Below are 57,340 nucleotides of genomic sequence, written 5' to 3'. Positions count from 1 at the left end.
GCCGGCCGTCCCCGGCGCGAAGGCTCGCGCCGCCGCACCGGCCAGACTCGCCGGCATGCCCGCACCGCGGGCGTGCGCCAGGGCCGCCAGGATCGGCCGCAGCCACGGCGTCCCGGTCCGCGCCGCCAGGTCCAGTTCCAGCAGGTCTTCCAGGGTGCGCGGGACCCGGCGGGCGATCTCCCACACCTTCGCGGTCTCGTCGATCGGCCGGTACGCGGTCACCAGGTGATGCGCGTACATCCCGGCCACCAGGAACGCCCCCGGCGGACGCGGCTCCGCGCGAGCCAAGGCCTCCGCGACACCCTGGGCGAACGTGGCCCGGACGGCCGCGTACTCGATCTTGCCGTAGGGATCGAAGGCATAGAGCAACCGCGACACATAGAGATCGAGTTCGCGGCCCAGCCGCTCCGCCGGCACCTGATCGAGGTCAATCACGGCGGCCCTGCCGAGCAGCTCCGCGAACTCCTCCCACGGACGCGTCGCCACCAGCAGCCGGCACACCGGCCGCCCGTCCGCCCGGTCGGTGATGGCCAGCGGAAGCAACAGGCGGGACACCAGGGCAGCCGGGTTCTCGGCCTCGTCCAGTGCGTCGATCACCACCAGCGGCGGCTCGCCGGTGTGCTGCGCCAGCTGCGCCGGCAGCGGTGCCGACGTATCCAGTTCCAGCTGGGCCACCAGGGACGCCACCACGTCGTCCACGGTCCGGTGCCGCACGTGCACCGCCGCGAACCGCCCGTTGACCCGCGGCACCCGTTGCACGTGCCGCCACACCGGCTCGGTGGCGGTGCTCAGCTTCGGATGCGCCGCGCAGACCAGCACACCCACCAGCGCGCTCTTGCCCGATCCCGGACCACCGGTCACCACCCGCAACCGACCCTGGTCAGCGCCGTCGAACCAGTCCGACAACGCCCGCAACTCATCCTCGCGACCACTGAAACACCCGGCAGCCGCACCCCCGTACCCCGAAGCCCTCGTCATGAAATGCCCGGCATCCAAAGCCTCGTCCACATCGGCGACAAACGGCTCGACCCCGCTGTCCACCCGCGGGCGCGCCTGCACGATCGGCGCGCGCACGAACCCCGGATTCGGGAAGAACGGCAGATCCAGCGGGTCGTCGGCCATGTCCACCAGGCTCGACGTGACCTGCTGCGGCATCCCGTTCTCGCTGGTCGCCAGGCTGATCAACGCACGCCGGATCTCCCGGGCCACGGTGGGCAGCGGGATGAACGGCGTCGCCGGCCCGATGTCCAGCCCACCCGCACTCAGCGTCCGCAGCACACCGGCGACGGCTCTGCTGAAACGCCCGCCGTACGCGAGCCGGTTCGCCTCACACGCCGCGATCACCCAGGCGCGGCGCTGCGCCAGCGCCTGCACCTGCCAGGCGGCGCGCGGCACGCTCCCGGCATGGCAGAGATCGAGAAGGAAGAGAGTACGGGGTACGCCCGGATCGCTGTCCACCCGGCGCATCAGGCCGTCCACCGTGTTGAAGCCCGTCTCGGCGCCGTCCGGTCCGAGGACGCAGAGGAACCCGCCGGCGTCCAGGTAACCGTGGCTGACCACATGCACGACCAGCAGATCCTCGGACCCCAGCCCGGCGTACGCCCGCTCGACCAGCTCACCCACAGCGTTCCCGGTGGCGTCGGCGGCCACGCCCGCGTCGAGCGGCTCGTACCCGAAGGCGCCGAGCGCGTCCGCCACCTCCCCGGCCCGGGCCCCCGCGAACGGCAGCGCCCGGTCCCCTTCCTCCCCGGCACCGAACCGCTCGATGCCGATGGTGAGCGCCCGCAGCCGCCCGCGCCCGCCGCTCACGCGTCACCCCGGCCATAGATGACCCGGCCCCACCGATGTACCACGCCGCCGGACGCGACCACCGCCGGACGCAGCACGTCGAGGACCTTGCCCTCGTCACCGGGCATCGCGATGTCCTGCTTCCGATTTGTCTCGTCCCGGGCCCGGAGATCCTGGTAGAGGGCACCGACGGCCAGAGTCCGCACCTGCAGGTTCGATGCGTGTCGGTCGGCCGCCACGGCAGCGAAGTCCATGGCGACCGTCCGGGCCCTGGCCCACCAGCTCCGCGGTTCGGGCGCCGGGTGGTGCACTATCGAGCGCAGCGCCTCGGCGAGCCGGACAGCTCCCACGACCTGCCTGTCACCGGCACCGGCCGGCATGACGTCGTTGTACTCGGCGACCCGCTTGCTCAGCATCGCCTCGAACGTGCCCGCCGAACCTTTCGCCGGCACCAGGCCACCCACGTCGGCGAACAGAGCCGCACTGTCCACGGACGCCAGCCACAACATCTGGTCGGCGATGACCGACAGTCGGTGCCGGTCCACGAACATGGACCTGTTCTCCTCAGACTTCGCCAGCGGCGGCAGCAGGATCATCGGGGAGGGCCGTACCCCGTTGTCCGCCACCACACCGGGCATGTCCGCATAAGCGGGAAGAAGGACAGTGCGCCCGCTGCCCAGTGATGGCAGCCTTGTCCAGCTTTGGTCGACAGTCCACCACCGCGCTGGGACGCACTCCAGCATGCGCGCCCGCCACAGCTCGCTCAGCGCGGGCGGCAGGCGCAGCAGCCCGAGGTGGAACGACCGCCAATCGGCCTTGACTTTGCCGGTGGGGAGGGGCTTGTCGCCGAGGTGCATCCGTACCGAAGGATCGGCGGCGAAGTCGGCGAACACTGCCCGGATCCGTTCCTTGGTCGGGTCCGGTGGCAGCGGCAGCGGTTTCTGGACCATGCTCTTCGGCGCGGACCGGGCCGCCTCCGGTGGTGGGGCGGCGGCGGGCTTCGGTGTGGCGCGCGGGGAAGCGGCCGCGACGGGCGGTGGTACGGCGCGCAGGTAGGTGGCGGCGCCCTCCATCCGGACGAACAGGTCGCCGCCGGGATGGACCAGCAGGCCGAGCCGGTCCGCCGGCAGCCGGATCACGGCGACCCGGGTCTTCGTCTCCAGGTTCCAGATCGACAGCTCGCGCGGGTCCTCGTCGGTGAACCGGACCGCGTGCGGCACCCCGCCGACCGAGGTACAGAGGACCCAGCCGATGCCTTCGGGCGCCGGATCGGCGGTCAGAGCGACACCGTCGGCGGTGCAGGCGACTTCGACCAGCCGGCCGTGCACGACGGCCGGGGCTGAGGGCCGCGGCCAGGATTGGGTCTCCCCGTACCGCACCCCCCACCGGGTGTAGAGCTCGCGCCACTGGTGGTCGTCGGCGGGCAGATCGGCGGTGGCCAGGCGACCGAGGCGGTGGGCTCCCGGGTCCGCGGCGGCCCGGTCGTCCGTCACATCCCAGAGTTCCGCCTGTTCCGTCCAGGCGACGACCACCGGCCGGTCCGCGATCGCACCGATCAGCAGGCTCTCCGTCGGCCCGGACAGCGTGATCGTCCGCATCGTCGCACCTGTCGCCGCGGAGCGCACCTCGACCCGGCCGTCCGCGTACGCGACAGCCGCCCGCCCGTCGAAGTCCAGCGCGATCCGGGTTGCCGCCAGCTCCGTGCCGGCCGGGCCGGTTCCCCGCGCCGACCAGGCCGGGCTCCACGGCAGGCCGTCGCCGTCGGGCCGCCGGGACAGCGGCGGCACGAGGTGGTCCTGGCCGGCGACCGAGGCGGCGATCGCGAGCAGGCGGCGCCGTTGCTCCCCGGGCGGCCCGCATTCGTCCAGACCGAGGGGCCGCAGCCCGGCGAGTTGCCCGGCGTCTGCGTGGACCAGGAACTCCGGGTCCCCGAGGAGCACCCCGGCCGCCCCGGCCTCGGCGGCGTGCGCGGCCGCGTGCCGCAACAGGTACGGTTCGGCAAGATCCCACCGCCGCAATCCCCGGCCGCCGGGGTCGAGGTGCGCGAGCATCGCGGCGAACAGCCGCCCGGCGACACCCTCGGCGCCATCGGCCACGGCCATCGGCTGCCGCCGCAGATGGTCGGCGAGGCCCTGGTGGAACAGCCGGTAAAGAGACGTACCGTCCACGTCGGTGGCCTGTCGCAGGTAGAACCGGCCGGCCGAGTTCAGCACTTCGTTGATCTCGTCGCTGGTAGGACCGGACAGGGTGGGATCGGCGGCCAGCGCGCGGGCTGCCGCAGCGGCGACACCGGCCGGCATGCCCTCGCCACGGGCGTGCGCGAGCGCGGCCAGGACGGGTCGCAGCCAGCGGGTCTCGCTGCGGGACGCCAGGTCGAGCTCGAGCAGGTCCTCCAGTGTGCGCGGGACCCGGCGGGCGATCTCCCACACCTTGGCGGTCTCGTCGATCGGCCGGTACGCGGTGACCAGATGATGCGCGTACATCCCGGCCACCAGGAACGCCCCCGGCGGACGCGGCTCCGACCGCGCCAGGGTCACCGCGACGACCTGAGCGAACGTCGCGCGGGCGGCCGCGTACTCCGGCTCGCCGTAGGGATTGAAGGCGTAGAGCAGGCGGGACACATAGAAGTCCAGTTCGCGGCCCAGCCGCTCCGCCGGCACGTCGTCCAGGTCGACCAGACCCCCGGCTGCGCGTGCCGGCTCCAGCAGCGACGCGAACTCGTCCCACGGCCGCATCGCGACAAGCAGCCGGCACAGCGGCCGCCCGTCGGCCCGGTCGGTCGTCGCCAGCGGCAGCAACAAGCCGGTGATCAACTCGGTCGGCTGTTCGGCCTCGTCCACGCCGTCGATCGCCACGAGCGGCGGCTCACCGGTGTGCTGCGCCAACCGGTCCAGCAGGGGCCGGTCGGCCGGTAGCTCCAGTTGCGCGACAAGCGACGCGGCCGTCTCGGCTTCGGTGCGGTGGCGGGCGTGCACGGCCGCGAAGCCCGGGTTGACCCGCGGCACCCGCTGCACGTGCCGCCACACCGGCTCGGTCGCCGCGCTCAGCTTCGGATGCGCCGCACAGACCAGCACACCCACCAGCGCACTCTTGCCCGACCCGGGACCACCGGTCACCACCCGCAACCGACGTTGATCAACACCGTCGAACCAGTCCGACAATGTCCGCAACTCATCCTCGCGACCGCTGAAACACCCGGCAGCCGCACCCCCGTACCCCGAAGCCCTCGTCATGAAATGCCCGGCATCGAGCGCCTCGTCCACGTCGGCCACAAACGGCTCGACACCGCTGTCCACCCGCGGGCGCGCCTGCACGATCGGCGCGTCGACCATCCTCAGGTTCGGGAAGAACGGCAGGTCCAGCGGGTCGTCAGCGAGGTCGACCAGGCTCGACGTGACGTACTGCCGCAGGCCGGGTTCGCGCGCGGTGAGTTCGAGGAGGGCGCGGCGGATCGCGCGAGCGACGGTGGGCAGCGGCAGGTACGGCACGGCCGGCGCGATGTCGACGTCGCGCAGCACCGTGGCGACGGCCTGGCTGAACCGCCCGGCGAAGGCCTTCTTGTCCGCCTCGCAGGCGGCGATCACCCAGGCGCGGCGCTCATCCAGCGAGACGATCTGCCAGGCGGCGCGCGGCAGGCTGCCGGCATGGCAGAGGTCGAGCAGGAAGAGGGTACGGGGTAGCCGCTCGTCGCTGTCGATCCGCTGGACCAGGGCGTCGATGTTGTCGGTCCCGCTCTCGGCACCATCCGGTCCGAGCAGGCACAGCGCACCGGCCTTGTTGAGGTAGCCGTGGCCGACCACGTGCACGATCAGCAGGTCATCGGGGCCGAGCCCACGGCAGCCGTCGCGGACGGCGGTGCCGAGCAGGTCACCGTCGGCCGCGGAGGTGTCCGCCAGGATGTGCCGGCGGTACCCGTACGGGATGAGCGCCTCGGCCACCTCGTCCGCCCGCGGCGACGCGAAGGACAACGCGGGGTAAGGATCTGGAAGCTCTGGGTCACCGGACGTGGCGAAGTGACCGATTCCGATGGCGATGACCCGCAGCCGGCGGGCGGCGGGCTCGTCGATGACGGCGGTCACAGCGTCCACCATAGATCTAACGCCGGGCCGCACCGGGTCACCCTTTCGCGCCTATCGTGCACCGGCCGGTCGGCCAGGTCACCACCCGCAGGTGTACGGGGTACAAGCGCTAGTTGTGACTCCACAACATCATGGCAGCTACCGGGCCCGGCGATCGGCGAGCATCGTGGCACCGTGAGCCTGCTGACCCGTCCCGCCGCGCCAACCGCGACGCCCCCGACACCCGTGCCGTCCCCGGCGCCGACCCCGAACTGGTTCGCCTCGGTGATGGCGACCGGCATCGTCGCGACCGCCGCCGTGACCCTGCCCGTCGGCGGTGGGGTGCTGCGGCCGTTCGCGACAGTGGTCTGGCTGCTCGCCACCGCCCTGCTCACGCTGCTGCTGGTCCGGACGGCGCGCCGGCACCGGACCGCCCTGGCGCACGGCGCGGACCCGGTGATGGCCAACTTCTACGGTGCCCCGCCGATGGCCCTGCTCACCGTGGGCGCCGGAACCCTGCTGCTCGGCCCGGCCCTGATCGGCAACCGGGTCGCCGTGATCGTCTCGTCGGTGCTCTGGCTGGCCGGCACGCTGACCGGCCTGGGCAGCGCGATCGCCGTGCCCTACCTCCGGTTCACCCGGCACGCCGCGGCGGTCGCCGCGGCCCGGCCGGTGAACGGCGGCTCGCCCGGCGACGACGCGTTCGGCGGCTGGCTGATGCCAGTGGTGCCGCCGATGGTCTCGGCCGCAACCGGCGCGCTGCTGGTGCCGCACGTCCCGGCCGGGCAGCCGCGACTCACCCTGCTGCTGGCCTGCTACGCGATGTTCGGGCTCAGCCTGATCGCGGCGCTTATCGTGACCACACTGATCTGGCAGCGGCTGGCCGTGCACGCGACGGGGCCGGCCAGGATGGTGCCGACCCTCTGGATCGGACTGGGCCCGATCGGTCAGGCGATCACGGCGGCGAACCTGCTCGGTTCCGTCGCACCGGCGGTGCTGCCCGACCCGTACGCCCAAGGCTTCGCCGCCCTCGGCGTCGTCCTCGGCGTGCCACTCTGGGGTTTCGCGCTCCTCTGGGGAAGCCTGGCGCTGGCGGTGACCGTGCGCACCGTCCGCCGCGGCCTGCCGTTCTCACTGACCTGGTGGTCGTTCACCTTCCCGGTCGGCACCTGCGTGACCGGCACGTCGGCGCTGGCCGTCCGGACCGGCTCCGACATGTTCACCGTCGTCGCCGTCCTGCTCTACGCCGCCCTGGTGGCGGCCTGGCTCACGGTCGGCGTGCGCACGCTGCGGGATCTGCGCGATTCCACCGTGCGGGTGCCGTTCCCGGCCCGCCCGCAGCGTTCCGCCCCGGCGGCGCGTTAATCCCTGCCGCCGCACCGGAATACGAGATCAACTATCCGGATCGGCGTGAAAATCGCGAAAAACTGCCGCTGGAGATTCGTTTTCCGGCACCCGGAAAACGGTACAGTCGCGCTGCACGGATATGGTCCCGGCCATGCGTCGAATGCTTTTCCTTCCCGTTGTTCTGCTGATCCTTTCCGGCTGCGGCGCGGAGCCCGCCGAGGCACCCGCGGCCGCGCCGGCCGGCGCCGACCCGGACCGGGCGGCCTGCCACGCGGTGAGCGAGGTCAATGAGGCCAAGGCGCACCTCGACCCGGCACGTACCGGGCAGGCAGCGCAGGTCGCGGCCCAGGCCTCGCAGCAGGCGATCCGCGAGGCGGCGGGCACAGTCCGCGAGACCAGCGCGGCAGTCGCGGCCGCCGCACCGAAGCCGGCCGAGACGCTGAACGTCGCGATGGCCCAGGCCTGGCTGGACCTGGCCGGGGCGTGCGGAAAGGTCTACGGCGAAGCCCCTTGGTGAGCGGCGACCCGAACAACTGAAAGCCACGCCGGCGCGTCCGGAAAGGATCACTGCGCGGTTCATTCCGGGCACGCCGGCGTCGGTTTCGGCAGGCCGGCGTCGCTTTCGGAAGGGCGGCGTCGCTTCGGAAGGGCGGTCTCGGTTCCGGCACACCGGCGTCGCTTTCAGCAGGGCGGTCTCGGTTCCGGCACACCGGCGTCGCTTTCAGCAGGCCGGGTCTCGGGGTCGGCAGGCCGGTCTCGGTTCCGGCAGGCCGGCGCAACAGGCGTTGCCCTTCGACGCCCGGGCGCCCCTATGGTTTCGCAGCCGTGATTGCGAGCTTTAAGGCGTTTTGCACCGGCCGGAGTCGCGGTGCGCGAGCATGGCGTCCAGGGTGCCGATGCGGCAGCGGGCGAGGCAGTTGCGAGCGGCATCGTGCTTCTCGGCCCCGGCTCCCAGGCGGTAGCGCGATCAGCTGCGTTGCGTCCGCGGCGGTGTTGATCTGCTAGCGCTACGAAAACGCTGTGATCATGGGGTTGAAACCGCGATTTCGCATCGCTAGCAGATCAACATCTCGCCAGGGCCGACGTGCGCGACCGAGCCGCACTCGACTGGGGACGATCGCAAGGACAACGGGCACGGCGGTGGGTCCGGTTCACCCGGCAGCCGATCCTCACCGGCGGTCCGGGCGTGGCCGGAACGATGCGGATTCCTGACCGACGTGGCGATCGGGATCGGCGGCGCGGATCGATAGGGTGCGATGAGACGCCGACCGCGTGCCCACCTCCGCCCATCGAGACGGGCCGGCGGGCGCCGTAACCGCCCTCAGGAGGGATCGTGACGAGTCCGCAGACGCCCGGCGACCCGCACCAGCCCGGCCCGTATCAGCCCGGCCCGCACCAGACCGACCCGCACCAGACCGACCCGCACCAGCCCGGCGCGCACCAGACCGACCCACACCAGCTTGGCGTGCATCAGCCTGGCGCGCAGCAGACCGACCCACACCAGGCCGACCCGCACAAGACCTATCAGCACCAGCCCGACCGGGACCAGGCCGACCGGCATGGAACTGATCCGCGCCAGGACGATCAGCACCACGCGGATCCGCGGCAGCCGGATCTGCGGCAGCCTGGCCCGCCGCGACCACCGGGCCGGCCGCAACCTCCGCAGCCCGGCCAGCCCTACCCCGGGATCTCTTACTCGGCTGCACCCATCGGGTGGCCGACCGCCCCGGGATGGGACGCGAACCGGACAGCGACCACCCCGGCCGCTACCGTGCCAGGCGCCACCCCACCGGGCGCGACCGTTCACGGCACGACCGTCCCAGGTGCGACGGCGCCGGATGGGAGCGCGCCGGGTGCGCCCTGGCCAGGCTTCACCGGACCGAACGCGGCAGATCCGGACGCCCCAGTGCCGGGCAGCCCAGTGCCGGGCAGCCCAGTGCCGGGCGGCCCAGGGCCAGGCAGCCCAGTGCCGGGCAGCCCAGTGCCAGGCGGTGCCACCGAACTCACCGACGACGGTTTCATCGTGGTGCGGGAACCGCAGCCGAGCGGGCTCAACCTCGCGTGGGTCATCCCGGTCGGGGTCGTAGCTCTCGCCGCCGTGTTCGGGGCCGGCTGGTGGGGCGGGTCCGCGTACACCAGCAATCAGCAGACCGAGCAGGGCGCGGCGGTGCTCGCCGGTGCCCGGGAGTTCTGCGACCCGACCGGCAGCGGCACCACGTTCGAGGACCGGGGACGCACGCTGTCGATCGACGGCCGCGGCACCGATGACCTCTCGTCGGGCAGCGGGCTGGAACCGGCCGCGATCAACTGCGTGCTCGATCAGGTCGGGGTGCCGCCGGATGTGCAGACCCGGATGGGGCAGACGACCCCGGAGGACGGTGAACAGACGGGTGAGTGGGCGGGTTACAGCGCGACGTGGTCGTACCGGATGGAGACCGGGTTCGACCTGGTCCTCCGCGCGGTGTGACCGGGCCGCCCAGGACACGGCCTAGTCCGGTGCGGCGGATCGGAGCGCGATGCCCGTACCCCCGGGGTCTCGCATCAGGCGCTCGGCGAGGGCGTCGCCCGCCGGGAGGGACCGGCGGCGGCGCTCCGCCAGCACCGCTGCCAGAAACGCGTCCGGCGGGGTTCCGGCGGGTGGTGCCGGGCGCACCCGGGCCGCCACCTCGCCGGCCAGGTCCTGTCGCAGCCGGGAACGGTGCGGATCGCGCAGCAGCGCGGCGCGGGAGAGGTACTGCCTGACCGACAGCGCCAGCCTGTCGTCGACCGCGGCGAGGTCCGCCACGGCGGCCCAGCCGGCCAAGTGTTGCGGCATCGGGGGCACGGGCAGCCAGGGGTACGGGCGCCGCACGTGCACCACCATCGTCCCGGCGGCCAGGTCACCCAGTCGCCGGCCGCGCGCCGAGCCGAGCATCGTGCCCAGGCTGATCATCCAGGTGACCAGGGGCAGGAGCAGGCCGGGCCACTCCACCGCGAACCCGATGAGCGCCCGGGTGAACGCGTGCCGCAGCCGGATCGGCCCGCCGTCGTCGCGGACCACGCGCAGGCCGACCAGGAGTTTGCCGACGCTGCGGCCGTTGGTGACCGTCTCGATCAGGGTCGGGTAGGCGAGCAGCACGATCACCACGACCGTCCGTAGCGTCGTGTCGAACAACGCGTCGTCGACCAGGCTGGGCGGCAGCGCACGCAGCGTGATCGAGGTGACCGCGAGCAGGAACAGCACGAGCACGGCCTGCACGCAGATGTCGACGCCGAGGGCGAGCGCGCGCGAACCGAGCCGCGCCGGGCGGACGTCAAGGGCGACCGCCTCCGCGTTGACAACGTCCCGCTCACCGACCACAGTCACCGGCACAGTAAACACGAAGGGCGCACGGTGGATCTCGACGCGTATGTGCTGGACCGGGCCGGTGAGTGGGACCGGATGGAGCAGCTCGCGCGGCGCCGCCGGCTCAGCGCCGCGGAGGCCGACGAACTGGTCGTGCTCTACCAGCGGGCGGCGACCCACCTGTCGGTGCTGCGCGGCCGCTCCCCCGACCCGCTCGTCCTGACCGACCTCTCCCGGCAGCTGATGGCGGCCCGCGCGGCGATCAGTCGCGGTCAGGGTTTCTCCTGGCGGTCGGTGCTGCGCTTCTTCACCGAGACGTTCCCGGCCCAGTTGTACGCGACGTGGCGCTGGTGGGCTCTCCTCGGCACGCTGCTGGTCGCCGGTGCCGCCGCGCTGATCGGCTACGTCAGCGCCCACCCCGAGGTGGCCGCGCACTTCCTCTCCGAGGAGCAGATCACCCAGCTGGTGGAGCGGGACTTCGTCGGCTACTACAGCCAGTACGAGCCGCAGAACTTCGCCGGCCAGGTCTGGACGAACAACGCCGTGCTCACCGCACAGTGCATCGCGGCCGGTGTGCTGGTCCTGCCGGTGTTCTACCTGCTCGGCGCGAACCTGCTCAACGTCGGCATCACCGGCGGGGTGCTTTCCTCGGCCGGCGCCGGTCAGACCTTCCTGACCTACCTCGCCCCGCACGGCCTGCTGGAACTGACAGCCGTCTTCGTCGGTGCCGCGGCAGGCCTGCGCCTCGGCTGGGCCTGGATCGCACCCGGCCCGACACTGACCCGCCGTCAGTCGCTGATCGACCGGGCCCGATCCGGCATGGTGATCGCTGTCGGTCTGGTGCCGGTGCTGGCGGTGGCCGGCCTGCTCGAGGCCTACGTCACCCCCTCCGGCCTGCCGGCGTCGTCCCGCGTCGGGATCGGCGCGCTGGCCTGGGTGGCGTTCCTCGCCTACGCCCTGTTGCTGGGCCGGGCGGCCCGGTCACGCACGGCGACACCGGAGGGCACGGCGTACGAGCTACCGCAGGCCTGATCACGTACGCCAACCGGCCGCCTCCCGCACGGCCTGGCCGTGCCGGTCCGGACCGCCCGGTCGTTCGTGGACGGCGGGTACATCGCCCGCTGACGCGGACGCGCCGCCCGGTGCGTTGTCAGCCCGGCGGTGCCGGTGCCGCCAGGAAGCCGAGCAGGGCGGCGGCCACCTGCTCCGGGGCCTCTTCAGCCTGGTGGTGCCCGCTTTCGATCAGCTGATGGTTGACCGGTCCGGCGACCCAGGGCGCCCAGATGCCTGTCGGGTCGCCGTGGATGTCGATGTCGTCGTGCACGGATTCGAGCAGCAGCATCGGGCACCGCACCCGCCGACCGGCGGCCCGGTCCGCCTCGTCGTGCTCCCGGTCGACGCCGAGGCCGGCCCGGTAGTCCTCGCACATCCCGTGCACCACGGCCGGATCCCGCAGCGCCTGCCACACGTCGGCGTGGTTGGCCTCGCCCATCGCGGCCGGGTCCGGGGTGCGGTACCAGGCGTCCGGATCGGCGTTGATCACCCGCTCGGCCGGCTTGTCCGTCTGGCCCAGGAACCACCAGTGCCACCAGACGCGCGCGAACGTGACGTCGGTGCGCTCCAGATGCTCGACCACCGGCAGGCCGTCCATGACAACCAGATGGGTGACCCGCTCCGGATGATCCATCGCGGTCCGGAACGCGGCGAGCGCACCCCGGTCGTGCCCGGCCACCGCGAACCGGTCGTGCCCCAGCCGGGCCATCAGCCGCACCACGTCGCGGGCCATCTCCCGCTTGCTGGACTGCACATGGCCGGGCGCGTCGGGCGGAAGCGTGGACCGGCCGTAACCACGCAGGTCCGGCGCGACCACGACATGTTCCCGGGCCAGGCGCGGCGCCACCGCGTGCCAGGTGGTGTGGGTACGCGGATGACCGTGCAGCAGCACCACCGGCGTACCGGCACCACCGTGCCGCACCCGGATCGACACGTCTCCCAGGTCGATGTGCTCGAGTGTGAAGTCGTCGAACATCAACTCATTGTCGGACACCGCACCGGTCGCGGCACGTCGCAGCGCGCGACACGATCGGCGCCGATCGGTCAGCTCCGGGGGAAGATCTCGGTCTCGGGGCGCTGCATGTACTCCATCGCCGCGGTGAACCTGGGATCGCTGAACCGTCGCGTCATTTCCTCGGCCGTCACGTCCTCGATGTGGGTCTGGATCCACCACACGTTGCCGAACGGATCGCGCACCCTGCCGACCAGGTCGCCGAACGCCAGATGGGTGACCTCCGAGATGGCGACGCCGCCCGCGTCGACCGCCTGCCGCTGCACGGCGTGCGCGTCGTCGACGTACAGCCGCAGGAACGCGGGGGTCGCGGGCCAGCTCGGGTCGCCGTCGAAGAGCATCACGATCGCGTCGCCGATCCGGACCTCCGCGTGCCCGATCCGGCCGCGGGCGTCGGTCACCCGGCCCAGTTCCGCGGCGCCGAACGCCTCGCGAAGGTAGTCGATGACCGCGGCCGTGTCGCGGGAGATGATCCACGGCGTGACGGTCGTGTAGCCCTCGGGGATCGCCTTGACAGACATATCGGGTGACTCCTCTGCGACCGGAAGTGTGTCACCGCCGAAGGTAGCCGCCGTTCCGGCCAGTTCCTGTCCCCAATGAACACTGCTAGAGGCGGCCGGTGGCTTTCAGCAGCAGGTAGGTGTCGGCGACCTGGCCGGCGAACGTGTCCGCGTCGGCGTCGACCACGTGGGCGCCGAACCGGGTCAGCACCTCGCGCACCCGGTCGCGTTCGCGCAGCACCCGCTGGGCGGAAGCCGCCGTGTGCACGTCGGCGGCGCCGGCCGACGGCGGCAGTTCGGCCAGCCGGGTGACCTCCGGGTCGCGGACCCCGGCGACGACGACCTGGTGGCGTGCCGTCAGGCGGGGCAGCAGGGGCAGCAGGCCCTCGACGATCGGGGCCGGCTCCAGCGCCGTGAAGATCACCAGCAGGGACCGTTTCTGATCACGCCGCAGGACGGCCGAGGCGAGCCGCGACCAGTCGGTCTCGGTGGCCTCCGGCGACAGTGACGCCATCGCGTCGATCAGGCGGTCGATCCGTGAGCCGGTCACCCGGGCCCGCACCTCGGCGTCGAGGGCGAGCAGGTCGACCCGGTCGTCGGCGCGGTGGGCGAGCACCGAGAGCAGCAGTGCGGCGTCGATGGCCGCGTCCAGCCGGGGCGCGTCGCCGACCCGGGCGGCGGAGGTGCGGCCGGTGTCGAGGACGCAGACGACCCGCCGGTCGCGTTCGGGGCGCCAGGTCCGGACCATCACGTCGTTGTTGCGCGCGCTGGCCCGCCAGTCGATGGATCGCACGTCGTCGCCGATCACGTACTCCCGCAGCACGTCGAACTCGGTGCCGTGCCCGCGGCCGCGGGTGACCGTCGAGCCTTCGATGACGCGCATCCGCGCCAGCTTCTCCGGCAGGATCCGGCGGGACGGGAAGTGCGGCAGCACCCGCAGCGTCCACGGCGGGGAGATCCGCTGGTTCCAGCGGCGGCTGCGCTGGCGGTACGCCACCCCGAACGGCCCCGTGGACCGCAGCGTGACGCGCACCGCCGGTCGGTCCCCGTGCCGCACCGGATCGAGCATGGTCGGCAGTTCCCGCTGCTCCCCACCGGGGACCAGCACGTCGTGCCGGGCCGGTCGTGCCCCCGCGGAGGGCACCCAGCTGTCCCGCAGCTGCAGGTTCACCGGCCGGCGGGCGGTGTTCGTGACGGTGAGGGTGACCGTCGCGGTGTTGCCGAGCCACACCGTCCGGTCGCCGTCGCGCCGCAGCCGCAGACCTTTCAGCGGCCCGGCCACGGCGAGGTCGAGCAGGGCGACCGCGACCGCGAAACCGGCCACGACCAGCAGGCCGATCCAGGGTGCCGGCAGCAGCGCGGGCAGCGGCAGGCCGACGGCGAGGATCCCGGCGAAACGGCGGGTGACCATCAGCGGGGGGCGGGTACCGCGGCGAGCACCCCGGCCAGCACGGCGGGCACGGTGACGCCGTCGAGTTCGGCGTCGGCCCGCAGGCGTACCCGGTGGCGCAGCGCGGGCACGGCGTACGCCTTCACGTCGTCGGGGACCACGTAGTCGCGCCCGCCGAGCCAGGCGTGTGCCTTGGCGATCGCGAGCAGCGCCGTCGCGCCGCGGGGTGAGGCCCCGAGTTCCAGGGCGGGCATCTGCCGGGTGGCGCGGCACAGGTCCACGATGTACGCGAGGACCGGGTCGGCGACCGACACCTGCCGGACGGCAGCGCGGCCGGCCGCCAGCTCCGCCGGACCGGCGACCGGTGTGACGCCGGCGGCCTTCAGGTCACGGGGGTCGAAGCCGCGGTGGTGCGCGCGCAGCACGTCGATCTCGTCGTCGCGTTCCGGCAGCGGCACCGACAGCTTGAGCAGGAACCGGTCGAGCTGGGCCTCCGGCAGCGGGTAGGTGCCCTCGTACTCGATGGGGTTCTGGGTCGCCGCGACCAGGAACGGCTGCGGCAGCGGCCGCGGGCTGCCGTCGACGCTTACCTGCCGTTCCTCCATCGCCTCGAGCAGTGCGGCCTGCGTCTTCGGCGGCGTCCGGTTGATCTCGTCGGCGAGCAGCAGGTTGGTGAAGACCGGCCCGGCCCGGAAGTTGAAGGCGGAGCTGCGCGCGTCGTACACGAGCGACCCGGTGACGTCGCCCGGCATCAGGTCGGGGGTGAACTGGACGCGCTTGGTGTCCAGGCTCAACGCCGCGGCGACCGCGCGGACGAGCAGGGTCTTGGCGACGCCGGGTACGCCTTCGAGCAGCACGTGCCCACCGCAGAGCAACGCCAGCACGACGCCGCCGACGACCTGTTCCTGCCCGACGACGGCCTTGCCGACCTCGGTGCGCAACCGGGTCAGCGCTGCACGGGCCTGCTCGTTCTCGGCGGTCACGACGGTTCTCCTTCTCGGCCTTGCGATGTCGGCGGTCGGCCCGATGTCGCCGGGCCGGCACCGGCCCGGCGCGTGACGTCACGCACCAGGTTCTGGACGTTGCGGGCGGCCGCCACGAGGTCGGCGTCGGTCTGCGGCACACCGCCGTCGAGCACGGCGCGGACCCGTTCCGGCGGCAGCCCCGCGTGGCCGGCCAGTTCGGTGCTGCTCGCGTCCGGCGGCAACCCGAGGTGCGCGGCCAACCGGCGCCGCGCGGTGGACCGCAGCACGTCCAGGGACGGGCCGCGGGCCCGGGCGCGCTGGTAGAGGCGGGCGTGACCGAGCATCGTCTCGTGTGCCGGCACCCGGGACGGCAGCGGCTCGGCGACCGGGGTGCCGAGCCGGCGCGCCCCGGCCGCGGCGAGCGCGAGCAGCGCGATCGCGGCGAGCAGCAGGGTCGCCCAGAACGACGGCGGGAACGCGTCGGTGAGCGGCGGGTCCTCGGGTTCCGGGGCCTGGGCCTGGTCGGGGGCCCCTTCGCCGCCAGCGCCGGGCGGGGGCGGCAGCTCGGGCAGCGACTCCCCGTCGCTGGGCTCGGCCGACGGCGTCGCCGACGACTCCTCCTCGTCCGCCGGGACGCTGTCATCCCACTCGTGCAGGTCGAGCCAGACCACCCGGCCGCCGCCGAGCATCGCGGTCGCGAACGCCTCGTTGGCATGCTCGGTGATCCGGTCGTTGCGGAACGGGTCGGCGGCGCCGACCAGGACCACCGTGGCCTCGCCGTCGTCGAAGGACACCAGACCGCCGTGGTAGCAGACGGTGTGCTCGTCGGAGGCGTACTCCTGGCGCTGCACGGCGGCCGGGCCGGGCAGCAGCGGCAGGGCGCAGTCGGCGCCGACGGCCCGGGCGGCCCAGCGGGTCCCGGCGTGCCGGACCGGCCAGGCGGTCTGGTCCAGGTCGCGGCGCTCGGCGGCGACGAGCACCAGGCGGGTACCGGCCGGGAACCCGGTCAGGCTCAGCCGACGCAGGTCGACGAAGGACGGCACCGGGATGAACAGGGTGGTGCCGGCGCGTTCGCGTACCCGCTCGATCGCCTCCCCGGTGGTGGCCGCCGTCTCCACCGTGGTGCCGCGGGCGCGGAGCGCGGCAGCCAGCCGCCCGCCGCCGATGTCCCGCTCCGAGGCCGGGTCGAGGTACGCGGCGTCGCCCGGGTCCGGCTGTTCCACGGCGTGCGCGAGCAGCGTGCCGCCGATCAGGACGGCCATCGCGGTGAACGGCAGGATCACCCGCATCCGGCGCTTCACCGCAGTCCGCCCACGGCGGTGCGTACCTCGTCGGTGAGCCGCCGCATCCGGGCGTCCTGCTCCGGGCCGGCGGGCTGCTCGCCGTACCAGACCTCGGAGAACAGCGTGGTCGCGGCGTCCAGTGCGGGGGCGATCGCCGGCTGGTTGCCGGCGGCGACCAGGGCCAGTTCGGCGGCCGTCGTCCCGGGTTGCGGCGCGATCAGGCCGGCCCGGGTGAGGTCACGGACGGTGTCGCGCAGACGTTGCCGGATGGCCTCGTCGTAGTGGCCGCCGGCGGCCAGGGCGTCGGCGTCGGCGGGCGCCGGCCGGGCCCCGCGCCTCGGCGCGGGGGCCTGCTGGGCGTCCTGGGGAGCCGACCGGAACCGGGGTGCCCGGGGACGGCGGAAGGACGGCGTGCGCCATCGTGGCCAGTGCCGCGGCACCCATGCCGGGTACCGGTGCCAGAGGACGGACACCGCCAGCGTGACGAGGAACAGGGTCAGCAGCACGACCCGGCCCGGCACCACGTCGAAGAGGTTCGCGACCCACTCGTCGTACGCCCGCGTCATGCCGCGTCCACCAGCACGGCCGATCCGTCCTCGCCGCGCGCCCGCGCCTGCCCGATCTCGATGTCCAGCCCCTCGGTCCGGATCCGCACCTCCAGCAGCAGCACCGCGTCCAGACAGGCCAGCGCCGCGTAGGCAACCGTATTCGCCAGCGCCCAGGCGACCGGCACCACCCACGCCAGCAGCTCCGGCCGCAGCGAGACCCCGATCTGCGACGCCGCCGCCACCCAGGCGGTGCCGAACGCGAACCGCACCAGGAACCAGGTGGCGTACCCGAGCAGGCGGATCAGCGCCGGCCGCAACCCGCTGCGCGCCGAGACCCGCACCGAACGGCCCAGCGCGGCGATCGGGCCGGGTGCCCGGTTCAGGGTGAGCAGCGGCGCGGCCAGGCCGATGAGCCCGTAGAGGATGAGCCAGGGCACGAACCCGCAGTACGCGGCGACGGCGGCGAGCACCCCGGCGACGGCGGCCAAGGCTGCCAGCGGGAGCGGCCGGGTCCGCGACCAGAGCGTGCGGTGGCGAACGTGGCGGCCGAGCAGGGCGGGGGCGGCGGCCGCTCCGGCGTACCCGCCGAGCAGCACCAGGATCACCGTCTCCAGGCCGAAGCCGATCGCGGCGACCGCCCACCAGCCGGACAGGTTCCCGAAATCCGGCAGATAGGTGGGCGCGCTCACGCCGGCGCCGTCGCGCAACCGGGCCAGGATCAGCTGCTCCCCGGCGGCCAGCGGGGCGGCCAGGGCGAACAGTGGCAGGGCCCGCTGGCGCAGCAGGGCCGCCCCGGCGTCGAGGAGTTCGCCGGCCGTCATCGGCCGCATCGGGACGACGGCAGGCACCGTGGAACCCGACGCCACTGCCCCATCCCGCATGGCGGGCAATCCTAGGTGATCACGCTGCCGTATTGTTTGCCACCAAGCACAGAAACTTGGGGGCAACGATGTCGGGTGTCACGCGGTTACAGCACGTGCTGGTCGTCGACGACGACGCGGCGGACACCCTGATGATCGAGGAGGCTCTGCTGAGCGTCCCCGAGCCACCGGTGGTGCACTCGGTCGAGGACGGCCGGGAGGCGCTCGACTACCTGCGCCGGATCGGCCGCTACGCCGACGAGCCGCGGCCGGACCTGGTGCTGCTCGACCTGAACATGCCGCGGATGAGCGGGCACGAGGTGCTCGCCGAGATCAAGCGGGACGAAAGCCTCAAGAGCATCCCGATCGTCGTGCTGACCACGTCCACGGCCGGGCCGGACATCACCGCGAGTTACGCGGAGCACGCGAACGCGTACGTCTCCAAGCCGATGGATCTCGATTCCTTCGAGGCCGCCGTCCGGAAGATCAACCACTTCTACAGCGAGATCGCGATCCTCCCCAGCTGAGGCCGGGTCCTTCCCGGCTGAGGTCGGCTTCGTCCGCATGAGATCAGCGGAGGCGGGCATCCGGGCGGCATGAGCTTCGTGCTGATGACCGGCGCCGCAGGGCGCATCGGGCGGATGCTGCACCCCCGGCTGCCGGAGATCCCCTGGCTGCTCACCGACCTCGAGCCGTCGCCCGGCATCGAGGCGCTGGACCTCACCGACGCAGCCGCGGTCGAACGGCGGATGCGCGGCGCCAGCGCGGTGGTCCATCTGGGCGGCATCCCCCGGGAGGCGTCGTTCGAGGCCGTTCTGGACACGAACGTACGGGGAACCGAACACGTCCTGCGAGCCGCCGCGAAAGCCGGTGTCCCGCGCGTCGTCATCGCCTCCAGCAACCACGCGACCGGCCGCCACGACCAGCACGGCCTGCCCGACGACGCACCACCGCGGCCGGACTCGTTCTACGGCTGGAGCAAGGCCGCCGTCGAGTCACTGGGCCGGCTCTACCACGACGTGCACGGCCTGCACGTGGTGTGCCTGCGCATCGGCCACTGCCTGGACCGCCCCGCCGACGTCCGCGACCTGTCGGTCTGGCTCTCCCCCGGCGACGCCGCCCGGCTGGTCGCGGCCGCCCTCACCGCCGACGGCTACCACCTCGTCTGGGGTGTCTCCGCCAACACCCGCCGCTGGTGGCCCGCCACCGGCGGTGCGGCGATCGGTTACCACCCCCGCGACGACGCCGAGCGATGGGCCGGCCAGGTGCACTGACCCGGGCTCAGCGCTCCGCTCCCTGCCGGGCGCGACGCGGGGCAGCGCGGGGGCAGCGCGGGGCGGCGTAGTGCGGTCAGCCCGGCTTGACCTGGCCGGAGACCCGGCTGATGCGGCCCTGCTCGTCGAGGTCGACGCGCATCTCGCTGCCGCCCGGGTGCCTGCCGACGACCAACTCCGGGCTCTCCTCGACCGACCAGCCCTGCTGGTGCAGGAACGCCCGCAGCACGCTCCGGTGATCGACCGGGAACGTCTGGATCACCTGTCCGAGCACGAGGAACGCCCGTTCGGGCGAAACCGGCGCGGTGACCTCCGGGGGCAGGCCCTCCAGGTGGAAGAAGACCGCACCACCGTCGTACGGCCCCCGGTAGTAACACCGCCCGGTAAGTCCGGAAGCGATCAGGGCGAGCCGCGCGCCGTCGGCCCGGTCGAGCGGGAACGACGCCTCGGTCAGCTCCGCCACGCCCGTTTGCCGCCCATACTCCCGCATCCATTCGCTCAGATGCACCAGGGGCGCGGGCAGGTTGCTGCCGGTGTTCGCCCAGGCCCACAGCCAGGTCTCGGTGGAGTGACTCTCGGTTCCGAGGAGCTGGATCGGGTAGCGCAGCTCGCCCCCGAACGTGGCGACCCCCTCGGTCAGATCCAGCTGCCAGTCCCGCTCCCCGATCAGGTCGGCGAGAGCGAGCTGGCGGCCGTAGGCGGTGGCGACATGCTGAGCGAACAGTTCGTCGAATGCGGACACCGGGCCACCATCTCAGACGAGGAACGCCTCGATGCGATCGGCCACCAGCTCCGGCGAGTGCACCGGCAGGTCGTGCGACGCACCGGGCACCAGCTCCACCCGCGCCGCCGGCATGGCCGTGCGCAGCCGCCGCGCGACCGCGGCGGCCGGGTAGAGCGCGCTGCGCTCCCCGAGCAGAACCAGCGTGGGCACGCTCACCGCGGCCAGGTCGGCGTCCGAGAACGGCGACGGTACGGGCAACCGGCGGCGGAACTTCATGGTCAGCGGGAACAGTGACATCAGCTCGTCGTCGCGCAGCGTGGCGTTGCGGACGAGCCCGGCCAGGCGGCGGCGCACCGGTGCCGGGCTGAGACCGGCGAGCCCGCCGGCGAGCAGCCAGATCCAGAACCGCGCGCCGATCGCCCCGAAGCCGCCCGGGTCGAGCAGGGTGAGGCTGGCCGTGCGGCCGGGGAACTCCTGGTCGTAGCGAAGCGCCGCCCAGCCGCCGTAGGACATGCCGACCAAGTGGGCGCCGTCCAGGCCGAGGCCGTCGAGGGTCTCGTCCAGGCACGTGACGACGTCCCGTTCGGTGCTGAGCGGACGGGTCTGCCGGGCGGCGCCGGGCTCCCCGATCGGATCCAGGGCGATCACCGGGTGGCGCCGGCCGAGGCGTTCGGCGTAGTGGTACCAGGTCAGCGCGTTCCCACCGGCACCGGGCAGCAGCACCACGGGCGTCCCGGTGGCGGCGCCGCCGCGGTAGGCGACGGCCTCGCCGTAACCCGTGGTCACCCGGATGGGGTCGGTTCCGCCGGGCAGCAGCCGCGCGAGCGCCGCCCGGTAGGCGGTGTCGAACCGCTCCTGACCGGCCGTACTGGTGAACGCGCTGACGCCTTCAGCGGTTTTCATGGTGCGAACGTATCATCAAAATAGACGACCGCCGTAGGGTGACGTCGTGGGAAACCGGATGCGCCTGGCCCGATACGCCGCCGCCGTCGTGGTGTTCACCCTGATGACCGGCGTCGGCGCCGACCTGCTGAGCCGCCGCGCCCCCGGCCTGGCCGGACCGTTCCTGATCGCCGGCGTCTCGGGCCTGCTCGGCTCCGTCACGGCCGCGTCCGGCCGCCCGCGCCCCGCCCGCTGGACCATGCTCACCGGCGCCGCGGCCGCGGCGGCCGCCGGCGTCGTCCTCGCCCCGGACGGCCTGGACCGCGGCTTCGTGATCGGCGCAGGCCTGCTCGTCGCCGCCCTGCTCGCGATCTTCGCCCTGCTGGCGACACCCCGGGCGAAGCAGGCCCGGGCCGATCGGCCCGGCTGACCGCCGGCCACGCACGCGGGATGATCCGCCGGCCATCCGTCGGGTGGCGGCCTACTGCCACGCCTCCACCCGGATCCGCACCGCCGTACCCTCCTCAGGCCCGGAGCTCGCGCAGCACGTCGGTGCGGGTGCCGTCCGGTTCGGCGGCGACCCGGCCGACCTCGACGAAGCCCGCCTTCGCCGCCACCGCGGCGGACGCGCCGTTGGCCTCGTCGTGCCGGATCACCACCCGCTCGATGCCGGGCAGGCTCAGCGCCACCCGGGCCAGCACGCGCACCGCCGCCGTCATGTGGCCGCGCCCCGCCCACGGTGTGCGCAACCAGTAGCCGATCTCCAGCGCACCTGGCCCGAACCGGGTCATCAGCCCGATCGAGCCGATCAGCTCGCCGACGGTGGTGAAGATGGCGTAGTTGAACTCGGTGCCCTCGGCCCAGCCCTGCACCGACATGGTGATGTAGGCCGACGCGGCGGCCCGGTCGTATCCGTCGGTGGCCCACGGCAGCCACGGCTTCAGCTCCGGCAGCGACTCGCGCACCGCGGCGGCGGCCTCGTCGGCCCACTCCGGTTCCCAGCGCTTCAGCACCAGCTCACCAGCATTGATCATCTCGGGCGGTTCCATGCCGGGTAGCTTGCGACGCGGCCACCCCGCACGCAAATCCATTCCGGTCCCGCACCCGGATCCCGCCGGTGAGCCCGATCACGGCCCGGCCCACGCCCGGTGCCCGAAGTGGCAGGTCAGCGGCCCCCACCTGCGCCGGCGCATTGATCTTCTTATGTCGTGAGGCCGATAAATGGCTGGGCCGCGCCGCGCCCGCGGACACAGAATGCGTCGTCATCCGTCAATGCTTGGAGATCCGATGTTGCACACCTCGCTCCGCCGCCGCGCGCTGTTCACCGCGGGCGGGGCCCTGGCCGGCTCACTCACCCTCTCCGGGGCCGCCGCGTCCGCCCCGGCCGGCATCGCCCCGGCCGGCACCGCCCCGGCCGGCACCGCCCCGGCCGGCACCGCTCCGGCCGGCACCACCCCGGCCCGCACCGCGCCGACACCGGACACCCCGCGCCGCGCCCTCGAGGCGATCCTGGCAGGCAACCGGCGCTTCGCCTCCGGCCACTCACGGCACCCCCATCAAGACCTGGCGAGGGTACGGGAGACCGCTCCCGCCCAGCACCCGTTCGTGATCGTCCTCGGCTGCGCGGACTCCCGCGTACCCCCGGAGGTGTTGTTCGACCAGGGCCTCGGTGACGTCTTCGACAACCGCGTCGCCGGCAACATCGTCGACGACCTGCTGCTGGGCAGCATCGAGTACGCGGTGGAGGAGTTCGCCCCGCCCCTGATCGTCGTCCTCGGCCACGAACGCTGCGGCGCCGTCTCGGCCACCCTGAACGCCATCCGCACCGGCGGCACCGCCCCCGGCCACATCGGCACGATCGTGTCGGCGCTGCGTCCCATCGTCACCCCGTACGTCAACGACCCCGACGGCGTCGAACACGCGGTCCGCGCCAACGTCCGAGCCCAGGCCGCCGCCCTGGTGTCCACCAGCGAAATCGTCCGCGAATCCGTCGACCACGGCCGGACGGCCGTGGTGGGCGCACGCTACGACCTGGAGTCCGGCCGCATGACACTGGTCCACTGACCCCCACCCGCCCCGCCGGCCGGGACCGACGTCCCGGCCAAAACCAACCTCCCGGCCCGGAACCAACCTTTCGGCCAGGGCCAACCTCCCGGCCAGGGCCAACATCCCGGTTGCCGGTAGCCGTCCCGGCAAGTCCGCCGCCCAGAACGACCGGCCGACCCAACCAGCTGTCACCCACGGCTGCCCCAACCCAACCAGCTGTCACTGGTGGCTGCTCCAACCCCACTCCAACCAGCCACCAGTGACAGCCCAGCCCGACGCAGACCCATGGCACCCCACACAAGGTGAACCCGCCCACCGCCGACCGCACCCACCGGTGATTGCCGAACCGACCCACCAGCTGTCACCCACGGCTGCCCCGACCCAACCAGCTGTCACTGGTGGCTGCCTCGACCCGACCAGCTGTCACCCACGGCTGCTCGAACCCCGCCAGAACCAGCCACCAGTGACAGCCCAGGCCGAAGCACTCACCGCACAAACCCGTGGCACCCACACAAGGTGAACCGCCCACCGCCGACCGCGCCCACCGGACCGACCCACCAGCTGTCACTCATGGCTGCCCCGACCCAACCAGCTGTCACTGGTGGCTGCTCCAACCCCACTCCAACCAGCCACCAGTGACAGCCCAGCGCGAAGCACTCACTCACCGGACAGACACCAGGCAGCCGCACGAAGTAGACCCCAGCCCACTGCTGATTGCGGCCACCGTGATGATCGAATTCGAGCTGTCTGCGGCAGGCGGCTCAAGACGGGATAGCACTGGCGCTCGGACGTCGGGCACAAGGAGGGCGACGGCAGGGCGGGGTGCCCACCGGCTGACCAGAGGCCCACCGCCTGACCAGAAGCGACCGGCTGGCCAGAGGCCCACCGGCCCACCAGGGGCGACCGGCTGATCAGGGGGCGACCGGCTGATCAGAGGGGCGACCGGCTGATCAGAGACGGTCAAAGGCGGGGCCCGTGGTGGCCCGGTGGATCAGGTGTGGGACGGGGCCCGGGTGGTCGGTCGGCGGCTGGCCCGCGACGGCGGCGAGAACGGCGCGGGCGAGGATCAGGCCGTGGGCGTGGACGTTCTTGCTGAGAGCGGAGAGCGGCGGCGACGATAGTTCGCAGAGGGGCGAGTCGTCCAGGGCGAGGAGGCTGAGGCGGGCGGGCACGGGGATGCCGGAGCGGGACAGTTCGCCGAGGGCCGCCACCGCCATCACGTCGTTGTCGAAGATCATGGCCGTGGGTGGCGGGTCGGTGCGGAGCAGGGTGCGGACGGCTCGGACGGCGGACTCGGGGCCGTAGTCGCCTTCGGCTTCGGTGACCCGTACACCATGGGTGTGTCCTGCCGTGAGCATGGCGGCGGACCGCTCGGCGGTGTGGATCAGGGCTTTCGGGCCGGTCACGCGGGCGATGTGGCGGTGCCCGAGCGCGACGAACGCCTCGACGGCGGTCGTGACCGCGCCGGCGTCGTCGGTGATCACGCGGGGGAAGCGGTCGGTGTCGCCGTGGCCGGCGAGGACGGCGGGCAGGCCCAGGTCGGCGAGCAGGGCCGGGCGCGGGTCGTCGTGGGTGAGGTTGACGACGACCACGGCGTCCACGGTGTGGTCGGCGGACCAGCGGCGGTAGGCGCCCAGTTCGGCCTCGCGGTCCGGCACGACCAGAAGCAGGACTGTGGCGCCGTGCGGTGCCAGGGCCTCCTCCATGCCGGCGATCAGTTCCATGAAGAACGGTTCGACACCGACCTGGGTGGCGTCGCCGGCGAAGACCAGTCCGATGAGGCCGTTCATCGCGGCGGTCTCATGAGCGGGCCACAACGGGGCGGTGTCCGGCCAGGGCGTTCGCCGAACGCAGCACCTCGGGAGCGGCGAACACCGACGGACCCGCGAACGCCGACGGACCCGCGAACGCCGACGAATCGACGGTGGCGGACGTGGTGACCGTGAAGGTGTGGCTCTCGCCGGGAAGCAGGTCGACGAGCATGTCGTCGACGGTGGCGTCCGGTGCCAGCCGGTCGGGCAGCAGCGCCACGTCCCGGGCGAAGGACGACGCCGTGACGGTGACCGCCCAGCCGCCGTCCACCGGCCGGGCGTCAACGCTCAGCGGCGCCGGGTCGTAGGCCAGGTCGAAGTCCTCGGCGAACAGATGGGTGGCGCGCAACCCATCGGCCTCGGCGACCAGGACGGTGTTCGAGGGGTCGGCCGGCCGGAGGCCGACGGGGATCAGCCGCACCGAGTGAGCCGGGACGTCGAAGTCGGCGGGGACGTCCGAGCCCGCCGGGGAATCCGCGACGGCACCGTCGAAGCCGAGCAGCCGCAGGTCTACCGGGGCGTGCCACGGCGAGGCGGTGTCGTTGATGACGGCCAGCACCGGGGCGTTGTCACGCCGGACGAACGCGAGGGTGCGTGGCGCGTAGGCGGACCGGACCGCGTACCACGCCGGTTTGAGCCGTTCCGCGCCGTCGACCACCGCCCACGAGGTGACCGGCCAGCAGTCGTTGAGCTGCCACAGGATGCTGCCCATGGTCCGGGGCGCGTGGGACCGCAGGTGCAGCACGGCGTACCGGGTGGCCCGCGCCTGGTTCAGCTGGGTGGCCCAGTGCCAGGCCGCGAAGTCGCCGGGTAGGGGCAGGTGCCGGGCGACGCCGCGGTCGAGTTTGCCGTTGCCGTCCTCGGCCTTCTGGTGCAGCAGGAACGCCGGTGAGTCCTTGCGCAGGTCACCGGGTGCCAGGGTCTCGACCAGGGTGGCCCAGGCGGGCGGCGCCTGCCAGCCGAACTCGGAGCAGAACCGGGGCACGAAGTTGTCGTGGTGCGTGTAGTCCTCGCGGTTCCACGCCTCCCATTCGTGCCGGGTGCCGTACCGGTCGTCGTTGGGGTGCACGTCCGCCGGGTCGTGGCCGGGGCTGGACGGGCTGCCCGGGTGGTACGGTCGGGTCGGGTCCAGTTCGGCCAGCAGGGCCGGGAAGTCCTCGTCGTAGTACCGGGCGCCCCAGGTGGCACCGTTCAGCGCCGCCTTCCAGCCCCAGTCCTCGTGGCCCCAGATGTTCTCGTTGCCGCCGTTCCAGAGGATCAGCGACGGGTGCGGGGCGAGCCGGGTGACGTTCTCCCGCGCCTCGGCGAGGATCTCGGAGCGGATCGGCTCCTCCTCGCTGTAGGCCGCGCAGGCGAGCGGGAAGTCCTGCCACACCAGCAGGCCGCGTTCGTCGCAGACGTCGTAGAAGTCGTCGGTCTCCCAGATGCCGCCACCCCAGACCCGCAGCAGGTTGGCGTTGGCGGCGAGCGCGCGGTCCGCGGCGCGTTCCAGTCGGGTACGCGTGACCCGCGTCAGCAGATGATCCTCGGGGATCCAGTTGAACCCGCGCACGAAGATCGGCTGATCGTTGACGACCAGGGTGAACCGGGAACCGTGCTCGTCCGGCGTCTCGTCGAGGTGGACGTCGCGGAACCCGACCCGGGTCCGGTAGCTGTCGACCTCGTCGCCGTCGTGCAGCAGCCGCACCTCGACGCCGACGAGGGGCTGCTCGCCGTACCCGGCCGGCCACCAGGTCGGCGCGTCCGGCATCGGGATCTCGACGACCGCGGTGTCCCGGCCGGCCAGTTTCTCCCGGTGCACCTCCGAGCCGGCAGTCACCTCGATCACCAGGTCGTCCGCTGCCAGCCGCTCCACCTCGACGGTGACGCCGAGGTGGCGCCGGGTGGCGAGGGGACGGACGGCGGCGAGCCGGGCGACACGCCACCGTTCCAGGCGCACCGGCTTCCAGATGCCGGCGGTCTGCAGGTCGGGACCCCAGTCCCAGCCGAACGAGCAGGCCATCTTGCGGATGGCGTTGAAGGGATGAGGGTACGGCCGGGGCCGCTCGCCGATCTCCGCCTGGACCTGTTCCGCGTGGTCGAGGGCGGCCGAGAACCGTACGCCCAGGGTCTGCTCCTCGCCGGTGAGCAGGTGACCCACGTCGAAGCGGTAGCCGCGGTGCATGTTCGCCGTCCGGCCGATCTCGTGGCCGTCCAGGTCGACGCGGGCGACCGTGTCCAGCCCGTCGAAGACCAGTTCCACCCGCTCCCCCGGCTCGGCGGGCGCGGCGCGCAGGACCGTCGCGTACTGCCACGACGACCGGTGGAACCAGGCCAGCGCCTCCTCGTTGCGATCCACGTAGGGGTCGGGGATCAGCCCGGCAGCCAGCAGGTCGGTGTGCACGGTGCCGGGGATGGCGGCGGGCACGACGGTGTCGGCGATCTCCGGGGGGATCGGGCCGCCGGTCGCGCGGACGGTCCACCCGGTGTGCAGCTCGGTCTTGCGCATCATCCCATTCTTAAGGAGCTGAAGTTAGCCAGTCAACGTGTAGTCTGCGGCGGTGAGCCGGCGCAGCGCCCGGGAGGCGATCCTCGATGTGATACGCGCCGCCGAGCCGCTGAGCCGCGTCGAGATCGCCCGGACCACCGGGCTCACCGAGGCCTCCGTGTCGATGACGGTCCGCCGCCTGCTCGACGAGGGCCTGGTCGTCGAGACCGGCCGCCGGCCGACCGCCGGCAAACCCCGCACGCTGCTGAAACTCGACCCCGGCGCACGCCTCGCGGTCGGCGTGCACCTTGACGCGGGCACCGCCACGTTCGTGCTGACCGGCCAGACCGGCGGCATCGTGTCCCGGCTGGCCCGGCCCACCGGCGCGCCCGCGTCCGCCGATGAACTCGCCGCCGGCGTGACGGTGCTGCTCGCCGGCTCCGGCGTGGACGTGGTGCGCTGCCTCGGCATCGGCCTGGTCCGCCCGCCCGGTAGCAGCCTGCTCCGTCCGCCCGGCGGCAGCCCGCTCCGTCCGCCCGGCGGCAGCCCGCTCTGTCCGCCCGGCGGCAGCGGTGACGACCTCGGCGAGCGGCTCGCGGCCGCGACCGGGCTGCCGGTGCTGGTGGAGAACGACGCGACGGCGGCCGCGGTCGGCGAGTACTGGGTGGCCCGCCGCGGCCCGGACCGGGCCTTCGCGGCCCTGCACCTGGGCAGCGCGATCGGCGCCGGGATCATGGTGGGCGGGCGGGCGCTGCGCGGCGGCGAGTTCGGGCATTTCTGTGTACGGGTGGACGGCCCGCCCTGCCCCTGCGGCAGCCGCGGCTGTCTCGAGGCGGTGGCCGGTCCCGGTACCGTCGTCGCCGCCGCCGCAGCCGATCCCGCAGCCGCCGCGGAGGCCGGTCTGGGCCCGCCCGGCTCGCGCGCGGTGGCCGCCGATTTCGCCGCGATCGCCCGCGCGGCACGGGCCGGCGCCCCGGCGTGCCACGCCCTGCTCGAGGACTCCGCCGAGCACGTCGCCGCCGCCGCCGAATCCGTCGTCAACCTGCTCGACCTCGACCTGATCGTGCTGACCGGCACCGGCTTCGCGGCGGCGTCCTTCGTCTACGGACCGGCCATCCTGCGCCGCCTGGAACCGGCCGACACCAGGACCTGGCACCGCTCGGTGACGGTGACCGTCTCGCCGGCCGCGGCGACCGCCTCCGCCACCGGCGCGGCCGCCCTGGTCCTGCAGTCACGCCTGCGCGCGCCCACCTGATCGACGGCCGTCCCTTTAAGATCGGCGGCATGTTTGCCGGCTGCCTGATCGCCATCTCGTTCGGAACCGTGTTCATCATGGTCAACAGCGCCGGCCTGCCGTCGCCGTGGCCGCCGGTGATCCAGGTCGCGGCCGTGATCACCGCGGTGGCCCTGCTCGTCGCCTTGTTCCGCTCCGGCAGCACGGCGCGCTCCGGCAGCACGGCCCGGTCCGCGCCGCGGGCCGCCGGTCACGGCTTCGCCGACCGTCGCTACTGGATCATCGTGGCGGTCGAGGTGGCTGCCCTGTTCGGCGGCCTCTACGTGATCAACGGTGTGCTGGACCGCCCGGAACTCGGCGTCGCCTGGGTCGCCACCGTGGTCGGCGTGCACTTCTTCGCCCTGGCCCGGGCGTGGCGGCTGCCGCTGTTCCACCTGCTCGGCGCGGCGATGACCCTGCTCGGCCTGGCCGGCTTCCTGGTGTACGCGGCCGGCGGCTCCGCGGCGACCGTCGCCCTGATCGCCGGGGTGGGTTCGGGTGTCGCGCTGTACGCGATGGTCGTCATGGCGTTGCGCTCCCCGGCGCGCTGACGGCCGTCATGGCGTCGCGCTCGCCGGTGGGCTGACGGTTGTCACGGCGTCGCGATCCCCGGCGGGCTGATGGTCGTCACGGCGTCGCGATCCCCGGTGGGCTGATGTTCGTCATGGCGTCACGCTCGCCGGTCCGATAACGTTTTTCTCCCGCCGCCGACGCCCGGGAAGTGACTGCCCAGTGGAGTACGAGCCCGTCTACGGACGGCGAGTACGCGCGATCAAGAACCGGCTGGAACGGCTCGAGCAGCGGCACGCCGCCCTGGAACACGAGCACGCCGATCTCCAGCGGGCGCTGGACGACGCCCGCGCCACGGTCGCCGAACTGCGGCCGCTCGTCGACCGATTCGGTGACACCACACCGGAAGACGTGCGCGACATGCTCGCCGCCGCCGAACGCGAGGTCGCCGAGACGCAGCGGCGGGCCGCGTCCATGCTGGCGGCGGCGCAGGAACGGGTGGCCGCGGCGCAGGCCCGCCGCGACGAGATCGTGGCCGCCGCCTCGCACGACGCGCAGGCGGCCGCGGCACGGATCCTGACCGAGGCCACCGACCGGGCGACCATGCTGCTGGGGCTCGCCGATCCCGGGGACGCCCGGGCCGAGGCGCAGCAGATGCTGGCCGACGCCAAGGTGGAGGCCGACCGGATGCGGTCCGCCGCCGAGCTCGAGATCGCCATGATGCGGCACACCGAGGAGCAGAGCATCACCCAGATGCGACTCATCGCCGAGTACGAGATCGCCGGACAGCGGGCCGCCGCCGAGCGGGAAGCCGGGGCGGCCCGGCCGGATGGACCCGCCGCACCGGAGCCCGACCCGCAGGGGCTGCCGGCGCCGCCGCAGTTCGACCTGGTCCTGAACGGGTATCACCGGGGCCAGGTGGACGCCTACATCGACTGGGCGGTCGGCTACCTCCAGCGGCGCCCGGCCCGCTTCCCCCGGCCGAGCAGGATTTTCACGTCGGTCCTGCGCGGATACCGGCAGGACCAGGTCGATCACTACGTCGGCAAGCTCGACGATCTGGTCGACCGCACCGGGCCGACGTGACCGGCACGAAGGGACCGCCAACAGTGGACCGACGGTCAATGTCGCCGGGCGCGCCGGTTCCGTTGCATGGTCAGTACGGCCCCGACCCGACACGAGAAGACGGTGACGCGCAACGATGACCGACACCGCCGGACCGGCACCCCGCGGGGACCGCCGGGCCAGGGCCATCCGGGGCCGGCTCGACGGACTCCAGCAGCGGTACGCCGCCCTCGAACACGCCAAGGCCGACACCGACCGGCAGCTCCACGACGCCCGGTCCGACCTCGCCGCCCTGTCGTCGGAGGTGGCCGAGGTCCGGGAACGGCTGTCCCGCTACGGCGACAGCACCCCCGAGGACCTGCGGGACGCGGCCGCCGCGGCGGACCGGGAGCTGGCCGCCGCCCGGGCCCGCGCCGACGAGATCGTGGCCGAGGCGAAACGGGCCGCCACCGACGCGTGGGACGAGGCGCAACGCCGGATCGCCGCGGCCACCGAGGCCGGGCGGCACGAGGCGGACGCGCGACTCGCGCAGGCCGCGCAGCGGGCGGCCGAGCTGCTGGCGATGGCCGATCCGGAGGACCAGAAGGCCGAGGCAGCCAAGCTGGTCAAGGCGGCCCAGGTGCGGGAGGCCGAGATCATCGACCAGGCCCGGGCGTACGCCGGGGTGGTGCGCGCCACCGCCGAACGCGAGACCGAAGACCTGCGCAACGCGACCGCGAGGGAGGCCGCCGAGCTGAGAACCACCGTGAGGCGCGAGATCGCGTCCATGCGAGCGACCGCCGAGCGGGAGATCACCCAGCTCCGTGCGAGGGCGGCACGGGAGGCCGAAGAGAGACGCGCCGAGGCGACGACGGCACTCGGCGACGCACGCGCCAACGGGGATTCTGAGACGCGGAGAGGGATCGTTTATGGGGAACCGCTGCCCAAGCCGGGGAAATCCGACGCAGCTGCCGACACGCTGTCCAGCCCCCGGGCTGCGGTGCCCCTGCCGACGCATAAGCGTCGCCTGGTCATCCCGCCGATGCCGGAGTTCACGGTCAGCCTGCGCGGTTATGCCCGCACCGAGGTCGACGAATACGCCGTCTGGTGCCAGAACCGGTTGCGGGGACTCGCCCCGGGTCCGCGGCCGTCGAAGAACTTCACCGTTCAGCTGCGCGGCTACGAGCGCACCGAGGTCGACAAGTACATCGGCGAGCTGGAGGCACTGCTCCGGGGCGAGGGGATGCAGCCGTGAGGGCCGTACCCGTACGCAAAGCGGTCCTCATCGGCATCGAGCGCTTCGGTGGCCCCGCCACCGATCCGGAGATCCCCGCCGACCACGCCTGGGATCCGCTGGAGATGGCCGGCGACCGGATCAAGGCGCTGGGCGCGGTCCTCACCCGGTTCGGGTACGACTGTGTGGCCCCTGACGACACCCGGCGGCTGCGGGCCGCCGACCTGGCCGGTCACTTCTGGGCCGCCGCCGACGAGCTCGGCCCGGACGACGTCCTGCTCGTGCATGTGCTCAGTCACGGCATGCTGACCAGGGCGGGCACGCTCTACGTGGTCGGGTCGGACGGCGCGTACCACGCGATGAGTGACGTCACCGCCTGGTTGCTGCGGATCGCGGACTTCCCGCAGGCGCCGCGTACCCTCTTCCTGCTCGACCTGTGCCAGGCCGGTGCGGCGGCCCGGCTCGACTGGCAGCTCGCCACCGCCGGCGGCGACGGCCGGGCCTGGGTCATCGCCGCCTGCTCGCCGGAGACGAAGGCCTACAACGGGCGCTTCACCGAGGCGCTGATCAACGTGCTGGGCCGGTTCGCCGACAACGAGGGCGACGTGCACGCCACCCGGGAACACATCCCGCTCGAACTGATCGGCCGGACCGTGCGGCGCGAGGTGGGCCGCCTCGCCAGGGAGCAGCACGCCCTGCCGCAGCAGGTGATCGGCAGCGTCCTGGACATCACCGCCGACCCGGACCTGCCGCCGTTCTTCCGCAACGCCGGGCACGCCACCGACGACCGCAACCTGGCGCGGCCCCGGGTGGACGTGACGACCACACCGTTCCTCGACGACGTGGACGAGTCCCTGGACCCGGAGTTCTTCATCGAACGGGCCCGCGGGTCGCACACCCGCGGCGTGGGCTGTTTCAGCGGGCGGCGGCGGGAGTTGAAGACGCTGTCGGCGTGGTTCGACGGGCAGGACGACGTCTCGCTGCGGGTGATCACCGGTAGTCCGGGGGTCGGCAAGTCCGCGCTGGTCGGGGTCCTGGTCTGCGCCGCTCATCCGGTGCTGCGCGAGCCGACCCGCACGATTTGGGACCACGTCGAGCGGGCGCCGTTCACGTGTGCCGGGCTGGCCGCGGTGCACGCGCGGCAGCGGACGGCCGACGAGATCCGGCACGCCCTCGCCCGGCAGCTGGGGCTGACCCCGCACGACGGCGACCAGTGGCATCCGGCGGACTTCGAGGAACAGGTGGCCCGGCGGCCGCGACCGCCGGTGATCGTCGTCGACGCCCTGGACGAGGCGGAACAGCCGCGCGACGTGCTGCACCGGGTGCTGCTTCCGCTGGCGGATCTGCGCCGCCCGGACGGCGGGGCCGCGTGCCGGTTGCTTGTCGCGATGCGGCCCTGGGACGACTTCGCGCCGCTGCGCGACCTCGCCGAGCGGGGCGGCGGGCTCATCGACCTGGACCGGGTCAGTCACGAGGAGCTGCGCCGCGACCTGTACCGCTACGTCGACGACCTGCTCAGCTACCACCCGCCGTACGACCACGAGGACTTCACCGGCTCGCGGGCCAGCTTCGCCGACGGGGTGGCCCGCACCCTGACCACCCACCGGGCCACGAGCACCGGGCCGCGGTGGGGAGAGTTCCTGGTGGCCGGGCTCTACACCCATCATCTGATCAGCCAGGACGCGGTTACCGACAGCCGGGAGGCGACCCGGCGGGGCCGCGAGGTGCCGGTCACGCTGCCCGATCTGCTGGAGGTGGACCTCGCCGCCCGTACCCGGATCCGCTGGCTGCGCCCGGTCCTGGTGGCCCTCGCCCACGCCCGCGGGCAGGGCATGTCGGTGGAGACGGTGCGGCACGCCGCGGTGGCGTTCGCACCGGACGCCGGCGACGAGGTGCCGTCGCACGCCACCATCGCGGCGGCGATCCGGGAGGCGCGCTTCTATCTGCGGCACGCCGCCGACGTCGACGGCACCACCCAGTTCCGGTTGTTCCATCAGGGACTCGCCGACTACCTGCGGCGCCACCACGACGGACCGGCCGAGTCCGAGGTGTCCGGGCCGGCCGGTGCGGAACGGCTCACCCGAGCCCTGCTCACCCCGCTCGACGGGCCCGGCGGCCGCAGGTGGGACGAGGCGGAGCCGTACCTGCTGCGCCATCTGGCGCACCACGCCCTCGAGGGCGGCTGCCCGGAACTGCTCACCGAGGACCCCGACTTCTTCGTGTACGCGGACCCGGACGCCGTGACCACCCTGCTCGCCCGGCAGGCGCCGCCGTGGCTGACCGCCACCGACTGGCCCGCGCTGCTGCCCGCGATGGACGGTTCCGCGCTGTCCCGCCGGTACGCCCTGGCCCGGCACGCCCTGACCCGGCAAGCGCCCGCCCGGCACGCCCCTCGTTCCGTGGACCGGCGGCTGGCCGCTCCGCTGCGCTGGCAGCCGGCCTGGTCGGTGGGGCCGCACGAGCTGCCCGGCAATGCTGAACTGGTGCTGGCCGGCGAACCCGCCACCGCGGTGGCCACGACCAGGGTGGGCGGCGAGCCGTTCGCGGTGGCGGCCACCGCCGGTGGCGGGCTCACCGCCTGGCATCTGAGCGAACGCCGCCGCTGCTGGTCGCTGCGGGGGACGCTGCCGATTCTGGAGCTCGACGCCCGGGACGGCCGGGTGGTCGCCCGGGATGCCTTCGGCCGGACGGGGGCGTACGACGTGCGCACCGCGGTGACAAGGAAGCTGCCGCCCGGTGTGCGTTTCCCGGACACGGCCGCGACGACCGCAACTGTCCCGACCGAGAGTGGCCTTCTGCTGGTCAGGGCGGATCCGGCGGGCGGCGTACGCCTGTTCCGGGACGCCGCCGAGCCGGTGCCGTGCGGCATGTTCGGGACGAACCAGCCGGTCACCGCGCTCGCCTGTGCGGGCGGGGTCGGCGTGGTGCGGATCGCCACGGTGGAGGGCCCGGAGATCGTGCTGACCACCTGGAACCTGCGCAAGAGGCTGGTCGGCAGCCGGGAGGTGCTCGGCCACGCCCCGCGGACCCGGAACGTCTCGCTGGTGCAGCACGGCCGGCACGCGTACGTCGTCACCGGCGGCGACGACGTCCGGGCCTGGCGCCTGCCCCGGTGGAACCCGGAACCGGCCCGGCACGCGACCCCGGCGATCGTCGCGTTGTGGCCCGGCCTCGCCGCCGTCGGCACCGACCAGGGCTCGCTGACCGTGCACGACGCGACAACCGGCGAGGTGCTGACCCGGGTGCCCGCCGCGCACACCGCCGGAGTCACCTGTCTCGGCTTCACCGCCCTGAACGGCCGCACCGTGATCGCCACCGGGTCGGCGACCGGCGACGTCGCCGTCTGGGACGCCGCCGACGGTTCCTGCCTGTTCCTCCAGGTGTCGCTCTTCGACGAGCCGGTCGCCCGGCTCACGCCGGTCCTCGACGGCAGTGTCATCCGGGTCGTCGTCCACAGCGCCACCCACAAGATCATCCTGGCCGGCGGGACCAAGGCCGTCCCCGTCCAGGCGGACTGGCCGGTCCCGGCCGAGGAGCCGAGGCTCGGCGGGCCGGTTTACTCCGCCGAGGTGGACGCCCGCGGCTTCGTGCACATCGCGGACTCGCTGACCGGCCGCCGCCGCGAGACCATCACCGCCGGCCGGCCGGTCCGTCAGGCCCGCGCCACCGCCGACGGGCACCTGTTCGTGCTGCTGGACAACGTCGACGCTGTCCTCTATCGGAGACGAGGAATCCCGTGACGAAAGCCCCCGTGGTCGCCATCCACGGCATCTGGAACCGGCAACCCGGCGTCGAACCGGCCCGGGCCGCCGCCCTGCTCGCCGAGCGCTGGACCACGAAACTCGCCGCCGGCTACCGCGACGCCGGCCTGAGCACCCCACCCCCGCCGGTGGCCGCCGCCTACTACGCCGACCTGCTCGACGACCAGGCCCAGGGCGCCGGCGACGAACTGGAGGCGCTGACCCCGCAGGAGCAGGCCTGGGCCTGGGAATGGATGGTGCAGGCCGGCGTGCCGGTGGAGGCGTCGCAGGGCCCGCTCACCTATCCCCTGCGCCAGGGCCTGGACTGGCTGGCCCAGCACTGGGATCCGGGCGCCCGCGCGATCGGCCGGCTGATGACCGCGCTGCTGCGCGAGGTCTACCTCTACCTGACCCGTCCCGGCGTCCGGGCTCGCTGCCGCCAGTCCGTGATCGACGCCATCGACAGCAGCGGTGCCCGCGTCGTGGTGGCGCACTCACTCGGTTCGGTCGTCGCCTACGAAGCCCTGTGCGCCCACCCGGACCGTGAGATCGACCTGTTCGTCACCCTCGGCTCTCCTCTCGGCCTGCGCGGCGCCGTCTTCGAGGCCCTGGACCCGGAACCGGTGAACGGCCGCGCCGTGCGCCCCGCCGGCGTCGGCCGCTGGGTCAACATCGCCGACCCCGGCGACCTGGTGGCCCTGCCCAACGAACTCGGCGGCGCCTTCCCGGTCGACCACCACGACAAGGCTTACCTGGGCAAAGTCGACTTCCACACCCTCGGCGGCTACCTCTCCACCGGCCTGACCGCCGCCGCCGTAGCCCCGTACCTGTAACCCCACCGCGTACCGGCACACCGCGAGGGTGAGAATTTTAACCAGCTTAAGTTTCTCCGCGTAGGCGTTGACACAAGTGGATGGATTGGCGCATCTTGGGAGCGCTCCCGGAACCCGTCCCCAGGAGGAATCCCCATGAGATCGAAATGGTGGGGTGGTCTCGCCGCCCTGCTCTGTGGCGCCGCCGCCGTCCTGGTTGCCGCTCAGCCCGCTCAAGCCGCCACCGGCTTCAGCGTCGCCGGCACCAAGATCATCGACGCCAACGGCAACCCGTTCGTGATGCGCGGCGTCAACCACGCCCACACCTGGTATCCGACCCAGACCGCCACCTCCCTCGCCAACATCAAGGCCCTCGGCGCCAACACCGTCCGCGTCGTCCTCGCGAGCGGCCAGCGCTGGACCAAGAACGACACCGCCGACGTCACAAACGTCATCTCGCAGTGCAAGGCCAACCGGCTGATCTGCGTGCTGGAGGTGCACGACACCACCGGGTACGGCGAACAGGCCGGTGCCGCCACCCTCAGCCAGGCCGTCGATTACTGGATCTCGGTCAAGGCGGCCCTCGAAGGCCAGGAGGCCTACACGATCCTGAACATCGGCAACGAGCCGTACGGCAACGGCAGCACCGCGTCGAGCTGGACCGCCGACACCAGGTCCGCCATCAGCCGGCTGCGCGCCGCCGGCTTCCAGCACCAGATCATGGTGGACGCCCCGAACTGGGGGCAGGACTGGCAGTTCATCATGCGCGACAACGCCGCCTCGGTCTTCGCCGCCGACCCGAACCGCAACACCGTCTTCTCGATCCACATGTACGGCGTCTTCGACACGGCTGCCGAGATCACCGATTACCTCGGCCGGTTCCAGACCGCCGGCCTGCCGATCGTGGTCGGCGAGTTCGGTTTCGACCACTCCGACGGCAACCCCGACGAGGACACCATCTTCGCCACCGCCCAGTCCCGGGGCATCGGTTACCTCGGCTGGTCGTGGAGCGGCAACGGCGGCGGCGTCGAGTACCTCGACATGGTCACCAACTTCAACCCGGCCCAGCTGACCACATGGGGCCAGCGCATCTTCAACGGCGCGAACGGCATCAAGGCGACCTCGGCCGAAGCCTCGGTCTTCGGCTCCCAGCCGTCGTCACCGACCTCGTCGCCGTCGTCCTCCCCCTCCACGTCCCCGTCGACCTCGCCGTCACCGTCGATCTCGCCCTCCTCGTCACCGTCGCCGAGCACGCCCACCGGCGCCTGCACCGCGAGCTACTCGACCGGCAGCTCCTGGCCCGGCGGTTTCCAGGGCACGGTCACCGTCAAGGCCGGCAACGCCGCGATCAACGGCTGGACCGTCACCTGGACCTGGCCCAACGGCCAGCGCTTCACCAACTCGTGGAACGCCACGGTGACCACCTCGGGTGACACCGTGACCGCGAAGAACGCGCCCTACAACGGCCAGCTCGCCGCCGGCGCCTCCACCAGCTGGGGTTTCACCGCCTCCAGCGCGGCCACGAACACCGCACCGTCCTCGGTGGCCTGCAGCACTCCCTGACCCACCCCCTTCCTCGCGGCGCCGTGCCGGATCCCCGTCACGGCGCCGCCCTTTTTCTTCGGCCCCGGGTGGTGGACCGTGCCCCGGGAGACGACTCGACCCCTTGCCGTGGTTCGATCAGCTGCGTGTACCCGCGCAGCTACCGCGACCTGTTCACCCTGGTCCGCCGGCGCCCCCGGATGTACCTGATCAAGGACGACTTCCCGGGGGTCGTCGCCTATGTGCAGGGTTGCGACCAGGGCAACGCCTCCGCGCTGCTGAGCGGGTTCCGTGAGTGGCTGGTCGTCCGGGCCGGCGGTGGCAGCAATCTGTGGTGGCCGGCCCTGATCCTGCGCCTCCTCGATCCGGATGCGCCGCCGCTCGCCACCGAGCTGGACGCACAGACCGACGCGCGGGCGGTGGCGCTGCTCTTCGAGTGCCTCGACGAGTTCCTGGAGCTGCGCGACGAGTACGACGGGCTGCGTCGCATCCACGCGGCCTATGCGGCCTGGGAGCGGACCGGTCTCGCGGACTGGCCCCGGCCGCGCCGCGCGCCGGAGTACCAGCCCATCACCGACCCGCAGACCGAAGGGTGATCCGTGCGCACCGTCGAACTGCTGCTGGACGCCGGCCTCGACGCCGCCGTGCGGGACCAGTGGCGCCGCCTGCACGCGGCCGGGCTGCGCAGCCTGGCGACACACACCCATCCGACGAATCGGCCGCATCTGACCCTGGCGGTGGCGGAGTCGGTCGACGGGCTGCCGGTGCTGCCGCTACCCGTACCCCTGCTGCTCGGCCCGGCGCGATCACTCGGCCGCGCCCTGGTCCGCGCGGCCGACTCGCCGGAGCTCCGGGCCCTTCAGGCGCGGGTGTCGGCGGCGCTGGCGCCGAACCCGTGGCACGCGCCCGAGGCCTGGACCCCGCACGTGAGCCTGGCCCTCAACATGCCGGTTGACCAGCACGAACGCGCGCTGGAACTGCTGGCCGGTCTGGAACCGCTGGCGGGCACGTGTGTGGCTGCCCGCAGTTACGACACCGAGACACGCACGGTCACCGAGTACGTTTGACGGGTGGACACTCCGACGTTCGGGAACCGGTTCGCCACCGACCTTCCGGAAATGGCGGTGCCCTGGCAGGGCGCCGATTTCCCCGACCCGACCATGCTCGTGCTCGACGAGCAGCTCGCCACCGAGCTCGGATTCGCCCCGGATTGGCTGCGCGGCCCCGAGGGCGTGCGACTCCTGGTCGGCGCGGAATGGCCCACCGGGGCCACTCCGGTCGCCCAGGCCTATGCCGGGCACCAGTTCGGCGGCTATTCGCCGCGGCTCGGCGACGGGCGCGCCTTGCTGATCGGCGAGCTGACCGTTGCCGGCGGCGGCTTGCGGGACCTCCATCTGAAAGGCTCCGGGCGTACGCCTTTCGCCCGCGCCGGCGACGGCCTGGCAGCGGTGGGCCCGATGCTGCGCGAATACGTGGTGAGTCGCGCCATGCACGCGCTGGGAATCCCGACGACGCGGTCGCTGGCCGTCGTCTCGACCGGGCGCAAGGTGCGCCGCGAGGAGAACCTGCCGGGCGCGGTCCTGGCCCGGGTCGCGGCGAGCCACCTGCGGGTCGGCAGCTTCCAGTACGCGCGGGCCACCGGTGACGCCGGCCTCCTGAAGCGGCTCGCCGACCACGCGATCGACAGGCATCATCCGCAGGCACGCGACGCCGAGCGACCCTATCTGGCGCTGTTCGAGGCCGTGGTCGCGGTGCAGGCCGGGCTCATTGCGCAATGGATGCACGCCGGATTCATCCACGGTGTCATGAACACCGACAACATGACCATTTCCGGGGAGACCATCGACTACGGCCCTTGCGCATTCCTGGACGTTTTCGACCCGGCGACCGTTTACAGTTCGATCGATTCCGGCGGCCGTTACGCGTACGGTAACCAGCCGCCCGTCGCCCATTGGAACCTGGCCCGTCTCGCCGAATCCCTGCTGCCGTTGTTCGACGACGACCAGGACAAGGCGATCGCCCTCGCCACGGATGCCCTCGGCGGCTTCGGCGCCCATTACGACACGGCCTGGATCGCCGGGATGCGCGCCAAACTCGGTCTCACGAATGCGGTTCCCGACGAGGACGTCCGGTCGCTCGGGGAGGACCTGCTCGTGCACCTGCGCGACAACAGGCTCGATTACACGTCGACGTTCCGTGACCTCGACGCGGCGATCAGCGACGCTGCGTGGCTGGCCCGCTGGCATGCCCTCGACCCGGACCGGTCCGCAGCCCAGCGCCGCAATCCGATCTACATCCCCCGCAACCACCTCGTCGAGGAGGCGCTGACGGCGGCCACCGGCGGTGACCTCGAGCCGCTGCGGGAACTGATCAGCGCGATCGATGCGCCGTTCGACGAGCGACCGGGTCTGGAACGCTACGCCGAGCCCGCGCCGGACGGCTTCGGCGCCTGCTACCAGACGTTCTGCGGCACCTGACCCGGCGACCCCGCCTCCAGCCACACCTCCAGGGCCGCCGGCGCGAACACCTCGTCGAGCGCGAGGTGCACCGCGCCGGTGACCCCGGCGACCTCGGCCGGCAGGGTGGACTCCTCGATCCGCAGGTCGTGGGTGGCCAGGGGCAGCGCCCGCTTGTAGATGGCCTCGCGGATCGTGTCGAGCGCACCCTCCCCGGTGATGCCGCCGAGCACCACCAGATCCGGGTTGTAGAAGCTGACCAGGGTGGCGAGGGTGCTGCCGAGCAGGGCCGGAACGCCGGCGACCGCACCACCGCTCACCACCGCCTCGAGACATCCGAGGTTGCCGCACCGGCAGATGATGTTCCCGCCCTCGGGGATCGCCACGTGCCCGATGTCGCCGGCCGAGCCGTTCGCGCCACGGTAGAGCCGGCCGTCCATCACGATCGCCGCGCCGATGCCCACGCCGGCATGGACGTAGAGCATCTGCCCGGCGTCGTTCCCACCGGTACGCAGCTCGCCGAGCGCCATCAGATTGACGTCGTTGTCCACCCAGACCGGCGCCGACCAGCGGGCGCGCAGCCGATCCCGGATCGGGAACCGGTTCCAGCCCGGCATGATCGGCGGCACCACCGGCAATCCGGTACGGAACTCGACCGGCCCGGGCACACCGACACCGACCGCCCAGACCGGCCTGGTGATCAACTCGTCGGCCAGGCGCTCCACCACGGCCAGCACCGACGCCGGCCCGTCGGCGACGTCCACGGCGAGCCGCCGGGTGGCGAGCATCGTGCCGGCCAGGTCGGCGACCCCGACGACGAGACCGTTGGCGGCGATGTCGACGCCGAGGACGACACCGCGCTCGGCACGTAGCCGGAGCCGCCGTGGCGCGCGCCCACCCGACGAGGGTGCCAGCCCGGCACCTTCGATCAGACCGGCTCGTTCCAGCTCGGACACCCGTTGCGCGACGACGCTGCGCCCCAGCCCGACACGCTCCACCAGCATCGGCTGCGTGATGTCGGTGCTGCCGCGCACGGCGTTGAGGATCATTGCCAACCCGTTGATCCGTTCGCTGGCCACGCATTCACCCTAGTCAACTTCTTCCGGTTAGCGGAAGAAGTGCGTCCGCAGAGGCACGCACCGCCGGACAAAGGCGTACCCAGCCGAAGACGAGCCCCACCGGCAGAACCGTGCCCAGCCGAAGGCGAGCCCGCCTGCAGAACCGTGCCCAGCCGAGGACGAGCCCCACCGGCAGAGGGCGCCCCGCCTCTAGACGGATCCCGCCGGCAGCCGGGCCCTTCTCCCGACAGACGACCGCCCCGCCGGCAGGAGTCGGTCTGCCGGCGGGGCGGTCGAGGGATCGGTCGATCAGGCAGCGGCGCAGCTCAGGCCGGGAGCGGAGGCCGCCCCACTGGCCAGGAACCCGAACTGGGCCGTGGCCCCCGGCGCCAGGCCACCGTTCCAGGAGACGTTGCGCACCGTGACAGTGGAGCCCGACGTGGACAGGACGCCGTTCCACGCCTGGCTGACCGACTGCCCGCCGGCGAGCGTCCACGTGACCGTCCACCCGTTGATCCGCGACGCGCCGGCGGTCACGGTGATCTCACCCTGGAACCCGCCCTGCCAGGAACCGGTGGTGCGGTAGGCGGCCGTGCATGCCCCCGGTCCGGGCGGCGGCGAGCTGGGCGAGGACGACGGCGACGAGGAGGCCGACGGCGACGAGGACGGCGACGAGGTCACGGACGGTGACGGCGACGGCGGGTTCGGAGCGTTACTCGCCAGGCTGTAGGCGAGGTCGGGCTGGAAGGAGCCGGCCGCGTACCGGCATCCGTCGGCCTCGCCCGGCGGCTTCACCCACAGGTATCCGTCGATGTTGGCGTCACCGGTGTTGACGGTCGGGTACTGGCCGATCCGGCGGTCGGTGTTGTCGTCCCCGCACCAGTCACCGCTCGCGCCCCCGTTGCGGCTCGTGTCGATGACCTGGCGTTTACCGGTGACGCCCTGCCCGTTCAGCGACGCGATGATCGCCCGCCCGTAGTTCGCCTCCGCGCTAGTCGGGTTGAAGTTGGACACGTTGGTGTAGAAGCCGTCGGCGTCGGCGATGCCGGCGGCGACGAGCCGGCCGGCCTGGTCGCCGGCACTGTTCCAGCCCGAGTGACCGGCGTCGAGGTAGACCTTGGCGTTCGGGTTGGCGGACTTGATGGTCCGGGTGGCGGTGCGCAGCGCCTGGTTGCGCGCCGCCAGCTCGGAGCTGCTCAAACAGGTCAGCAGGGCGATCGAGTCGGGTTCGAGAATGATCACGACGGTGCGGTCGGCGAGGCCGGCGGCCAGGTTGGAGATCCAGGTCTGGTACTGCGTGAGGTCCGGTGCGCCGCCGGAACTGGCGCCGCCACAGTCGCGGTTGGTGATGCCGTAGACGGTCAGGACGGGGATCTGACCGGCTGCGTTCGCGGCGCCGACGTAGCCGGACACCTCGGAGCGGACGGTGCCCACGTTGAAGTTGGACAGCCAGCGCGAGGAGGGCTGGCTGACGATCCGGTCGCGGATGACGGCGGCACGTGGGTCGGAGCCGTTGGCGGCGACCCAGCGCGCGGCGGCCGTGTCGGGGTCACGGTAGAGGGTGCCGCTGATGGTGCCGGCGTCGGCGGTTCCGGTGGCGAAACCAATGCCTGCGGCAACAACGGCACACGTCGCGAGAACAGCGGTACGGGAACGGGTCATGAAACTCTCCTCAGGGGGATTGGGAGCGCTCCCAAAAATATCGCGGACTGGCACAATAGGCAACAGTCAATTGCGATTTCGAAAGATCTACATTTCGGGAATGTCATTGCACGCGCATCGAAGCCACACTGGGGCCGTTGCGATCCGGCCTGTGTTGGCACCGCATCTGCAAGAAACCCTCGAATGCCTGGCGGCCGGCGAGACCGCCCGGGAAATGGCGGCGCGACTGTTCATCTCACCCAACACCGTCAAGTCCCGGCTCAAGACGCTCTACCAGCAGCTCGGTGCCCGGGACCAGGCACACGCCGTCGCCATCGCATTCCGGCTGGGCATCCTCCGAGCCACGGACGACCCGCACCAGCGACCTGTAGTGATCGGCGGCCTCAACCCCGATCGACTACGCACCACGATCGCCGACCTGACCGCGTTGCTCCGCATGGCGGAGCACGACCCCGACCTTCCCGACTACCAAGAGGTGCTGCGGGAGGTGGCCGCCCTGGCCACCAACCCACACACCGACCCGCACGCGACGCTGCGGCGCATCGCGAGCATGGCCGGGGGCGCATCCGACGACCCCGTGGCCGCTGCCTGACCGACCTCCATCAGCCGAGGGGTCTCATCCCGCCGGGGAGGCGACGGGATGGGGCTCCGGCTGCAACAGGCGATCAGCTCCCGGCCGCCGAACCGCCGGCGACCAGGTCCGAGCCGGCGAACCGCCGGCGACCAGGTCCGAGCCGGCGAACCGCCGGCGACCAGGTCCGAGCCGGCGAACCGCCGGCGATCAGGTCCGGGCCGGCGAACCGTCGGCGACCGGCCACACCGCATCGTCGATCGCCAGCCATGGCGCGGCCGCGACGGCGGACGGGGTGAGCCCGGCGATCGCCCGGGCCTCGCGATGCAGGTGCGACTGGTCGGCGTACCCGCTCTCCACGGCCACACCGGCCGCCGGGCACCCGGCGGCGAGCAGACGAGCGGCCCGGTCGAACCGCGCCAGCCGGGCGGCGGTCTTGGGTGAGATGCCGAGTTGGGCGCGGAAGCGGGACCACAGACGCTTCCGGCTCCAGCCGACCTCGCCGGCAAGGTCCTCGACCCGCAACCGGCCACCCGCGACAAGCGTGCGACGCCAGGCGTACGCCACCGCCGCATCCACCCGCGGCCGCCCGGCCGCCGCACGTCCGAGGATCTCCGTCGCCACCGCGAACCGCTGCTCCCAGGACCCGGCCGTCCGCAGGCGCTCCTCGCCGTCCGCACCCCACACGCCGGCGAGCGGAACCACCGCCCCGCTGAGTTCGGGCGCGGCGCCCAGCATCGATGACGCCACCACCGGGTCCAGCCGGACCTGAAGGATCTCGCCGGTCCGCCCACCCACCCGCAGGTCGCCGGGAAGCAGACCGGCCACGACGCTGCCCCGCTCCCGGCCGCTGCCGGTGTCGCAGACCAGGCCGTCGCTCAGGTCGATGAGCAGGGTGACCGACGGGTGGGCGACCATCGCGATCTCCACCGATTCGGGCGGCTCGGGCGCCTCGGGCCGCTCGCGGGACTCCCGCCGCTCGGGCGGCTCGGGCCGCTGGGGCGCGGGGTGCCGGAACCCGGCCATGCTGACGCCTGGCAGCGGCACGGGCGCGCGCGGCACCGCGATCTCCACCCGGGACCAGTCCAGCGGTGCCACGCCGGCAGTCTATGTCGCGTGGCCGAGCAGGAGCCCGGCCAGCGGCTCCGGCGCTTCCAGCATGGGTACGTGGCCCACCCCGTCCAGCACGGCGATCCGGGCGCCCGGCACCACCTCGTACTCATGCACCGACCCCGGGTCCCAGCGTGGATCGGCCGCCCCGAACACCGCCAGCACCGGAATGCCGAGACCGGCCAGCCGGTGCGGGACGGTCCGTTCCTCGATGTAGTCGGAGTTGCGCCTCAGGACCGTACTCATCGCCCGGTAGGTGATCTGGCGGGAACCGGCGACGAAGCCGTCCGGGATCGGTACCGCCCGGGCGAGTGTCGCTCCGATCCCCCGGCGTGTCATCGCATCCGTGCGCACCGCCCAGAGCAGCGGGCCGAACGGCGGGGCCAGCAGCGCCCGCAGGACCAGCGGCTGCCGGCGGAACGCCGCGGCGCTGGGCCCGGTGCTGACCAGAGCCAGGGATCGCACCAGGCCGGGGCGCTGCTCGGCGAGGGCGGTGGCGATGTACCCACCGCTGGAGTGCCCGGCCACGGCTGTCGCCGTCAATCCCCGCCGGTCCAGCTCGGCGGCGACGGCCGCGGCCTGATCCGCGACGCGGTAGGACGGCGCCGGAGGGGAGGCACCGTGACCCGGCAGATCCATCCGGATCACGTACCGTTCGGTGGCGAGGGCGGGGATCATCGGGTCCCAGCTGGCGGCGCTGGCGCCCGACCCGTGCAGGAGGAGCAGCGGCGGCGCGGAACGGGGCCCGTCGTGGACCACATGCAACGTCATGCCACCGACGATCCCCGGCCCGCCGGTACGCCGTCTTGGACGAATGTCGCGCCCCGGCCCCTCAGGACAGCGGGACCGACCCGGCCCCACCGCCCGCGCCGCCCCGGTCTTGCCGCGCTCCGGATCGTGTCGGCTCTCGGGCCGGCTTTCCGGGCCTGCGCTGTCGTCGCCGACATCGCCACGAGATCTGTGGAGAGTAAGCGAATTGTGGACAACGGCTCCGTGGAGTCTGGCAGGGGTTATAGGCCCCACTCCAAGATCGCAGCGCGGGGTGGGTGAGGCGGCGCACGTAGAGCACGGGGTGGGTGAGGCGGCGCACGCAGAGCACGGGGTGGGTGAGGCGGCGCACGCAGAGCACGGGGTGGGTGAGGCGGCGCACGCAGAGCACGGGGTGGGTGAGGCGGCGCAGCTGGGCGACGACGCGCAGTCAGGCGACGTCGGGCCTGGTCATCAGCGGCGACCGCAGGTGGACTTCAAGGTCCGGACCGGTCAGGGGTACGGTGTGCCACGTCACCACCGCCGTCGCGCGGCCGGCGTCGAGCACCAGGCGTACCCGGTGCGGTGTGGTGATGACGTAGAGGTCGGCCACGAACGTGTCGCCCTGCCAGGCACCGGTGGCGACGACCGGGCGGCCCAGCGGTGCACTCTCCCGCCACCCGCCGTGGCCGGCGGCAACCTTGATCGACGACCCGAGCCGCAGGTGCCAGCCGCCGTCCACCGGCTCGACGACCACCGCGGTGCCGCCGGGCAGCGCGGAACCCGCGGCGGAGGCGTCGATCGTCGCCGTGGCGGAACGGGCCGGATCGGCCGAACCCGGCACCAGGGGGAGCGACAGCTGCCGCAGCCGCTCGGCGAGGGCTTCGTCGTCGCCGGGACTTTCCGCGCCGTCCAGTCCGGGCAGCAGGCATTCGGCGACGACGCCGGGCAGCGTGGTCGTCTGCTCGACGGCGGCGGTCATCACGACGACCAGGTCGTGGTCCGGCATCACCAAGCAGGACTGCCCGAACGCCCCGTTACCGTGGTAGCCGTGCCGTGACATCCAGAACTGGTACCCGTACCCCTGCAGGAATTCGGGGTTGGGCGGCACGTCCGGATCCGGCAGCGTGCCGATGTGGCGCCGGGTGGCCAGCCGCACCCACTCACGCGGCACGAGCCGGCGGTCACCCCGGAGGCCGCCGCGCAGCAGCAGCTCGCCGAAGGCGGCGACGGCCTCGGTCGTCAGGTGCAGGCCGTGGAACCCGAAGGCCGCGCCGCTCGACACCCGGTCCCACTCGGCGTGGTCGATGCCCATCGGCTTGAGCAGACGCTCGTCGAGGAACTCCGGCAGGCCGCGGCCGGTGACCCGTTCCACCATCCGGGCCAGGACGTAGGTGGTCGCGTTGTCATAGGTGTGCCGGGTGCCCTCGGGGTGCGGGAACGGTACGCGCAGGAAGCCTTTCACCAGGTCACCCGGTTCCAGCTCCCACGCCTCGCCGAGACTGTCCGTGTCGTGCCCGGCCGTCATGGACAGCAGGTGGTGCACGGTGAGCCGCCGCGCCTGCTTGGAGATGCCCGCCGGCGCGTGGTCGGGCAGCACGTCCACCACCCGGTCGGTCAGGGCGAGCAGCCCGTCAGCGATCGCCAGCCCGACGGCGACCGAGGTGAACGACTTGGTCAGCGAATAGAGCAGGTGCGGGCGATCGGCCGAGTACGGCGCCCACCAGCCCTCGGCGACGACGTGACCGTGCCGGACGATCATGAGTGAGTGCAACTCGGCGGCCTCGTCGTCGAGCCGGTCCAGCAACGCGGCGACGGATCGTGCGGAGACGCCGGAGGCCGACGGCGTCGAACGCGGCAGCAGTGAGGGCTGGGAACGCATTCGCGGACATTAACAACGTGAGCGGTACGGGCGCCCGCCCTTTATCCCCGCCGCAGGGTGTCGCAGGCCGCGTCGAGGACGGCTTCGCGCAGCTCCGCCGGCGGGGTCGACGCGGGAAGCACGACCGTGCAGTCGCCGAGGCCGCCGATCGCCATCTGCGCCCGCACCACGTCGGCCAGCACCGGCGCCGGCCCGGTGAGCAGGGCGACCATCCGCTGCCGCCACCCGGCCACCGCCGCCGCCAGGTCCACGACGGCGAGGATGCTCGGCTCCCGCATGATCATGGCGGTGATGTCGCGATGGCGGTAGGTCGCGTCGAAGTAAGCCCCGAGCAGCTCGCGGGCGTCCACCCCGTCACCGAAGGGCGCCAGCGCCGCCGACACGTCGTCGATGAGCGGCTGCACCAGGCTGCGTACCAGCTCCTCACGCGAGGCGAAGTGGTAGTAGAGGGCCGGTTTCGTCACGCCCACCCGTGATCGAGCGGATGGGCCTGCTCGCCGAGGTCGAGGCCGCCCGGACCCGCAACGACTCGATCACCCTGCTCCGGGAGGGCCGGCGACCGCTGACCGTGCAGACGAAGGACCTGCTCAGCGGCATCACCACCCGGCACGTGGAAATCATGCGCGGCACCCTTGCGGCGCTGCTGCACGAGCGCACCCGCGACGACGTCGACTACCGCTTCGGCACCGTCATCGAGGCCGTCGACGGCATTACCGCCGCGCTGTCCGACGGCACCACAATCGAAGCAGACCTGATCGTCGGCGCCGACGGCCTGCACTCCGGTGTCCGCCGGATGGTCTTCGGCCCGGAACGGGAGTACCGCCACTTCCTCGGCGCCTACCTGGCCGTCTACACCCTCCCCGACGTCCTGGGCACCGGCCCGACAGTTGCCGCCTTCACCGCGCCCGGTGTCGCCGCCACCGTCTACCCCACACTGACGCCCGGAGTGTCCCGGGCCCTGTTCCTGGTGCGCACGCCGACGGAAGTCCCCCGGGAACCGGCGGCGATCCGCGCACTGATCGGCGATCGGCTGGGCCGGCAGGCCGAACCGGTGCTCGACCACTTCGGGACGGCCGGCGACCTCTACTTCGACGACATCTCCCAGATCCGGATGAACTCCTGGTCGACGGACCGGGTCACCCTGGTCGGCGACGCCGGGTACGGCCCCGGCCCGGCCGTGGGCGGCGGCACCAGCCTGGCCGCCGCCGGCGCTTACGTCCTCGCGGGGGAACTGGAGCGGGACCGGGCCGGTGCGCTGCGCCGGTACGAGTCACGGCTGGCCGGCCCGGTCCGGCACAGCCGCGACATCGGCCCGTCCGTCCTGAACGCGATCGTCCCGCGCGACCGGGCACAGGTCTGGGTGACGGCTCAGGCCACCCGCCTGATCCCGCACCTGCCGGGGGCGGTGCGGCGCCGGCTCACCTCGTTCGGCGGCGGGCCGGCCGCGATGCTGGACGGGCTCACCGTTTGAGGGCGGGCAGGGGCAGCGGCAGCCCCGGCAGGCCGTCGATGCTGGTGGCGATGTCGTCCTTCTTCCGGAAGTACGCGTCGAGCGACTCGTCGTCCTCGCGCGCGAACCGCCGTTCGTGCAGGTCCCGGTCGCTGTCGTAGGTCATGAAGGGCACCGCGTACCCGCACGTGTCCCGGATCAGGGCCGCCGACACCACGATGATCGCCCGGAGCCCGTGCGGCTCCGGGTCGATGCCGGGGAAGTGCGCGACAAGCGATGACCAGCGGGGGTCGTCGCGGAACACCGGCTCACCGGTGCCGTGGATCCGGACGATGTCCGGCGGGCCCTGGAAGGCGCACCACATCAGTGTGATCCGCCCGTTCTCCCGCAGGTGGGCGACGGTCTCCGCGTTGCTGCCGGCGAAGTCCAGATAGGCCACGGTGTGCCGGTCGAGCACCGCGAGCGAGCCGCGCAGCCCTTTCGGCGACAGGTTGACCGTCCCGTCGCCGGCGAGCGGCGCCGTCGCGGTGAAGAAGATCGGCTGCTCCTCGATGAACTCACGCAGCCGATCGGTGATCTCGTTGTACGTCTTCCCCATGCCTTGACGCTAGTCGGCGGGGGAAACCGATATCGACGGCTGTCCACCGCTGCAGGTGAGGTCCACCTCGAGGCCGGCCGCGGGGTTGTCGACCGAGCGGAACTCACCCTCGTCGTCGTCCTGCTCGGCCACCGCCCAGCCCTGCGCCGGCGCCATCGACAGGATGCGGGTGCAGTCCGCGACGACCAGGCCGGCCGCCGTGGTGAAGGACCGGCCGGCGGGCGGCGCGGACGCGACGGACGACGCCGGGGTGGCGGACGCCGGGGCTGCGGACGGCGGGGATCCGGCGGGCGACGAGGGCGGGACGGGGGCGGGCGCGGCCAGTTCCCGTTCGACCTGTTCCTCGCTCATGGGCGCGGCCTGCGGGTCGGTCAACCCGCTGCCGACCAGGTTGATGCCGACCACCCCGACCAGCACGGCGAGCGCCACCGCCACCAGCCAGCCCCCCACGATCACCAGAGAACGCACCACTGCACTATGCGCCGGTCGCCGATAAGCTCCGCACCCGGCACTGATAAGAGAAGGTTAAGGCCGGACCGGCCGGCCCGGAACGGCGGATACGGTTTCCCCCGTGGCCCGACTGCTGTTGATCGAGGACGACCCGGGAATCCGGACGACTCTGCTGCGCGCGTTGCGCGAGCGAGGGCATGCCGTCGCGGCCTCCCCCGCCGCGATGGACGGCCTGCAGACCGCCCTCGCCGAACGCCCCGACCTGATCGTGCTGGACCTGGGGCTGCCCGATCTGGACGGCCGCGAGTTGCTGCGGATGCTGCGGGCGGTGAGCCGGATCCCGGTGATCATCGCTACGGCCCGTGACGAGGAGACGGAGATGGTGCGGCTGCTCGATGCGGGAGCCGACGACTACGTGGTGAAGCCGTTCACCGCGGCGCAGCTCGACGCCCGGATCCGCGCCGTGCTGCGGCGCAGCGGCGAGCCCGCGGAGAGTCCGGTTCTGACCATCGGCGGGCTGAGCATCGACGTGGCCGCGCGGACGGTCACCCTCGACGGCGGACCGGTGGAGCTCAGCCCGCGCGAGTTCGACCTGCTGCACCACCTCGCGCAGCGGCCCGGCCAGGTGGTGACCAAACGTGAGCTGCTCAGCGAGGTGTGGCAGGTGCCCTACGGCGGCGCCGACAAGACCGTCGACGTGCACCTGTCGTGGCTGCGGCGCAAGCTCGGCGAGACCGCGCAGGAACCCCGCTACCTGCACACCGTGCGCGGGGTGGGCGTCAAACTGAGCAGTCCGGCATGAGGGCCCGGCTGGCTTGGCTGGTCGCCGGCACCACGGTGCTGGTGCTGCTGGCGTTCCTGGTGCCGCTCGCCGTGCTGGTGCGTGACTTCGCCGAGGACCGGGCGCTGAGCCGGGCGAACGACGTGGTGCGCACGGTGGTGCCGCTGGTGTCTGACGAGAACGGTCTGCGTTTGTCCGTTACTGCTCAGCCCGTACCGGTAACTGTCTTTCTTCCTGATGGAAGCTGGATCGGCGCGCCCGCAGTGCCCACCCCTGCGGTCCGCCTCGCCGAGGCCCGGGGTCGCGCACTGAGCGTGAGCACCGAGGAGGGCCGCGAGATCGTCGTCCCGGTGGTCGGTGCCGGTGGCAGCACGACGGTGGTGCGCACGCTCGTCACCGACGAGGAGCTCCGGCAGGGCGTGACGCGGGCCTGGCTGACACTTGCCGCACTCGGTCTCGCACTGATCCTTCTCGGACTGCTGGTCGCCGACCAGCTTGCCCGTGCGATCACCAGGCCGATCACCGAGCTCTCCGACGTGTCGCATCGTCTGGCATCGGCGGAGTTGACCGCGCGGGCCCGGCCGTCCGGTCCGCGCGAGCTTCGCGAAGTGGCCGGGGCTCTCAACCATCTCGCAGGCCGCATTCAGGAACTGCTCGCCGCGGAACGGGAACAGATCGCCGACCTCTCCCACCGGGTGCGCACACCGCTGACCGCGCTGCGGCTGGAGGCCGAGTCGCTGCGCGATCCGGAGGAGTCCGCACGAGTGTCCTCAGCTGCGGACGAGGTGGCGCGCGCGGTGACCGCGGTGATCCAGCAGGCACGCCGCCGGGACGCCCCGCCCGCCCGATCCTCCTGCGACGCGACAGCCGTGGTCCGCGACCGGGTCGCCTTCTGGGCGGTCCTCGCCGAGGACACCGGCCGATCCGTCACCCAGACGCTGCCGGATCAGCCGCTGCCGGTCGCGGTGGCCGCCGACGACCTCGGCGCCGCCCTCGACGCCCTCCTCGGCAACGTCTTCGCCCACACCCCCGACGGAACGTCGTTCTCGGTCACGCTCACCCGCCGCACCGGCGGCGGCGCCATCCTGGAGGTCGCCGACGAAGGCCCCGGCTTCCCACCCTCCGCGGCCCGGCGCGGCGTCTCCGCCGGCGGCTCCACCGGCCTCGGCCTCGACATCGCCCGCCGCGCCGCCACCGCCTTCGACGTCGGCACCGGCGCCTCCGGCGGCGCGGCGGTGCGCATGGAGATCTCCGCCTGACGCCGACTTCCCTGGTGTACGCCCACACATGCACGTGCCTGGCGGTCCGCGCGACCATCTGCCGTGCCGGGCCGCGGCGCGTCACCCGCCCCGCGCATCCGCGAGGTTATTCTGGCAAGGCATGACGGATTCCCCCGGATCGATCATGCCCACCACCGACCTCGAGCGGCACGTGGCCGCCTACTGCGCGGCCTTCGCCACCGGCTCCGCCGATGCCGTGGACACCTTCTACGAGCCCGGTGCCGTGCTCGTCCCGCAGCCCGGCGCCCCGGTGACCGGCCGGTCCGGTCGCGCCGCCGCCTACGACCACCTGCTCGGCTTCGGCGTCCCGATGGCCGCGGCGGCCCGGCACCTCTACGTCGCCGGGGACATCGCCCTCGCCGTCGTGGACTGGTCGATGCGGGGCACCGCCCGCCAGGGCTACCCGCTCGACCTCCGGGGCACCGCCGCCGACGTGCTGCGCCGCGGCGCCGACGGACGCTGGCGTTACGTGGTGAACAACCCGTTCGGCACCGGGTCGTAGCCGTTCGCGCGCCCAGCCCTCGCGTGTTGTGACCGTTCGCGCCCCGTCCTCGGACATGACAGGACGCGCCCCGGGCGAGAGTCGCCCGGGGCACGTCGGTGCAGTGCGGGATCAGTCGTCGTCGCCGTCCCGGTCGTCGTCCGCGTCGTCGCGGTCGTCGTCCGCGTCGTCCTTGTCGTCCGCGTCGTCCTGCTCGGCGTCGTTGCGGACGACCTCGCCGGTCGCCGCGTCGATGTCCAGGTCGTGCTCGACCGTACCGGCCTTCACCTCGACGTCCCAGACCTGCCGGCCGTTCTCGTCGTCCCGCTCGATCTCCTCGACCTGACCGTTCGCGACGGCCTTCAGGGCGATCTCCCGGGCCTGCGCCTCGGTGATCTCGGTACCGGCGGCCGGTGCCGCGGAGCCGGAACTGGATTCCGCCCCGGTGGAAGCCGGTGCCGACGAACCGGCGCCCGACGGCACAGCGCCGGACTCGGCCGGAGCCACCGTGGTCGCGCTCACCGACGGGCTCGGGGTCTCGACGGCGAGTGCGGTGCCGGCGATGCCCAGGGCCGCGAGCGTCCCGGCAGCGAACACCACGCCGGCCTTGGTCTTCGTGATCATCGGTAGTACCTCCTGGTCCGTTGTGACAGGTACACCATGACCCGGACCGCGATATCGGGACGCTGTGTGATCGCTAAGACAGTGATAAGGCCGTGGCACGATCACCGGGTGACCGAGCCCGACACCCCAGACGGCGCGTCGCCTTCCGCCGCCCACTCCCTGCCCGCGTCGCGTTCCGGCGCCAAATCCCCAGCCCCGCCCGCGTCGCCTTCCGGGCCCCACTCCCCGACTCCGCCCGCGTCGCCTTCCGGGCCCCACTCCCCAACTCCGCCCGCGTCGCCTTCCGGGGGTCGACCCCGGTCCCCGGCCGTGTCCGAGCGACTGGCCCAGGCCGTCGCGCTGCGGGCCGGCGGCGAACCTGGACAGGCCCGTCCGCTTCTGCTCGCCCTGCGTGCCGAGTTCCCCAGCGACCCGGAGATCGCGCGGCAGACCGCCTGGGTCCACGACGTGCTGGGGCTGGAGGCCGAGGCCGTCCCGCACTATCGGGCGGCGATCGCCGGCGGCCTGCCCGACGCGGACCTGGCGGACACGATGCTGGGCCTGGGCAGCACCCTGCGGGCCCTCGGCCGCGACGACGAGGCCGAGGAGGCCTTCCAGGCGGCGCTGCGCCGGTTCCCCGGTCATCGGCCGTTGCGGGCCTTCCACGCGCTGCTGCGCTACAACGCCGGTGACGCCCGGCAGGCTGTCGCCGAGCTGCTGCACCTGCTGGTCGAAACCACGGCAGACCCGGACATCCAGCAGTACGGCCGCGCGCTCACCTCCTATGCCGACGACCTCGACCGCGGCTGGCTTGCCTCGTAGGTTGGCACATCGGAATCCTGTACCGGCGTTATATAACGACGATACGATACCCCCATGAGTCCTCGCGCCGCTGATCCGCACATCCGGACGCTGCTTGTCGAAGCCGCCGCCCGGATCCTCGCCGAGGAGGGGCCCGCCGCGCTGACCAGCCGGCGGCTGGCGATCGACATCGGCACGTCGACGATGACCGTGTTCTCCCGCTTCCGAAACATGGCGGAGCTGCACTCGGCGGTTCGTGAGGAGGGTTTCAGCCGGCTCAACTCCCGGATCGACGAGCTGCCGGCCACGGACGACCCGGTCGCCGATCTGGTCGCCACCGGGTCGGTGTTCTTCGCGAGCGGGGTCGACAACCCGCATCTCTACCGCGCGATGTTCCTGGACCCGCCACCGGAGGAGGACGCTCTCGGTGCGGGCACCTACGAGCGCCTGCTCGACCTGGTCCGGCGTTGCCTGGCGGCCGGGCGTTTCACCGACGGACAGGACAACCTGGCACCGGTCTGGGCGGCGCAGCTGTGGAGCATGCGGCACGGCATGGTGACCATGACCGTCTCCGGGATGCTGCCCAGCGAGCAGGCCCGGTTCGTCCTCGACGACATGACATTCCGACTTCTCGTGGGCTACGGCGACGACCCGGCCCACGCACGCGAGTCGATCGAGCGAGGGAGAGTCCATGCAGCATGAGACGACACTGTGGGAGCGCACCGGCGGCATCCCCGGCCTGATCCAGTCCTCGCTGCCGCCGGTGGTCCTGGTGCTGGCGAACTCGTGGTGGGGCCTCTACCCCGCCATCGCGGCGGCGGCCGGCGCGGGCGCGGCGGTCCTGCTCTACCGATGGTCCCGCAAGCAGCAGCTCCGCCCGGCTCTCGGCGGTTTCGTCGGGGTGGCGGTGGCCGGCTTCCTGGCCGCTCGCAGCGGTGAGGCGCGTGACTTCTTCCTGGCCGACCTCTGGTGGTACGCGGTCGCCGCCCTCCTGTGCGCCATCTCCGTCCTGGTGCGCCGGCCGCTGGTCGGTGTCGTCTGGAGCGTCATGCAGGGCAAACCGCTGTGGTGGCGGCACGATCGGGTGTCCCTGCACCGCTACGACATCGCCACCGCCGTGGTGGCCGCCGTGTTCACGGCCCGGTTCCTGGTCCTCCACCGCCTCTACGAGCACAACGAGGTCGGCTGGATGACCTTCTCGAAGATCGCCATGAACTATCCGCTGTGGGCGGCGGCCCTGCTCGTCGTGGTGTGGGCGGTGCGCCGGTCCGACAGCCGGCTCAGCTACTGCACCAGGGAGGCGGCATGAAACTGTTCCGGCGGGACGCCGGTCCGGAAACCCGGGCGACCCTGGAGAGCGAGGTCCGGCGGCTCGGCGCCCTGATCGGCGCCGAGGAACCAGATCTCGTCTCCTTCGAGCGGCGGGACGGCGGCCACCCCACGGTCGAGGTCGACGACGAGGGCTTCTACCACTACGTGGTCATCGAGCGTGGCGAAGAGTTGCAGCACCGCCGGACCGGCGACCGCGACGAGATCCTCTACTGGGCCCTCGAGTCCACCACGCAGACGATGGCCGGCCGGTGGGCCCAGCACCACCCGGCCGACGGCCAGGAGCATCGCGTAACCAGATGGATCAAGCAGTTTGAGCTGCTCCACGCGCTGAATCCGGCATGGGCACAACGACGCCGCGCCGAGCTCATCGAGTTCCTCTCCCCCACCAATCTGCCCGAAGAAGGCGTCCCCCCGCTGCCGCTCCCGTAAAGCGATTCCGCCCGACGACCGGCTCAGGATTCGGCCTTGCGGGCCCGGAAGGCGACCATGTTCATCCGGTTGCCGCAGCGGACACTGCAGAAACGTTTCGAGCCGTTGCGGGAGAGGTCCACGAAGATGCCACCGCAGTCGTCGGCGCCGCAGACGCGGAGGCGGTGGGTCTCGTTGGTCCGGATCACGTCGATGAGAGCGAGGGCTGCCTCCACCCGGATGCGCTCGGCGAGCGGGGCGTCCGGGTCTGTGGCGTGGATGTGCCAGTCCAGGTCGTCGTGCCGGGCCAGGTACGGCGAGGCGTTCGCCTCCCGCAGCATCCGGTTGACGACCTCCACCATGGCGTCGCGGTCGAGCGTCCAGGTGTCGCGCAGCCGTGCCCGGGCCTGACGGACCGCGTCCAGCTCAGCCTGATCACGGTCGATGCGACCCGTGTAGATGTACCTGTTCAGCAGATCGCCGAGCTGCTGAACCGTGACGAGCTCGTCGTCGCCGGTTCGCGAACGGCCAGCCTCGGTGTTCACCAAGGCGACCACGAAGTCCAGCGACTCTTCAGTGTCAGGGGCAAAAAGCAATTTGACTCGTCACCTCGATCGGCCTAGCGTCAGGAGCGTATCCAAATTAGCTCATGACACAGCGGCCCGCCGGACGGCCGCCGCCAGAGAGGGGCATCCCGTGAAGCCGCAAACCATCGGGCTGATCGCCGCCATCACGTCGGCGGCCACGTTCGGCACGTCCGGCGCGTTCATCAAACCGCTCCTGGAGGCCGGCTGGTCCCCCGCCGCCGCGGTCACCGCCCGCGCCCTGATCGCCGGATTCCTGCTGCTCCCCCTCGTGCTCTTCTCGTTGCGCGGCAGGTGGGACGCCCTGTGGCGCGGCCGCTGGCGAATCGTCGGCATGGGCGTCATCGCGGTCGCGTTCACCCAGCTCACCTACTTCGCCTCGATCAGCCGGATCCCGGTGTCGACCGCGTTGCTGGTGGAATACCTGGCACCCCTGCTGCTCGTCCTCTGGGTCTGGCTGACCACGCGCCGCGTGCCCCGGCCGGCCGTCCTGCTGGGCTCGGCGCTCGCCATCGGCGGCCTGGTCCTCGTGATCGGTCCCGGCGCACTCCAAGCCGTCGACCCGATCGGCATCATGCTGGCGTTCGCGGCGGCCATCGGGTGCGCCGTCTACTTCGTCGTCGCCGCCCGCCCCTCCGACGGGCTCCCGCCGGTGGCCCTCGCCGGCGTCGGCCTGCTGCTCGGCGGCGCCGTCCTCGGCCTGATCGGACTGACCGGGCTGGTGCCGTTCACGGCCACCTTCACCGACGTGGCGCTGCTCGGCAACACCGCACCGTGGTGGGTGCCGCTCATGGTGGTGGCCGTCTTCGCGACCGCCATCGCCTACGCGACAGGCATCTTCGGTTCCAGCCGCCTCGGCTCCCGCCTGGCGTCCTTCGTCGGCCTGCTCGAAGTGGTGTTCGCGTCCATCTTCGCCTGGATGGTGGTGGGCGAGACCCTCACACCGCTCCAGATGGTCGGCGGCGCCCTGATCCTCGCCGGCATCGCCTCCATCCCCGCCGAGCCGGCCACCCCGGCCGCACCCGAGGTGGCCGAACCTAAAGCCCCCGCAACGGTGTGATCCCGCACCAAGCCCTCGCAACGGTGTGATCCCGCATCCTGATCAGGAACGGGCCGGGGCCGTGCTCACGGCCCTAGGCCCGTTCCTGCTCACAGTCTCGGACCCCAACGAGCACACAGCCCCGGGCCCCAACGAGCTCACGGCCCCGGGCCCCAACGAGCACCCCGCCCGCCCATAGGCCCGCGCCAGCCGGACCCACGCCGCGCAAGCCCACGCCGCGCAAGCCCACGCCGCGCAAGCCCACGCCGCCCGAGCATGAGCCGCCACGATCCGGTCAACCTGAGCGGAACTGCACGACGACCGGCACCCCTCTTGCCCCGACGCCTCGTCATTGACCGGAGGAAATGCCCTGTTGATCTGCTAGCGCTACGAAATCGCTGTGATCATGGGGTGTAAACCGCGATTTCGCATCGCTAGCGACTCTGTTGCCCATTTGGTGTGGTGGGCGTGTCGGCTGGCGTGTGGTGGTTGGTGGTGGCTGGATGGTCGTGGTGTGGTGGGCTTCCTGTGTCCTGCCGGGGGAGGTAGTGGTCGATGT

At 72.5% G+C, this 57,340-nt stretch carries 54 protein-coding genes (1 of these 54 cut by a window edge); 28 read left to right on the top strand and 26 right to left on the bottom strand.

Translation table 11 applies throughout. The annotated features are described in order from the left end of the window. Positions 1-1,809 carry the 5' portion of an AAA family ATPase gene (locus LPA41_RS35455; protein ID WP_229075625.1) on the bottom strand. Its footprint begins 2,121 nt before the window's first position, so 1,809 of the gene's 3,930 nt are visible here — the first part of the coding sequence; it begins with the start codon at positions 1,807-1,809; its stop codon lies off the left edge, out of view. After that, positions 1,806-5,867 carry an ATP-binding protein gene (locus tag LPA41_RS35450; protein WP_229075624.1) on the bottom strand — a complete coding sequence of 1,354 codons (4,062 nt, stop codon included), beginning with the start codon at positions 5,865-5,867 and terminating at the stop codon, positions 1,806-1,808. Before LPA41_RS35450 ends, LPA41_RS35455 begins: the two co-directional genes overlap by 4 nt. A 174-nt stretch (positions 5,868-6,041) precedes the next feature. Between LPA41_RS35450 and LPA41_RS35445 the strand changes: the two genes are divergently transcribed. Together LPA41_RS35445 and LPA41_RS35440 are read left to right on the top strand one after the other, a co-directional pair. Continuing rightward, positions 6,042-7,211, top strand: a complete 1,170-nt coding sequence (locus tag LPA41_RS35445; RefSeq protein WP_229075623.1) for a TDT family transporter — start codon at positions 6,042-6,044, stop codon at positions 7,209-7,211. Positions 7,212-7,344: 133 nt separating this feature from the next. Beyond that, positions 7,345-7,710 carry a hypothetical protein gene (locus tag LPA41_RS35440; RefSeq protein WP_229075622.1) on the top strand — a complete coding sequence of 122 codons (366 nt, stop codon included), beginning with the start codon at positions 7,345-7,347 and terminating at the stop codon, positions 7,708-7,710. A gap of 804 nt (positions 7,711-8,514) precedes the next feature. On the opposite strand, the gene LPA41_RS35435 is transcribed toward LPA41_RS35440, so the two are convergent. Beyond that, complete coding sequence (locus tag LPA41_RS35435) at positions 8,515-8,850, bottom strand: hypothetical protein (protein WP_229075621.1); 336 nt, start codon at positions 8,848-8,850, stop codon at positions 8,515-8,517. 324 nt (positions 8,851-9,174) lie between these two features. Between LPA41_RS35435 and LPA41_RS35430 the strand changes: the two genes are divergently transcribed. Further along, the gene (locus LPA41_RS35430) at positions 9,175-9,660 is read left to right on the top strand and encodes a hypothetical protein (RefSeq protein ID WP_229075620.1); all 486 of its coding nucleotides are present in this window, start codon (positions 9,175-9,177) and stop codon (positions 9,658-9,660) included. Between the two features lie 21 nt (positions 9,661-9,681). Here LPA41_RS35430 and LPA41_RS35425 read toward each other — a convergent pair whose 3' ends face one another. Further along, positions 9,682-10,539: an RDD family protein gene (locus LPA41_RS35425; protein ID WP_229075619.1), complete on the bottom strand. Its 858-nt coding sequence runs from the start codon at positions 10,537-10,539 to the stop codon at positions 9,682-9,684. A gap of 27 nt (positions 10,540-10,566) precedes the next feature. On the opposite strand from LPA41_RS35425, the gene LPA41_RS35420 reads away from it, so the two are divergent. After that, positions 10,567-11,550, top strand: coding sequence for a stage II sporulation protein M (locus tag LPA41_RS35420; protein ID WP_229075618.1), 984 nt, complete (start codon positions 10,567-10,569; stop codon positions 11,548-11,550). Positions 11,551-11,668: 118 nt separating this feature from the next. Here the strand turns inward: LPA41_RS35420 and LPA41_RS35415 are convergent, their stop codons facing one another. The 7 genes from LPA41_RS35415 to LPA41_RS35385 all read right to left on the bottom strand — a co-directional run bounded on the left by LPA41_RS35415 (position 11,669) and on the right by LPA41_RS35385 (position 18,150). After that, a complete protein-coding gene (locus tag LPA41_RS35415; protein ID WP_229075617.1) occupies positions 11,669-12,547 on the bottom strand; it encodes an alpha/beta fold hydrolase in 879 nt (292 codons plus the stop codon). Between the two features lie 68 nt (positions 12,548-12,615). Further along, positions 12,616-13,104, bottom strand: coding sequence for a VOC family protein (locus tag LPA41_RS35410; RefSeq protein ID WP_229075616.1), 489 nt, complete (start codon positions 13,102-13,104; stop codon positions 12,616-12,618). Between the two features lie 85 nt (positions 13,105-13,189). Further along, the gene (locus tag LPA41_RS35405; RefSeq protein WP_229075615.1) at positions 13,190-14,494 is read right to left on the bottom strand and encodes a DUF58 domain-containing protein; all 1,305 of its coding nucleotides are present in this window, start codon (positions 14,492-14,494) and stop codon (positions 13,190-13,192) included. After that, on the bottom strand, positions 14,494-15,501 hold the full coding sequence (locus LPA41_RS35400) for an AAA family ATPase (protein WP_374238248.1): 1,008 nt from the start codon (positions 15,499-15,501) through the stop codon (positions 14,494-14,496). Before LPA41_RS35400 ends, LPA41_RS35405 begins: the two co-directional genes overlap by 1 nt. Further along, on the bottom strand, positions 15,453-16,727 hold the full coding sequence (locus LPA41_RS35395; protein ID WP_229075613.1) for a DUF4350 domain-containing protein: 1,275 nt from the start codon (positions 16,725-16,727) through the stop codon (positions 15,453-15,455). Before LPA41_RS35395 ends, LPA41_RS35400 begins: the two co-directional genes overlap by 49 nt. 8 nt (positions 16,728-16,735) lie before the next feature. Further along, the gene (locus tag LPA41_RS42570; RefSeq protein WP_304523817.1) at positions 16,736-17,287 is read right to left on the bottom strand and encodes a DUF4129 domain-containing protein; all 552 of its coding nucleotides are present in this window, start codon (positions 17,285-17,287) and stop codon (positions 16,736-16,738) included. Beyond that, positions 17,284-18,150: a hypothetical protein gene (locus LPA41_RS35385; protein ID WP_229075612.1), complete on the bottom strand. Its 867-nt coding sequence runs from the start codon at positions 18,148-18,150 to the stop codon at positions 17,284-17,286. Before LPA41_RS35385 ends, LPA41_RS42570 begins: the two co-directional genes overlap by 4 nt. A gap of 68 nt (positions 18,151-18,218) precedes the next feature. On the opposite strand from LPA41_RS35385, the gene LPA41_RS35380 reads away from it, so the two are divergent. Further along, the gene (locus tag LPA41_RS35380; protein ID WP_229075611.1) at positions 18,219-18,656 is read left to right on the top strand and encodes a response regulator; all 438 of its coding nucleotides are present in this window, start codon (positions 18,219-18,221) and stop codon (positions 18,654-18,656) included. Positions 18,657-18,725: 69 nt separating this feature from the next. Continuing rightward, entirely contained in the window at positions 18,726-19,403 is a 678-nt protein-coding gene (locus LPA41_RS35375) for an NAD(P)-dependent oxidoreductase (RefSeq protein WP_304523816.1), read from the top strand. Between the two features lie 76 nt (positions 19,404-19,479). Here LPA41_RS35375 and LPA41_RS35370 read toward each other — a convergent pair whose 3' ends face one another. Then, a complete protein-coding gene (locus tag LPA41_RS35370; RefSeq protein ID WP_229075610.1) occupies positions 19,480-20,145 on the bottom strand; it encodes a DUF6882 domain-containing protein in 666 nt (221 codons plus the stop codon). A gap of 12 nt (positions 20,146-20,157) precedes the next feature. Next, positions 20,158-21,030 carry an alpha/beta fold hydrolase gene (locus LPA41_RS35365; protein ID WP_229075609.1) on the bottom strand — a complete coding sequence of 291 codons (873 nt, stop codon included), beginning with the start codon at positions 21,028-21,030 and terminating at the stop codon, positions 20,158-20,160. A 46-nt stretch (positions 21,031-21,076) separates the two neighbouring features. On the opposite strand from LPA41_RS35365, the gene LPA41_RS35360 reads away from it, so the two are divergent. After that, positions 21,077-21,439 (top strand): hypothetical protein, encoded by a 363-nt coding sequence (locus LPA41_RS35360; protein WP_229075608.1) that lies wholly within the window; start codon positions 21,077-21,079, stop codon positions 21,437-21,439. A gap of 94 nt (positions 21,440-21,533) precedes the next feature. On the opposite strand, the gene LPA41_RS35355 is transcribed toward LPA41_RS35360, so the two are convergent. Further along, positions 21,534-22,058, bottom strand: coding sequence for a GNAT family N-acetyltransferase (locus LPA41_RS35355; protein WP_229075607.1), 525 nt, complete (start codon positions 22,056-22,058; stop codon positions 21,534-21,536). A gap of 238 nt (positions 22,059-22,296) precedes the next feature. Between LPA41_RS35355 and LPA41_RS35350 the strand changes: the two genes are divergently transcribed. Beyond that, the gene (locus LPA41_RS35350; protein WP_229075606.1) at positions 22,297-23,073 is read left to right on the top strand and encodes a carbonic anhydrase; all 777 of its coding nucleotides are present in this window, start codon (positions 22,297-22,299) and stop codon (positions 23,071-23,073) included. A 932-nt stretch (positions 23,074-24,005) separates the two neighbouring features. Here LPA41_RS35350 and LPA41_RS35345 read toward each other — a convergent pair. Together LPA41_RS35345 and LPA41_RS35340 are read right to left on the bottom strand one after the other, a co-directional pair. Next, on the bottom strand, positions 24,006-24,845 hold the full coding sequence (locus LPA41_RS35345) for a LacI family DNA-binding transcriptional regulator (protein ID WP_229075605.1): 840 nt from the start codon (positions 24,843-24,845) through the stop codon (positions 24,006-24,008). Positions 24,846-24,855: 10 nt separating this feature from the next. Continuing rightward, on the bottom strand, positions 24,856-27,354 hold the full coding sequence (locus LPA41_RS35340; RefSeq protein WP_229075604.1) for a glycoside hydrolase family 2 TIM barrel-domain containing protein: 2,499 nt from the start codon (positions 27,352-27,354) through the stop codon (positions 24,856-24,858). 52 nt (positions 27,355-27,406) lie between these two features. On the opposite strand from LPA41_RS35340, the gene LPA41_RS35335 reads away from it, so the two are divergent. The 10 genes from LPA41_RS35335 (at position 27,407) to LPA41_RS35290 (ending at position 39,965) form a co-directional block, all read left to right on the top strand. Then, positions 27,407-28,588, top strand: a complete 1,182-nt coding sequence (locus tag LPA41_RS35335; protein ID WP_229075603.1) for an ROK family transcriptional regulator — start codon at positions 27,407-27,409, stop codon at positions 28,586-28,588. A gap of 29 nt (positions 28,589-28,617) precedes the next feature. After that, positions 28,618-29,157 carry a hypothetical protein gene (locus LPA41_RS35330; RefSeq protein WP_229075602.1) on the top strand — a complete coding sequence of 180 codons (540 nt, stop codon included), beginning with the start codon at positions 28,618-28,620 and terminating at the stop codon, positions 29,155-29,157. A 181-nt stretch (positions 29,158-29,338) separates the two neighbouring features. Beyond that, positions 29,339-30,202 (top strand): hypothetical protein, encoded by an 864-nt coding sequence (locus tag LPA41_RS35325; protein WP_229075601.1) that lies wholly within the window; start codon positions 29,339-29,341, stop codon positions 30,200-30,202. Between the two features lie 115 nt (positions 30,203-30,317). Further along, complete coding sequence (locus LPA41_RS35320) at positions 30,318-31,415, top strand: hypothetical protein (protein ID WP_229075600.1); 1,098 nt, start codon at positions 30,318-30,320, stop codon at positions 31,413-31,415. Continuing rightward, a complete protein-coding gene (locus LPA41_RS35315) occupies positions 31,412-35,134 on the top strand; it encodes a hypothetical protein (protein WP_229075599.1) in 3,723 nt (1,240 codons plus the stop codon). Before LPA41_RS35320 ends, LPA41_RS35315 begins: the two co-directional genes overlap by 4 nt. Beyond that, positions 35,131-35,967, top strand: coding sequence for a hypothetical protein (locus tag LPA41_RS35310; protein WP_229075598.1), 837 nt, complete (start codon positions 35,131-35,133; stop codon positions 35,965-35,967). The genes LPA41_RS35315 and LPA41_RS35310 overlap by 4 nt, the downstream gene beginning before the upstream one ends. Before the next feature lie 135 nt (positions 35,968-36,102). After that, a complete protein-coding gene (locus LPA41_RS35305; protein WP_229075597.1) occupies positions 36,103-37,509 on the top strand; it encodes a cellulase family glycosylhydrolase in 1,407 nt (468 codons plus the stop codon). Positions 37,510-37,634: 125 nt separating this feature from the next. Next, complete coding sequence (locus tag LPA41_RS35300; RefSeq protein ID WP_229075596.1) at positions 37,635-38,084, top strand: hypothetical protein; 450 nt, start codon at positions 37,635-37,637, stop codon at positions 38,082-38,084. Positions 38,085-38,087: 3 nt separating this feature from the next. After that, positions 38,088-38,555: a 2'-5' RNA ligase family protein gene (locus LPA41_RS35295; protein WP_229075595.1), complete on the top strand. Its 468-nt coding sequence runs from the start codon at positions 38,088-38,090 to the stop codon at positions 38,553-38,555. 3 nt (positions 38,556-38,558) lie between these two features. Further along, a complete protein-coding gene (locus tag LPA41_RS35290; protein WP_229075594.1) occupies positions 38,559-39,965 on the top strand; it encodes a YdiU family protein in 1,407 nt (468 codons plus the stop codon). Here LPA41_RS35290 and LPA41_RS35285 read toward each other — a convergent pair. Beyond that, complete coding sequence (locus LPA41_RS35285; protein WP_229075593.1) at positions 39,941-41,023, bottom strand: ROK family transcriptional regulator; 1,083 nt, start codon at positions 41,021-41,023, stop codon at positions 39,941-39,943. The genes LPA41_RS35290 and LPA41_RS35285 overlap by 25 nt on opposite strands. Before the next feature lie 288 nt (positions 41,024-41,311). Continuing rightward, positions 41,312-42,664: a glycoside hydrolase family 6 protein gene (locus LPA41_RS35280; RefSeq protein ID WP_229075592.1), complete on the bottom strand. Its 1,353-nt coding sequence runs from the start codon at positions 42,662-42,664 to the stop codon at positions 41,312-41,314. Positions 42,665-42,815: 151 nt separating this feature from the next. Between LPA41_RS35280 and LPA41_RS35275 the strand changes: the two genes are divergently transcribed. Next, on the top strand, positions 42,816-43,256 hold the full coding sequence (locus tag LPA41_RS35275) for a helix-turn-helix transcriptional regulator (RefSeq protein WP_229075591.1): 441 nt from the start codon (positions 42,816-42,818) through the stop codon (positions 43,254-43,256). Between the two features lie 189 nt (positions 43,257-43,445). Here the strand turns inward: LPA41_RS35275 and LPA41_RS35270 are convergent, their stop codons facing one another. The 4 genes from LPA41_RS35270 to LPA41_RS35255 form a co-directional block, all read right to left on the bottom strand. After that, the gene (locus LPA41_RS35270) at positions 43,446-44,333 is read right to left on the bottom strand and encodes an AraC family transcriptional regulator (RefSeq protein WP_229075590.1); all 888 of its coding nucleotides are present in this window, start codon (positions 44,331-44,333) and stop codon (positions 43,446-43,448) included. Positions 44,334-44,342: 9 nt separating this feature from the next. Then, positions 44,343-45,116, bottom strand: a complete 774-nt coding sequence (locus LPA41_RS35265) for an alpha/beta fold hydrolase (RefSeq protein ID WP_229075589.1) — start codon at positions 45,114-45,116, stop codon at positions 44,343-44,345. A gap of 427 nt (positions 45,117-45,543) precedes the next feature. Next, a complete protein-coding gene (locus LPA41_RS35260; protein WP_229075588.1) occupies positions 45,544-46,974 on the bottom strand; it encodes a serine hydrolase in 1,431 nt (476 codons plus the stop codon). Between the two features lie 41 nt (positions 46,975-47,015). Next, the gene (locus LPA41_RS35255; RefSeq protein WP_229075587.1) at positions 47,016-47,438 is read right to left on the bottom strand and encodes a TetR/AcrR family transcriptional regulator; all 423 of its coding nucleotides are present in this window, start codon (positions 47,436-47,438) and stop codon (positions 47,016-47,018) included. A gap of 8 nt (positions 47,439-47,446) precedes the next feature. On the opposite strand from LPA41_RS35255, the gene LPA41_RS35250 reads away from it, so the two are divergent. Then, positions 47,447-48,445, top strand: coding sequence for an FAD-dependent monooxygenase (locus LPA41_RS35250; RefSeq protein ID WP_229075586.1), 999 nt, complete (start codon positions 47,447-47,449; stop codon positions 48,443-48,445). Here LPA41_RS35250 and LPA41_RS35245 read toward each other — a convergent pair. Then, the gene (locus LPA41_RS35245) at positions 48,435-49,022 is read right to left on the bottom strand and encodes a pyridoxamine 5'-phosphate oxidase family protein (RefSeq protein WP_229075585.1); all 588 of its coding nucleotides are present in this window, start codon (positions 49,020-49,022) and stop codon (positions 48,435-48,437) included. The genes LPA41_RS35250 and LPA41_RS35245 overlap by 11 nt on opposite strands. Before the next feature lie 9 nt (positions 49,023-49,031). Beyond that, positions 49,032-49,490 (bottom strand): hypothetical protein, encoded by a 459-nt coding sequence (locus LPA41_RS35240; protein ID WP_229075584.1) that lies wholly within the window; start codon positions 49,488-49,490, stop codon positions 49,032-49,034. A 103-nt stretch (positions 49,491-49,593) separates the two neighbouring features. Between LPA41_RS35240 and LPA41_RS35235 the strand changes: the two genes are divergently transcribed. The 3 genes from LPA41_RS35235 (at position 49,594) to LPA41_RS35225 (ending at position 52,035) form a co-directional block, all read left to right on the top strand. Further along, complete coding sequence (locus LPA41_RS35235; protein WP_229075583.1) at positions 49,594-50,274, top strand: response regulator transcription factor; 681 nt, start codon at positions 49,594-49,596, stop codon at positions 50,272-50,274. Continuing rightward, a complete protein-coding gene (locus tag LPA41_RS35230) occupies positions 50,271-51,512 on the top strand; it encodes a HAMP domain-containing sensor histidine kinase (RefSeq protein ID WP_229075582.1) in 1,242 nt (413 codons plus the stop codon). The genes LPA41_RS35235 and LPA41_RS35230 overlap by 4 nt, the downstream gene beginning before the upstream one ends. A gap of 121 nt (positions 51,513-51,633) precedes the next feature. Continuing rightward, on the top strand, positions 51,634-52,035 hold the full coding sequence (locus LPA41_RS35225; RefSeq protein WP_229075581.1) for a nuclear transport factor 2 family protein: 402 nt from the start codon (positions 51,634-51,636) through the stop codon (positions 52,033-52,035). Positions 52,036-52,146: 111 nt separating this feature from the next. Here the strand turns inward: LPA41_RS35225 and LPA41_RS35220 are convergent, their stop codons facing one another. After that, positions 52,147-52,638, bottom strand: a complete 492-nt coding sequence (locus LPA41_RS35220) for a PepSY domain-containing protein (RefSeq protein ID WP_229075580.1) — start codon at positions 52,636-52,638, stop codon at positions 52,147-52,149. A gap of 309 nt (positions 52,639-52,947) precedes the next feature. Here LPA41_RS35220 and LPA41_RS43125 point away from each other — a divergent pair, with 309 nt between their 5' ends. The 4 genes from LPA41_RS43125 to LPA41_RS35200 are packed head-to-tail and all read left to right on the top strand — an operon-like array spanning position 52,948 to position 55,179. Next, positions 52,948-53,439 carry a tetratricopeptide repeat protein gene (locus LPA41_RS43125; protein ID WP_229075579.1) on the top strand — a complete coding sequence of 164 codons (492 nt, stop codon included), beginning with the start codon at positions 52,948-52,950 and terminating at the stop codon, positions 53,437-53,439. A gap of 54 nt (positions 53,440-53,493) precedes the next feature. Beyond that, a complete protein-coding gene (locus LPA41_RS35210; protein WP_229075578.1) occupies positions 53,494-54,120 on the top strand; it encodes a TetR/AcrR family transcriptional regulator in 627 nt (208 codons plus the stop codon). Beyond that, positions 54,110-54,727 carry a DUF3159 domain-containing protein gene (locus LPA41_RS35205; RefSeq protein WP_229075577.1) on the top strand — a complete coding sequence of 206 codons (618 nt, stop codon included), beginning with the start codon at positions 54,110-54,112 and terminating at the stop codon, positions 54,725-54,727. Before LPA41_RS35210 ends, LPA41_RS35205 begins: the two co-directional genes overlap by 11 nt. Continuing rightward, positions 54,724-55,179, top strand: a complete 456-nt coding sequence (locus LPA41_RS35200) for an Imm63 family immunity protein (protein ID WP_229075576.1) — start codon at positions 54,724-54,726, stop codon at positions 55,177-55,179. The genes LPA41_RS35205 and LPA41_RS35200 overlap by 4 nt, the downstream gene beginning before the upstream one ends. A gap of 23 nt (positions 55,180-55,202) precedes the next feature. Here the strand turns inward: LPA41_RS35200 and LPA41_RS35195 are convergent, their stop codons facing one another. Continuing rightward, positions 55,203-55,715 carry a CGNR zinc finger domain-containing protein gene (locus tag LPA41_RS35195; RefSeq protein ID WP_308036661.1) on the bottom strand — a complete coding sequence of 171 codons (513 nt, stop codon included), beginning with the start codon at positions 55,713-55,715 and terminating at the stop codon, positions 55,203-55,205. A 139-nt stretch (positions 55,716-55,854) separates the two neighbouring features. On the opposite strand from LPA41_RS35195, the gene LPA41_RS35190 reads away from it, so the two are divergent. Beyond that, the gene (locus tag LPA41_RS35190; RefSeq protein ID WP_229075574.1) at positions 55,855-56,802 is read left to right on the top strand and encodes a DMT family transporter; all 948 of its coding nucleotides are present in this window, start codon (positions 55,855-55,857) and stop codon (positions 56,800-56,802) included. Positions 56,803-57,340 lie beyond the last annotated feature (538 nt).

The organism is Actinoplanes sp. DH11, from assembly GCF_020873875.1.
Classification (GTDB): Bacteria; Actinomycetota; Actinomycetes; order Mycobacteriales; family Micromonosporaceae; genus Actinoplanes.
This window is presented reverse-complemented; position numbering and strand designations above follow the sequence as displayed.

Excerpts from the sequence above, each read along its gene's own strand:
- LPA41_RS35320 (WP_229075600.1), top strand. The coding sequence starts at position 30,318 with ATGACCGACACCGCCGGACCGGCACCCCGCGGGGACCGCCGGGCCAGG.
- LPA41_RS35395 (WP_229075613.1), bottom strand. The coding sequence starts at position 16,727 with ATGCGGGTGATCCTGCCGTTCACCGCGATGGCCGTCCTGATCGGCGGC.
- LPA41_RS35410 (WP_229075616.1), bottom strand. The coding sequence starts at position 13,104 with ATGTCTGTCAAGGCGATCCCCGAGGGCTACACGACCGTCACGCCGTGG.
- LPA41_RS35280 (WP_229075592.1), bottom strand. The coding sequence starts at position 42,664 with ATGACCCGTTCCCGTACCGCTGTTCTCGCGACGTGTGCCGTTGTTGCC.
- LPA41_RS35210 (WP_229075578.1), top strand. The coding sequence starts at position 53,494 with ATGAGTCCTCGCGCCGCTGATCCGCACATCCGGACGCTGCTTGTCGAA.
- LPA41_RS35385 (WP_229075612.1), bottom strand. The coding sequence starts at position 18,150 with ATGCGGGATGGGGCAGTGGCGTCGGGTTCCACGGTGCCTGCCGTCGTC.
- LPA41_RS35230 (WP_229075582.1), top strand. The coding sequence starts at position 50,271 with ATGAGGGCCCGGCTGGCTTGGCTGGTCGCCGGCACCACGGTGCTGGTG.
- LPA41_RS35260 (WP_229075588.1), bottom strand. The coding sequence starts at position 46,974 with ATGCGTTCCCAGCCCTCACTGCTGCCGCGTTCGACGCCGTCGGCCTCC.
- LPA41_RS35200 (WP_229075576.1), top strand. The coding sequence starts at position 54,724 with ATGAAACTGTTCCGGCGGGACGCCGGTCCGGAAACCCGGGCGACCCTG.
- LPA41_RS35220 (WP_229075580.1), bottom strand. The coding sequence starts at position 52,638 with ATGATCACGAAGACCAAGGCCGGCGTGGTGTTCGCTGCCGGGACGCTC.
- LPA41_RS35350 (WP_229075606.1), top strand. The coding sequence starts at position 22,297 with ATGTTGCACACCTCGCTCCGCCGCCGCGCGCTGTTCACCGCGGGCGGG.
- LPA41_RS35405 (WP_229075615.1), bottom strand. The coding sequence starts at position 14,494 with ATGGTCACCCGCCGTTTCGCCGGGATCCTCGCCGTCGGCCTGCCGCTG.
- LPA41_RS35205 (WP_229075577.1), top strand. The coding sequence starts at position 54,110 with ATGCAGCATGAGACGACACTGTGGGAGCGCACCGGCGGCATCCCCGGC.
- LPA41_RS35330 (WP_229075602.1), top strand. The coding sequence starts at position 28,618 with ATGTTTGCCGGCTGCCTGATCGCCATCTCGTTCGGAACCGTGTTCATC.
- LPA41_RS35415 (WP_229075617.1), bottom strand. The coding sequence starts at position 12,547 with ATGTTCGACGACTTCACACTCGAGCACATCGACCTGGGAGACGTGTCG.
- LPA41_RS35375 (WP_304523816.1), top strand. The coding sequence starts at position 18,726 with ATGAGCTTCGTGCTGATGACCGGCGCCGCAGGGCGCATCGGGCGGATG.
- LPA41_RS35345 (WP_229075605.1), bottom strand. The coding sequence starts at position 24,845 with ATGAACGGCCTCATCGGACTGGTCTTCGCCGGCGACGCCACCCAGGTC.
- LPA41_RS35355 (WP_229075607.1), bottom strand. The coding sequence starts at position 22,058 with ATGGAACCGCCCGAGATGATCAATGCTGGTGAGCTGGTGCTGAAGCGC.
- LPA41_RS35225 (WP_229075581.1), top strand. The coding sequence starts at position 51,634 with ATGACGGATTCCCCCGGATCGATCATGCCCACCACCGACCTCGAGCGG.
- LPA41_RS35365 (WP_229075609.1), bottom strand. The coding sequence starts at position 21,030 with ATGAAAACCGCTGAAGGCGTCAGCGCGTTCACCAGTACGGCCGGTCAG.
- LPA41_RS35305 (WP_229075597.1), top strand. The coding sequence starts at position 36,103 with ATGAGATCGAAATGGTGGGGTGGTCTCGCCGCCCTGCTCTGTGGCGCC.
- LPA41_RS35440 (WP_229075622.1), top strand. The coding sequence starts at position 7,345 with ATGCGTCGAATGCTTTTCCTTCCCGTTGTTCTGCTGATCCTTTCCGGC.
- LPA41_RS35245 (WP_229075585.1), bottom strand. The coding sequence starts at position 49,022 with ATGGGGAAGACGTACAACGAGATCACCGATCGGCTGCGTGAGTTCATC.
- LPA41_RS35265 (WP_229075589.1), bottom strand. The coding sequence starts at position 45,116 with ATGACGTTGCATGTGGTCCACGACGGGCCCCGTTCCGCGCCGCCGCTG.
- LPA41_RS35380 (WP_229075611.1), top strand. The coding sequence starts at position 18,219 with ATGTCGGGTGTCACGCGGTTACAGCACGTGCTGGTCGTCGACGACGAC.
- LPA41_RS35340 (WP_229075604.1), bottom strand. The coding sequence starts at position 27,354 with ATGCGCAAGACCGAGCTGCACACCGGGTGGACCGTCCGCGCGACCGGC.
- LPA41_RS42570 (WP_304523817.1), bottom strand. The coding sequence starts at position 17,287 with ATGACGCGGGCGTACGACGAGTGGGTCGCGAACCTCTTCGACGTGGTG.